Genomic DNA, 52,989 nt, shown 5'->3' with positions numbered 1-52,989 from the left:
GGACTTCATCACCTTCACCGCCTCGCCAAAACTGGCCCCGGTTTTGTCGTGATAGAACTCGGCGTCGTCGGTGAAGATGGCCCTGAAGCGGGCGGCGTCACAGGTCACGAAGGCGGCCTCGAACAGAGCGGCGTCCATGCGGGCGAGTTCGTCATGCAGCGGCCCTGAACGAGTGGCGTCCTGCGCCAGACCCGGCAGGCTCAAGGCCGCGATGAGCACCCCGGTCATCCACTGGTGTGGACGCATGAACGAGCCTGCGGTGTGCCGCGGCGTAGCGAGTGGACGCATGAAGGTTCCTTGCAAAGCCTGAATGTCGGCCGGCAGTTTGCAAGGGGCAGTGGCGTGTCGCGAGTGGAACGTGACGAAGCGCGTCGGCCCATGGATGGGCCGGCGATGCGGCGGACAGCCCGCTCGGGCTCAGCGCGCCAGGTAGAAATCCATCGGAATCAGCTGCACCGCCCATCCGCCTTCCTCGCCCAGCTGGGCGGCGGGGTGCAGGGACGCGAGGCGCTGCGCCTCCTCGTCGCTGTCCGCTTCGATGATGAACAGGCCACCGACGACCTCCTTGGTCTCGGTGTAGGGCCCGTCGCTGATGAAGGTGGTGCCGCCGCGTGGGCGCAGCGTCTTCCAGCGGTCCAGGTCGGCCAGCGACGCGGCCACCAGCACCTTGCCGGTGGCGCGCATCTTCTCGTCCAGGGCCGGGCATTGCCCCACCAGTTTCTGGACGTCGTCCGGCGCCATCGCGGCGAACTTCTCGGGGGTGTAGAAGGCAAGGCCGAGGTATTTCACGGGGGGCTCTTTCGGGTGGTGATGCACTGATGACGAAGACCGGCGCCGTAATTCGACACGCCCGGAAAAGAAACTTGTAACCCACCCGCCCCGCGACGGCCGTCGCGGCTACAGCAATCCCATCAGCAGCAGCACGATGAGGATCAGCACCACCAGGCCGAGACCGCCGGTTGGGCCGTAGCCCCAGCTGCGGCTGTGCGGCCAGGTCGGCAGGGCGCCGACGAGCAGCAGGATCACGATGACGAGAAGGATGGCGCCGATGCTCATGGCTGTCTCCTGGGTGAGCAGTGAATGGCCACGACGAGCGGATGCTTGCGGGCCTGCACCACTGTCGGTGACGGCCTGCGGTGCAGGTGTAGGTCCGGGCTGAAGCGCCCGTAGGGCGACGCGAGGCGCGCGGTGTCAGTCGCCCCGCGCCGCGCTGGGCGCGTGTCCGATCACGCGTTTGAACGCGCGGCTGAACGACGCCTCCGACTCATAGCCCAGCCGGTCCGCCGCCACGGCCACGCGCATGCCGTCCTGCGCGATCCAGCGCCGCGCCTGGAACATCTTGACCTTGGCCACGTACTTGGCCGGGCTCTCGCCCATGGTGCGCGTGAAGGCCTCGGCGAAGCTGGAGCGCGACGCGCCCATCAGCGCGGCCATGTCGGGCACGTTCCAGTCGCGCTCGGGCTCGGCGTGGATGGCGGCGATGACCTTGCCGACCTTGGGGCAGCGCACCGCGGCGACCCAGCCGGTGGCGTCGCTGCAGCCGCACTCCACCCATGCGCGGATGATGCTGGCCGCCAGCGCATCGGCCAGCCGCGCCAGGATGCCGCAGGCGCCGATGCGGTCCAGCGCAACCTCGCGCTCCATCGCGTCCAGCAGCGCCGGCACGGTGGCGTCCTTGGCCGCCAGGTCGCCGGCCAGCATGACGGTAGGCATCATCGCGATCAGCGGGTGCAACGGATCGAGGTTGAAGCGCAGCGCGCCGCAGAACATCACGTCGGGCGGCGGCCCGCCGTCGACCGGCGTGCCTTGCAGTTCGCTGCCCACCAGATAGATGTTGTCGGCCACCGCCACGCGCGACAGCGTGTCTATGTCCACCGTCGGCACGTCTGGCGCGCTGGCCAGGATGTGGAAGCTGCCGTGCGGGATCAGTACCGCGTCGCCGGGGTTCAATCGCTGCCAGTCCGTGCCGGCCGTGCGCAGCCAGCAGCCTCCGCTGGCGACGAAGTGAAAGCGCGCCGCCGCCTGCGCGGGGAAGGCCACGGCCCAGGGACCGCGCATCAGGCAGCGGCCGTACTCGACGCCGTCCAGCCGCAGGCCCAGCAGCACCTGGGTCAGCGTGTCCGGGCCTCGGGGGTTGGTGGCGCTGGAGGAATCGTCAAGCATTTCGGCTGTTTCGGCATTCAAACGCCGGAATGCTATGCCTAGCATGAACCCGTTAGCCACTCCAAGGTCTTTCGGTGTCCTCCTCCTGCTCCACCTGCGCGGACCCTGTCGCCGCAGCCGCCCCCACCAGCCACTGGCCCGCCATCGCGTCGCTGTCGCTGGGCGTGTTCGGCCTCGTGATGGCCGAGTTCCTGCCGGCAAGCCTGCTGACCGCGATGGCCACCGATCTGGGCGTCAGCGACGGCACCGCCGGCCAGGCCGTCACGGCCACGGCGCTGGTGGCCGCCGTCGCCGCGCCCTCGCTTCCGCTGCTGACGCGGCAGCTGGACCGGCGCGTCGTCATGCTGGCGTTCACGCTGGTGCTGCTGCTGTCCAACGTGCTGGCGGCGACGGCGTCCAGCCTCGCCGTGCTGATGACGTCGCGCGTGCTGCTGGGCATCGCGCTGGGCGGCTTCTGGTCCATGTCGGCCGCGCTGGCGCTGCGGCTGGTGCCGCCGGCGCAGTTTGCGCGCGCCATGTCGGTCATCCTGACCGGCGTTTCCGTGGCCACCGTCTGCGCGGCGCCGCTGGGCGCGTGGATGGGCGAGGTATGGGGCTGGCGCAGCGCCTTCATCGCGGCCGGTGTGGTCAGCCTGCTGACGCTGGCCGTGCAGCTCGCCACGCTGCCGGCGCTGCCGCCGCGCGACAAGCCCGATCTGCGCGTGCTGGCCGAGCTGCTGCGCCGCCCGCCGGTGCGCGTGGCGCTGCTGGCGGTGCTGCTGGTCGTCTCCGGCCACTTCGCCGGCTTCACCTACATCCGGCCGCTGATGGAGCAGATCACGCACCTGTCCGTCGCGACGATCTCGGCGGTGCTGCTGGGCTACGGCGTCGGTGGCTTCTTCGGCAACCTCGCCGGCGGCTGGCTGGCCGGGCGCAGCGAGCGCCTGGCCATCGTGGCCGGCGGTGCGCTGATCGCCGTGCTGGCGGCCAGCCTGCTCGTCGCCGGCAGCTCGGCCTGGGTGACGGCCATTGCGGTGACGCTGTGGGGCTTCGCGTTCGGTGCCTTCCCCGTGGGCTTCCAGACCTGGATCGTGCGCGCCGCACCCGACCAGGCGGAGGGCGCCGGCGGGCTGATGGTGGCCGGTTTCCAGATCGCCATCGCCGGCGGCGCCATCGGCGGCGGCCTGTTGGTGGACCGCATCGGTGCGCTGGGCGGCCCGGCTTTCGCAGTGGTGGCGCTGACGCTGGGCGCGTTGCTGACCCTGCGTCACGGCCCCCGTCCCGGAGCTGCGCAATGAACCGCCGTCTGACGCTCGCCAGCCATCCGCAGGGCCTGCCGGGGCCGGAGCACTTCCGCCTCGACGTCCAGCCGCTACCCGAGGCCGCCGATGGCCAGGTGCTGCTGCGCACGCTGTACCTGTCCATCGATCCCTACATGCGCAACCTGCTGGCGCCCATCGGGCCCGGCTATGCGCCGCCGGTGCCGCTGGGCGGCGTCATCGTGGGCGGCACGGTCAGCCAGGTTGTCGAGTCACGCCACGCGGGCTTCCAGGCGGGCGAACTGGTGCTGGCCAACGCCGGTTGGCAGGACTACGCCACCAGCGATGGCAGCGACCTGCTGGCGCTCGGCGACATGGCGCAACCGTCGCTGGCGCTGGGCGGTCTGGGCATGCCGGGCTTCACCGCCTACGTGGGCCTGCTGGACATCGCCCAGCCCCAACCGGGCGAGACCGTGGTGGTGGCCGCGGCGACCGGGGCGGTAGGCAGCGTCGTGGGCCAGCTCGCGAAGCTGAAGGGCGCACGCGTCGTGGGCATTGCCGGTGGCGCCGAGAAATGCCGCCACGCGGTCGAGGTGCTGGGCTTCGACGCCTGCATCGACCGCCATGCGCCCGACCTGGCCGGGCGGCTGGCGGCGGCCTGCCCGCAGGGCATCGACGTCTATTTCGAGAACGTGGGCGGCGATGTGCTGGCGGCCGTGCTGCCGCTGCTGAATCTGCTCGCCCGTGTGCCGGTGTGCGGCTTCATCGCGCACTACAACGACACCGCGGCGCCCGCGCCGGGGCCCGACCTGGCCACGCTGCTGGCCCGGCGCATCAAGCTGCAGGGCTTCATCATCCTGGACCACTACGGCGAGCGCTTCGACGCCTTCCGGCGCGACATGGCGGCCTGGCTGGCCGAGGGCCGCATCCGGCTGCGGGAGGACGTTGTCGACGGCCTGGAGCAGGCGCCCGCCGCACTGGCGCGGCTGCTGCAGGGCGGGAACTTCGGGAAGACCGTGGTGCGCGTGGCTGGCGGGCCCGGCGACGCCTGAAACTATTTTTTGCGCGGGGTGCATCCAGACCCGCCTCTCCTGGCTAGTGCAAGGGTGAGCTTCGGCCACATCGCCAACCCCTCCCACCAACAGTCAGGAGATCACCATGCAAAAACTCATTGCTTCCGCCGCCGCGACTGCCGCCGCACTGGGCCTGTCCGCTTGCGCCCACATGGCGCCGTCGACGCCCGTCTTCAGCCAGGCCGCGTTGCCCGATGCCGTCAAGGTGCCCGCCGGGCACCGCGTCGTCATGGAGACCGTCGGCGTGGGCGAGATCACCTACGAGTGCAAGCCCAAGGCTAATGCCGCGGGTGCGTTCGAGTGGGTGTTCGTCGGCCCCAAGGCGGACCTGAACAACCGTGCAGGCGTGAAGCAGGGCAGCTACTACGGCCCGCCGGCCACCTGGGTCTCCAACGACGGCTCGCAGTTCACCGGCACGCAGGTGGCGGTGTCGCCGGCCACTGCTGGCAGCATCCCGCTGCAACTCGTGAAGGCCAACCCGGCCACCGGCGTGGGTGTCATGAAGGACGTGACCTATGTGCAGCGCGTTGCCACGAAGGGCGGCGTCGCGCCGGCCTCGGCTTGCGATGCCGCCGCCGTGGGCCGCAAGGAGATCGTCAAGTACCAGGCCGACTACATCTTCTGGAAGGCCGCCTGACGCTCGGCTCGGGGGTGAGCTAGAGTCCGCGCGGCTTTACCCATCCCTGGCCTTCCGCTTGCCCACCACCCCGACCCCGTTCGACTATGAAGCCGCGCTGCTCGCCTGCGCGCGGGGCGAGCGTTTCGCGCTGCGTGCACTGTACGAACGCGAGGCGCGCTGGCTGCTGGGCGTGGCGCTGCGCATCGTGCGCGACCGCGCGCGCGCCGAGGACGTGCTGCACGACGCCTTCATGCAGGTGTGGGACCACGCCGCCACCTTCCAGCCTGCGCTGGGGTCGGCGCGCGGCTGGGTCTACACCGTCGTGCGGCATGCCGCGCTGAAGGCGGTGCGCGAGCCGGGCCGCATGCAGGTGATGGACGTGACCGAACTGACCGCGATCTCCGACGCCCGGCAGCGCGATGCGGGCGTTGAGGACGACCGCGCGCTGGACACCGACAGCCTGGAACGCTGCCTGCAACGCCTGGACGAGGCACGCCGCGCCTGCGTCGTCCACGCGTTCGTCGATGGCTACACGCACGAACAGATCGCGCAGCGGCTGAACACGCCGCTGGGCACGGTCAAGTCGTGGATCAAGCGCAGCCTGGCGAGCCTGAAGGAGTGTCTGGCGTGATCGACCTGCACGAATCCCAGGAGCGCGACACCGCCGCCGGCGAGTACGTGCTCGGCACGCTCAGCCCCGAGGACCATGCGGCCGTCGCCGCCGCGCTGCCGGGCGACGGCGCGCTGCGGGCGGCCGTCTACGCGTGGCAGGACCGCCTGCTGGCCTTGAGCGCCCATGCGGCGGCCGAGTCGCCGGCGCCGGCCGTGTGGCAACGCCTGTCGCTGGCGCTGGACGCCCGCACCGCGCCGGCCCGGCGAACCGGCGACGCGGCGCGCTTGCCGTGGTGGCAGGCGCTGCGCTTCTGGCAGGGCGTCAGCGCGCTGGCGGTCGCCGCGACGCTGGTGCTGGCGCTGCGCGTGCACGCGCCGCTGCCGCCGGCCGAGGGCGCGCGCTTCGTGGCTGTGCTTGAAAGCCCCGACGCGGCGCGCGTAGCCGGCTGGGTGGTGGAGTTGCAGGCTGGCGGCACGCTGCGCCTGGTGCCGGTGGGCGACACGCCGCCCGTGCCGCCGGGCCGCGCGCTGCAGTTCTGGACCAAGGCGCAGGGCGCGGCCGGTCCCACCTCGCTCGGGCTGGTGCGCGCCGGCCAGACGGTGCAGATGCCGGTGGCACGCCTGCCCGCGGTGGAGGCGCAGCAGCTGTTCGAGATCACGCTGGAGCCCGAGGCCGGCTCGCCCATCGGGCGGCCCACCGGGCCCATCCTGTTCGTCGGCCGCACGGTGGCGCTGTGAGCGCCGCGACGCTCACCAGGTGGCCGCGTAGGTCACCATGACCCGGCGCGCGGACGGGCGCAGCGTGACCTTGCTCTGCGAACCCAGCTTGTAGCTGAGCGCGCCGCGCAGGCCGGCCACCCCGCCATCCTTGGGCTTCTCGAAGGCCATGCGCGAGGCCCAGCCGGTGTCGCGCTGCCAGACCGGAGCCTCCACGCCGCCGCTGAACTTGCGTGTCACGTCGTAGCTGACGCCGGCCCACACCGCCTCGCGCACGGCCGCCTGCGGACTCTGCAGCCCGGAGGCGCGGGTCTGCTGTTCCAGGCCGAACTGGTAGCGCCAGCGGGACTGTTCGCGCTGGCGGGCCAGCCACTGCGGGTCGCGCCAGTTGAGTTCGGGGTCGGGGGCCGCAAAATTGCTCGCCCCGGTGGTGGCGGACTGACCGGCCAGCGGCACGCCGTTCAGCCCCACGTTCTGCGCCTGCGCGGCGCAGGCCATCCACAGGCAGATCCACGATGCGATCAAGCGGCTGGTCATGATGGGCTCCGAGGCGGGGGGAGTGAAGGCTCTTGCGATGTCTCCATGATGGAAAACCGCCGCCGCGTCGGTTGTCGGCCCGTGGCGCCGATACGTATCGGACAACGGCGACGCGCCGTGGGCGTCGCCTCTCGCAGCGGTCAGCCGCCGCCTACAGCGGGACTTCCGCCGCGCCGATCGCCGCACGAACCGCGGCGCCCGATAGTGGAGTCGCACCACCACCGAGACCGCGCCATGATCCATCCCAACATTTCTTCCTCGCGGGTCGAAGGCACCAGCGTCTACAACCTGGCTGGCGAGAAGCTGGGCAGCATCGACGACCTGGAGATCGACAAGCGTTCAGGCCTGGTGCGCTACGCCGCGCTGGCGTTTGGCGGCTTCCTGGGCCTGGGCAGCGACCGCTTCCCGCTGCCGTGGAGCATGCTGACCTATGACGCCGAGAAGGACGGTTATGTCGTCAATCTCGACATGGAACAGCTCAAGGTCGGTCCGCGCTACCCGGTGGACGCACGGCCCAGCTACTCGGACGAGTACGGCCGTGGTGTGTACGACCACTACGGCGTGCCTTGGGGCGTCTAGGGCTGACAGGCCTGGATCGGAGCCACCATGAAGCGCCTCGTTCTGCTGCTGTTGACCGTGAGCGTGCTGGCCGTGGGCGCATTGACCGCCTGCCGCCGTGAGGTGCCGGCGCCGTTGCCGACGCCCGACAAGCCGCCCACGCCCACCGTCGCGCAGACCTATTACGCCTAGGCCGCATCCAGCGCCTCCAGCAAGGCCTGGTGCAAGGCCTCGGGCTGCAGCGGCTTGGTCAGGAAGGCCGCCATGCCCAGCTGCGCGCATTGCGCGCGCTCAGCCGGCGTGGCGCTGGCCGTCAGCGCCAGCACCGGCGCGGTGATGCCGGCGGCGCGCAGCCGCCGCGTGATCTCCGTGCCGGCCATGTCCGGCAGGTGCAGGTCCATCAGCACCGCGTCGAAGCCGTCATTCGCGGCTTCGTGCAGCGCGCTGGCCCCGTCGCCGGCCACGGTCACTTGCAGCGCGCCCTGGGCCAACACGGCCAGCGCGATCTCCTGGTTGACCGGGTTGTCCTCCACCAGCAGCACGCGCCGGCCGTGGCAGCGCAGGCGCAGGCGCTCGGCGGCCGACAAGCCCGTGCAGGGCGATTGCGGCAGGCGGGCGCACGGGTCGCGCCGCAGCCGGGCGGTGAACCAGAAGCGCGCGCCCTGGCCCGGCTGGCTGTCCACGCCCACCTCGCCGCCCATCATCTCGGCGATGCGCCGCGTGATGGCCAGGCCCAGCCCCGTGCCGCCGTGCCGGCGCGCGGTGGAGGCCTCGCCCTGCTCGAAGGCGCTGAACAGCCGTGCCGCCGTTTCGGGGTCCACGCCCGGTCCGGTGTCGCTGACTTCGAACCTGAGCGTCACCGCGTCGGTGTCCTGCGCCAGTACCGACACGCGCAGCCCCACCTCGCCGTGATCGGTGAACTTGACCGCATTGCCCACCAGGTTCAGCAGCGCCTGGCGCAGCCGCGTGGGGTCGCCCAGCAGGCCGTCGGGCAGGCCGCCGGCGTCCAGCTTCAGTGCCAGGCCCTTGGCCTGCACCTGCGGGGAGAACATGCCCAGGCTCTGCTCCAGCAGCTCGGGCAGCGCCAGCGGCAGCTGCTCCAGCGTCATGTGGCCGGACTCGATCTTGGACAGGTCCAGCACGTCGCCGATCAGCAGCATCAGGTGCGAGGCCGCGCCGTCGATCTTGGCGATGCGGTCGGCCTGGCGCTCGTCGTGCGGCGACATGGACAGCAGCCGCGTCAGCCCCACGATGGCGTTCATGGGCGTGCGGATCTCGTGGCTGATGTTGGCCAGGAAGGCGCTCTTGGCCTCGCTGGCGGCGTTGGCCTGCGCGGTGGCCGCGGTCAGTGCCGCGGTGCGTTCCTGCACGCGCAGCTCCAGCTCGTTGTGCGACTGCTCCAGCGCATCGATGGCGGCGCGGCGCTCGCTGATGTCCAGATGGATGCCCAGCGCGCGTACGGGCTGCCCTTCGGCGTCGCGCTCGACGACCTGACCGGCGTCCAGCACCCAGATCCAGTGCCCGCCGCGGTGGCGCAGGCGGTGCTCGCAGCGGTAGCCGTCGGTGTGGCCGCGCAGATGCGCCACCAGCGCGTCGGATACCGACGGCCAGTCGTCGGGGTGCACCAGCGCGCGCCAGCTGTCCACATGCGGCGTGATCTCCTCCAGCCGGTAGCCCAGCATTTCGGCCCACCGCGCGTTGACCTGCATCGTGCCGCTGCCGACATGCCAGTCCCACACGCCTAAAGCGGCGCCCCGTAGCGCCAGCGACAGCTGCTGTTCGTTGTGCGCCAGCCGCTCGGCATGCTGGCGCTGGTCGGTCACGTCGCGCGCCACCACGTAGCGGGGCTCGCCGTCGCCGGGCAGGCTGCCGCGGTTGACGCGGTACTGGCGCGGGCCGGCAGGGGTCTGCCAGGTCTCGACGTCGGCGGCCTCGTCGGGGCCGTGCAGCATCAGGTCGGGCAGCCGGCCGGCCAGCACGACGCCGGGTGCTGGCGTGGTGGCGAGCCCGGCCACGCGCGCGGCCTCAGCGTTGCAGTGCAGGCAGCGCGCGCTGGCGTCGAACACGAACACGATGACGCCGGCCTCGGCCAGCACGGCGTCCAGCACGCGCAGCGCGGCATCACCCAGTGGCTGGGCGCGCTCGCGCTGCGCCCGGCCCAGCCGCAGCCCGGGCAACCGACGCCACCAGGGCAGCGTGCGCACGATGACGGGCAGTGGCAGCGTGCTCATCACGCCGCCTTGCGCAGCGCCGCCAGGCGCACATGGGCACCCACCCGGGCCAGCAGCACCAGCGGCCGCAGCGGCAGCTCGACGCAATCGGCCGCCCCCAGCGCCAGCGCCAGCTCGTCGTCGCCGTTGCCGGCCATGAACAGCACGGGGATGCCGCGCGTCTCGGCGTCGTCCTGCAGCCGGCTCAACAGGCCCAGGCCCGGCTGGTCGGCCACGTCCTCGCCCAGCAGGATGAGCTGCGGCGCGGGCTGGGCCTGGGCCAGGCGCAGCAGCGCGGCGGCGCTGGTGGCGCTGCGCACCTGGTAGTGCGCCTCGCGCAGCAGGTCGGCGGCGGTCTCGGAGGCGGCGCCGGCCAGCAGCACCAGCGGTGCGGCGTCGGTGTGGGGCAGGGACAGGTGGTGCATGGCTGCATCTTGGGCGCTGTCCGCCGCCGACGCGAGGGCCGGCGGCGAGGCTTCCGGCAATTCCGACGGTGGCTGACAAGAATCCCCTACAAGCCGTGCATGGCGCCCGGGTGGCTTTGCAGGGAAAGTCCGGACATGCCGAATGGATGCAACCTTTCATGCGCGGCGCCGGACCCGGCGACCCGAACGGGCACCAGAATGGCCACATGACCTGCGCATGGCCACCCCGGAGTTGACCCCGTGAAGCAGGCCGCCACCCGACTGACCTGGCGCTTCGCGCTGCTGCCGGCACTGGCGGTGGTGGCGTTGACCGTCGTCATGCTCGTGTGCGGCTACGGACTGCTGGGCGCCGAATTGACCCGGCGTGCGCTGGCCAGCCACCAGCAGCGCGCCGACCTGCTGAGCCTGCAGCTGCAGCTGTCGCTCAGCGACGCGGTGGGCCAGGTGCAGTCACTGGCGCGCTCTCCGCTGCTGCGGCCCGGTGTACCGCCCGATCGAATCCGCGCCGAGCTGGATGACCTCGTCGCGCGCTCTCCGCGCTTTGTCTGGGTGGGCCTGGTGGCACCAGACGGCCGCGTGCTGTCGGCCAGCCGTGGTTGGCTGGAAGGGCAAGGCATCGCGCACCGTCCCGTGTTCGCGCGCGGCCGCCGAGGCATGATGGGCGACGTGCACCCGGCCGTCTCGCTGGCGCCGTTGCTCAACCAACTGCAGGACAACACCACCGAGCTGATCGACATCGGCGAGCCGGTACGTGACGAGGACGGCAAGCTGGTGGCGGTCGTCTGCGCCCATCTGGGCCTGCAGTGGGTCAGCGAGCAGTTGGCGCTGAGCCTGGGCGCGCCCGAGGCCGCCGCGCAAAGCGGCATGCAAGGCCTGGTGCTGACCACCTCGCCGGTGGAGCGCAGCGTGGTGCCTGGCACGGTGCCGCCACCGCGGCTGCCCAGCGACATCCAGCAGGCCCAGGTCTGGCTGGGCGACGACGGCAGCCGCCGGCTGCTGGCGCAGTCGCAGGTGCGCGACCCGCGGCTGCTGCCGTGGCGCACGGTCGTGCTGCAGGATGAGGCTCAGGCGCTGGCGCCGCTGCGGGCGTTCGGCGCCACCATGCTGTGGATAGGCATAGGCACAGCGCTGCTGCTGGGCGGCGCCGGCTTCTGGGCAACGCGCCGGCTGCTGCTGCCGTGGGACCCGCTGTTCGATGCCGCGCTGGCCGGCCAGGATGGCGATGCCGCCGCCGTGGCCGCGCGCGTGCAGACGCTGGTGGCCGCGCGCGCGCAACCCACGCCCACCGAGAAGCTGCTGGGCTGGCTGGCGCGCGACGCCGGCAACCTGCGCCGCGCGCTGGACCATCTGCCCGTGGCCATCGCGCTGGCCGACCGGGACCTGCGCTGCGAGCACGTGAACCCGGCCTACACGCGGCTGCTGGGCTGGACGCCCGACACCGCGCGCGGCCGGCTCGTCGGCGAACCGCTGCTGGACGCGCCAGGCCGCGAGGCCTGGGCCCGACTGCTGCAGCGGTGGCAGGCCGAACCCGGCGAGTTCGTGTCGCGGCTGGAGGCGCTGTCGCCCACCGGCGCCGCCGTGGCCGTGCAGCAGCATCTGGTGCCGATGTTCGATGCGCGCGGTGGGCTGGTGGGCGCGCTGGCGGTCGTGCACGACATCCGCGCCGAGCGCTGCGCACGCCTGCACGCGCAGGCGCTGGACGAGCGGCTGCGCGCGCTGGCTGACGCGGCGCCCGACACCTTGCTGGCGCTGCTGGACGTGGACGGCCGCGTGCTGGAGTGGAGCCCCGGCGCCGAGCAGATCAGCGGCCACGCGGTGCCGCAGGCGCTGGGCCAGACGCTGGACGCGCTGCTGCCTGGCGCCGAGGCGGCGCGCGACTGGCTGCGCAGCACCCACCTGGACGGTCGCTGCGCGCTGCTGCTGCAGCAAGGCGACCGCCTGTTGACAGGCTCGCTCTACCGCCTGGGCCCGGCCTCGGGGGCCGCCTGCTTCGGCGTCATGCTGCGGCCCGGTGGCTTGTCCGGCAGCGCCAGTTCGCGCGAGGTCCTGACATTGCTGAACCGCCGCCTGCTGGAGCAGGAGAAGGAGTCCGCCCGCAAGCTGGCCCGATGCCTGCACGACGAGCTGGGCCAGAGCCTGGCCGCGCTGCGCCTGCACTGGGAGGCCTTCCGCGGCGCCGATGCCGATGCGCGCGAGCGCATGGAGCCGCGCATCGCCAGCCTGGTGGTGCTGGCCAACCGCCAACTGCGCGGCGTGCTGGGCGATCTGCGCCCGCCGTTGCTGGACGAACTGGGTCTGGCCGCCGCGCTGGACAACGAGATCCGCCAGCACGGCGGCGACGGCAGCGTGCGCGTGGAGTTGCAGGCCGGCGAAACCGCGCAGCTGCAGCGCTGGCCGGCCGACATCGAATACGCCGCTTTCATGATCGGCCGCGAGGCGCTGCTGAATGCGCTGCGCCATTCGCGGGCCCGTGTCATTCGCGTCAGCCTGGACGGTGACGAGGGGTTGCTGGAGCTGGTCGTCAGCGACGACGGTGTCGGCCTGCCGGCCGAGGGCCGGGACGACCCGGCCAACCAGCTGGGCATCATCGGCATGCGCGAGCGCGCGCTGACCATCGGTGCAAGTCTGTACGTTGACGGCCGTGCGGGTGATGGCACCATGGTCGCGCTGACCTGGATGCCATGAGCCGGATCTACCTGATTGACGACCACGCCATCATGCGCGACGGCTTGCGCGTCGTGCTGGAGTCGGCCGGCCATGAGGTCGTTGGCGAGGCCGCCGGCCCGACGCCCGCGCTGGCCGAGCTGGGCCGGCTCATGCCCGAAGTCGTGTTGCTGGACCTGCGCCTGGGCCAGCGCTCCGGCTTCGAACTGCTGGACGAGTTGCGCAAGCGCGGTCTGCGGCTGCGCGTCATCGTGCTGACCATGTCCGACCAGCCGCGCCACGTCGCCGAGGCGCTGAAGCTGGGCGCCTGCGGCTACTTGCTGAAGGGCTCGCCCAGCGCCGAGGTGCTGCAGGCCGTGAAGGTGGTGGCCGAGGGTGGCCGCTTCCTGAGCCCGCAGGCGGCCGAGTTCGCCGCCGCGATGCTGACCGGGGGTGACTCGCGCGAAGGTGCGGCCACGCTGTCGCCGCGCGAGCGCCAGGTGCTGCTGCTGGTGGCCCAGGGCGCGACCAGCAATGCCATCGGCGAGGCGCTGCACCTGTCGCCGAAATCGGTGGATACCTACCGCAGCCGCTTGATGAAGAAGCTGGGCCTCAACGACATCGCGGCGGTCGTCAAATGGGCGCTGCGCGAGGGCCTGATCAGTCTCGACGAAAACTAGGAGCTGGCCACGATGCGCGCCGCCAGCAGCGTGACGCTGCGGCGGTAGGCGTCGGCCAGCGCGTCGGCCTGGGCGCTGCACGGCAGGCTCAGCTCGGCCGCGCCGGGTGCCGGCAACGTGGTGCCGGCCGGCGCCTGCAGCGGCAGCCAGTGCCAGCGCGCCCGTAGCTTCAGCTGCAGCCCGGCGCCGTCGCTGCGGGCCAGCCATTCGTCCACCTGCACGATGAGGCGCAGCGACTCGCCGTCGGGCGCGTGCTGCTTGCCCACGGTGACCGGGTAGGGCTGGCGCAGCCGCCACAGGTCTTCGCCCAGCACGCGCGGGAGGGCCTCGCGCAGCGGCTCGGCCCAGCGCGCCTCGGGCAGCGGGCGCAAGCCCGCACTGCCTTCGGCGACCAGCAGCTCGTCCCGGTCCAGCAACTCGGGCAGCGCCACCTGCGGGCTCAGCACCCAGGCGCGGTTGTCCTGGCCGGGCTTGCGGTCTTCCGGCAACGGCGGCGTGCCGGTCAGGCCGAAAAGGCGGCGCGGCGGTGCGCTGCGCGTGGCGCAGCCGGTGAAGAGAATCGCGGCGCCCAGCAGGAGCAGCGCGTCGCGTCGATGCAGGGTCGTCGTCATTTGCCGGCCTCCACGGGGGGTGTCGAATCGGGCTGGCGGCCCAGCAGCAGCTGCTGCGGCTGCGCATCCAGCGAGCGGGCCAGCCCGCGCAGCGCCCGCGCGGCCTGCGACAGCTCGCGCATCGTGCGCTCGGTCTGCTGCAGCAGCGGGCCGTCGCTGTCGGCCGCGTCGCGCAGCGACACGCTGGCCTGGGCCAGCTCGTTGATGGCGCGCTGCAGGTCGCGCACGACCGGGCCCTTGGGGTCGAGCAGCTCGTTGGCCTTGTCGGCGCCGCTGCCCAGCTTGTCGGCCGCGCTGGAGACCTTGTCGCCCATGCGGTCCACGCTGGCCAGCGCGCTCTCGGCGCCGCGCGTCAGCGGCGCGGCGCGCTGCTCCAGCTGCGCCGCGAGCCTGCGCGCATGGCCGGCGGTGGCGGCGAAGTCCTTCAGGCCTTGCTTCAGCTCCGGCGCGGCGATCAGCGTGCGCGCCGAGTTCGCGATCTGGCTGAGGTCGTCGACGATCTTCTTCAGGTCCACGCTCTCCAGCTGCGTCTTCAGCGCCTGGAAGGCGGTGGGGCTGGTCGGGATCTCGGTCGCGTCGCCCGAGTAGCCGCCGCGCAGCTTGCCCTTGGGCGTGGTGCGGATGTCCAGGTCGATGTAGAGCTGGCCCGTCAGCAGACTCTGCGTGCCCAGCTGCGCGCTCAGGCCGCGCGCGATCAGCTCGGGCAGTGCGTGCGCGATGTCGTCGTTGTCGGCGCGGCCGTCCAGGCCGCGCACGGCGTCGGCCTCCAGCTCGGCCACCACCGGAATGGCGAAGGTGTCGCTCTGGCGGTCGTAGTGCACCGTCACGTCCGTCACGTCGCCGATGCGCACGCCGCGGAACACCACCGGTGCGCCCTTCTGCAGCCCGAACACCGAGCCGGAGAAGAACATCACCACGCGGTGCGGCTGGTTGAACCAGTTGCGGCCCGGCAGCACGACGAGGGCCGTGACCAGGATGGCCAGCGCGGCGACGACGAAGGCGCCTATGGCCAGCGGGTTGGCGCGGCGTGGCTTCATGCCGGCACCTCGCCGCGGTTCAGGAACTCGCGCACGGCGTCGGGCCCGTGGTCGCGCAGCTCGGCGGGCGGGCCCAGTGCCGTGGCCGTGTGGGCGTCCACGTCGAGGAACAGCAGCCGGTCGGCCACGGCGAACAGGCTGTCCAGTTCATGCGTGACCAGCACGATGGCCGTGCCCACGTCGTCCTTCAGCCGTTTGATGAGGTCGTCCAGCCGCGCGGACGTCAACGGGTCCAGGCCGGCCGAGGGTTCGTCCAGGCACAGCAGCGGCGGGTCCAGCATCAGCGCTCGCGCGATGGCCGCGCGCTTTTTCATGCCGCCGGACAGCTGCGACGGCTCCTTGTCGAACGTGGCCGGGTCCGGCAGCCCGGCCAGCGCCAGCTTGAAGCGCGCCTGCTGCTCGCGCTGCGTCTCGTCCAGCTCGGTGTACAGCTCCAGCGGCAGCATCAGGTTCTCGCCGACGGTCATGCTGCTCCACAGCGCGCCGGCCTGGAAGGCCACGCCGATCTCGCGCCGCGGCGGGTCGTCGCCGTGCACGTCGCGGTCCTCGCCGCCGGCCACCCAGGTGACCGTGCCGGTCTTGGGCGTCTGCAGCCCGATCATGTGTCGCAGCAGCGTGCTCTTGCCGCAGCCGCTGGCGCCGCAGATGGCCAGCACCTCACCGGCGTTGACGTCGAAGGTCAGCCCGCGCTGCAGCTCGCGGCCGCCGGCGTGCAGGCTCAGGTTCTCGACGCGCATCAGCACCTCGTCCGTCATTCAGATGCCCAGTCGTTGGAAGATGACCGTGAGGGTCGAAGCCGCCACCACCATCCAGACGATGGCCTGCACGACGGCCGCCGTCGTCGCCTCGCCGACCGCTCGCGCGCTGCGGCCCGCGTTCAGCCCCTGCCGGCAGCCCGCCAGCGCCACCAGCGCGCCGTAGACGCTGCCCTTGAGCAGGCCCACGAACAAGTCCTCGCCGGTCAGCGCCTCGCGCGTGGTGGCGAGGTAGGCCGCGGCCGGCACGTCGTACAGCACCACGGCCACCGCGCCGCCCACGGCCAGGCCGGCCAGGCCCGCGCACAGCGTCAGAAGCGGGCCGGTGACCAGCAGCGCCAGCATGCGCGGCAGCACCAGGTGCTCGACCGGGTCCACGCCCAGCGTCGTCAGCGCGTCGATCTCCTCGCCGGCGCGCATGCTGCCGATCTGCGCCGCGAACGCCGCGCCCACGCGGCCCGCCAGCACGATGCCCACCACCAGCGCGGCGATCTCGCGCACGACGCTGATGGTCACGAGGTCGGCAATGAAGCTCTGCGCGCCGAAGCGTTGCAGCTGCTCGGCACCCATGTAGGCCACGATCAGGCCCACCAGCGTGCTGACCAGCAGCACGATGGGCAGGCTGCGCGGGCCGGTCTGCTCGACTTGCCACAGCCAGTCGGACAGCCGCATCGCGCTGCGCCCGCGCGCCAGCCGGCCCAGGGCGCCCAGCAGTTCGCCGACGAAGACCAGCGTCTTGCGCCATTCGGGTTCCGCTGCAGGCTCGCTCGCGGCATCAGTGCTGGGCTTGGCTTGTTCGGCCTGCGGCAGGCTCAGGCCCAGCAGCGGCTGCAGTCCCTTGGGCAGGCCGTCCAGGTCCAGCGTGACGCCGGCACGTGCCAGCGGCGCCAGCGCCTGCCATAGCGTGGCCGCGAAGGCGGGCTGCCAATGTGCCAGCGCACTGCAGTCGAAGCTCACCAGCGTGCCTTCAGACATGGGCAGGCCAGCCGGCGGCGCGGGGATCTGGCCATGCTGCCAGTCGCCCCCCAGCACCAGTCGCCACTGCGCCCCGTCGCCCTCCCAGCGCCCATGGCCGGCCGCGCCGGCGGGTTCGGCGGCGGGCGGAATCAGGGGTGCGGGCAGGGCATGAGACATGGCAGGGACATGCTCTGTTACGAATGACCCGCGAGCCCCCGGACGCCGGCTTCGTGCGCTGTAGGACGGCGCGCCGCCACGAGGAGCGTCGGTGTTCGACTACAGACCGTCGGCCGCTGGGATGACCGCGCGCGGGCGCGACGACGCCCACAGTGGACCCGTCACGGAGAAACGCCATGAGAGTCACTGCCACCACCCCCGTCGCGCCGACCGGCGATGCCGCGCGGCCCCAGGGCCCGTCGCTGCCGCATGAGCGCGATCAGCAGAACGCATCCACCAACCCGCACCCCGATCCGCAGATGCGCCGGGCCGCGCGCGATCTGAATCAGGGCCAGGTCGATACCGACCTGCGCGCCACGCCCGGCCTGGATGCCGAGCGGCGCGGCGGCATGGTCAAGGGCGGAGAGAGCGGCGCGTCGAAGCCAGTGCGCGGGCGTCGTTAGGGCCTGTTAACACTACGGCAGTGAGCCGCCTTCCCTTAGGGTTGAGGTCAGAAAACCCGCGCGCGGCGTTGCAAATGCTCGCCGGGTGTACAACCCGGCTCCGCTTTGCGCCTTGCTCGCGGGCTTTCTGGCCTCAACGCGACCCGCTGCCGAAGTGTTAACAGGCCCTACGTCGCCAGCTGCTGCACGACCTGGTTGCGCCCCTGCGCCTTGGCTTGGTAGAGGCCCGCGTCGGCGCGGTTGATCAGTGCGTCCAGCGACTCCTGTGATCGCGCCGTCGCGACGCCGATGCTGACGTGGCAGCAGGGCAGCTCGGGGTCGGCACAGGTGCTGGCGCGGATGCGCTCTGCCACGGCCAATGCCTGGGCCGCATCGGTGTCGGGCAGCAGCGCAACGAATTCCTCGCCGCCGTAGCGGCCCAGCACGGCCGGCCGGCGCAGCACCGCATGGGCGCGCGCGACGAAGTCCACCAGCACACGGTCGCCCACCACGTGGCCGTGCTGGTCGTTGACCTGCTTGAAGTGGTCCAGGTCCAGCATCAGTACCGACAGCGGCCGGCCCTGGCGGCGTGAGCGCGCCAACTCGGCCTCGCCGGTGGTGAACAGCGCACGTCGCGTCAGCGCGCCGGTCAGGCTGTCGCGCGTGACCAGGCGTTCAAGCTCCTGGCGCAGGTGCTCCGAGGCCATCAGGACCGTGCCTATGCTGGTCAGCAGCGTGCCGAAGGCCAGGCCCAGCAGGTAGACAACCTGCATGGGCGATGGCGTGAACAAGCCTTCCTGCGGCGACATGAAGGGCGCGCTGAATGCACGGGCCAGGATGATGGTGCTGCTCAGCGCCAGCACGATGGCGGTGAAGCGGGTCGCGAAGCTCTGCATGGGCTGGCGGGAGATGATGCGTGCGTGCCAGGCGCCCACGCCGCCCAGCAGCAGGCCCATGAACAGCACGCGCCAGCCGTAGGGGCCGGTGAAGAAGCGCATGAACAGCAGGATGAGCAGCCCGATGCCCCACAGCAGCGCCTGCGCGCGGGCCGACAGCGGCTGCTCGAAGAAGCGGTAGGTGCCGGCCAGGAACAGCGCCGCGCCGGCAAACATCAGTGCATTGGCCAGGCCCAGGGACAGCAGTTCCGGCACCATGCCGCGCAGCGTGAACAGCAGCGCCGACGCGAAGGCCACCAGCGGTGCGGCCGTCCAATGGCCCAGGCCATGGATGGACGGCGGGTAACTGCGGCGCTGGAAGAACATCACCAGCGCCATCAGGCAGCCCATCACGCCCGTGACGCCGCTGATGGTGCGCAACTCCAGCATGTCGAGCACGCAATGCCCTCCGCTCGTGGAATTGCGAGTCTAGGCTTGTCGGCCGGGGCGGATGGCGGGCTGGCGGGGGTGAATGGTGACAGGGAGCCGCGCTGCCGCGGGCACACTGCGGGGCCATGACGCTGATCCCGCGCCGCTGGCGCCTGCCCTATGTCGCGCTGCTGACCGTCGTCGCCCTGCTGCTCAGCGCGTCGGCGCTGGAGGCCTACCGCCTGGGTGGCGGCACGCGGCCGTGGGAGCCCTTCCTGTGGGAGTTCAGCTCCATCGCCGTCATCGGCGTGCTGGTGCTGGGTATCCATGCGCTGGTCGGCTGGCTGCAGGGGCGCCCCTGGCCGCAGCAGCTGGCGACGCACGCGCTCGCGCTGCCGCTGTTCAGCGTGCTGCACATCGCCGGCATGTTCGGGCTGCGCCTGCTGGTGTATGGCCTGGTGGGCGTGGACTACCGGCCCGATGGCATCCCGACGCTGCTGGTCTTCGAGGGCGGCAAGGACGCGGTCAGCTACATCAGCTTCTGCCTGATCTCGCGCGGTGTCTGGATGGCGCAGGCCGCCGCGCAGGCGCGCGTGGAGGTTGCCGAATTGCGGCTCGCGCGGCTGGCCGACCAGGTGCAGCCGCACTTCCTGTTCAACACGCTGAACCTGATCTCGTCCGTCATGTACGAGGACGTGGCGCGTGCCGACCGGCTGCTGTGCCAGCTGGCCGACCTGTTGCGCCAGACGCTGGCGGCGCAGCAGCGCGTGGAGCACACGGTGCGCGAGGAGCTGGCGCTGGTGGAGCCCTTCCTCGCGCTGATGCAGGCGCGCTTCGGGCCGCAGCGGCTGGTCGTGCAGATCGACGCCGAGGACGCCGCGCAGGACTGCCGGCTGCCGGCGCTGCTGCTGCTGGCGCCGGTGGAGAACGCGGTCAAGCACGACGTGGCGCGTCACCTGGGGCGGGTGACCGTGGTGGTGGCCGCGACCGTTGAGGGCGGGTGGCTGCGGCTGCGCGTGTCCAACCACGGCGACCGGCCCGTGCCCGAGCCGCAGCCCGACCCCGACGGCGGCCTGGGCTTGCGCAACCTGCGCGAGCGGCTGCAGGCGCGCTACGGCGGTGCGGCGCGCGTGGACTTCGGCCCCGATGGCGACGGCATGAGCCTGACCGTGAGCGTTCCATGCGTGTGCTGATCGTCGACGACGAACCCGCCGCGCGCGCCAAGCTGCGCCGGCTGCTGGCGGCCGAGGCCGACGTGGCCGAGTTGCTGGAGGCGCCCGACGCGCCGGCCGCGCTGGCGCTGGTGCGGACGCTCGCCGCGCCGCCCGACCTCGCGCTGCTGGACATCGAGATGCCCGGCGGCAACGGCGTGCAGCTGGCCGCCGCGCTGCGCGAGCGCGGTGTTCGCTGCGTCATCTTCTCGACGGCGCATGCCGAACATGCGCTGCAGGCCTTCGAGCTGGCCGCGCTGGACTACCTGCTCAAGCCCTATACCGCCGAACGCCTGGCTGGCGCGCTGGCGCGCGTGCGCGAGCTGCTGGCGCGGCCCGCCGCGCCGGTGGGCGAATGGTGGGTGGACGGCGAGCGCGTGAAGCTGGCCGACGTGCAGTGGATCGCGGCGGCCGACAACTACATCGAACTGCACCTGCCGCCGCGCTGCCTGCTGGAACGCGCCACGCTGGCCGAGGCCCTCACCCGCCCCGGCTGGGCCGCGCGCTTCCTGCGCGTGCACCGCAGCCATGCGGTCAGCATGAGCCATGTGCAGCGCGTGCAGCGGCTGGCCAGTGGCGAGGCGCTGTTGACGCTCAGCGGCGGCGAGGTGTTACGCGTCTCACGGGGCTATCGCGATGTGCTGGACGCATTCGCCCCGTAGCGCCCGCCACTCGCCCCGCCGCGCTCGCGCGCCCTGCGCGGCGCCGCGAAGCTGGCGGCCATGCACACCCACCGCCTCCCCTTCCTCGACGGCCTGCGCGTTGCCGCCTTTGCGCTGCTGATCCCGTACCACGTCGGCATGTATTACGTGACCTGGGACTGGCACGTGAAGAGCCCCGCTGCCAGCGGCGTGCTGGAGCCCTTCATGCAGCTCAGTTCGCCGTGGCGGCTCTCGCTGCTGTTCCTCATCGCCGGCGCGGCCTGCCACGGGCTGTTCGCGCGGCGCGGCGCCCTGGGAACGCTGAAGGACCGCTCGCTGCGGCTGTTGCTGCCGCTGCTGTTCGGCATGGCCGTCATCGTCACGCCGCAGGCCTATTACGAAGTGCTGACCCAGGCGCCCGAGCTGCTGCCGGGTGATGGCGGCTATCTGGACTTCTGGCGGCGCTATCTGCAGGGCGGCGCCCTGTGCCGTGGCGACGACTGCCTGGATGTGCCGACCTGGAACCACCTGTGGTTCCTGTCCTATCTGTGGGTGTACGCGGTGGTGGGGGCTGCACTCGCGTCGCTGCGCCTGCAGCCGCGCGAGGTCGATCTGCCGGCCTGGGCCTGGCTGCTGCTGCCCGCCGTGCCGCTGGCGCTGCTGCGCATGTTCGTCATGCCGCACTGGCCCAGCACGCACGACCTGGTGCATGACCTCTACAACCATCTGCAGTACGGCCTGGTGTTCGCCATCGGCTGGGCCAGCCGCACGCCGCTGGCGCAGGGCCTGTGGCCGGCCGCGCTGCGGCTGCGCTGGGTGGCGCTGGGCGTCTCGCTGGCCGGCTGGGTGGTGGTGGTGGCCTTCAACCGCCACTACGACGACTTGAAACACCTCGAGGGCGTCGTCGCCGCTGCCCGCGCAGTGCGTGGCGCGCTGACCTGGTGGTCCATCGTGGCCTGCTGCGGCTGGGCGCAGCGCGCCTTCACGCGGGAGTCGCCCGCGCTGCGTGCGGCCGCGGCGGCGGTGTTCTGCCTGTACATCCTGCACCAGAGCGTCATCGTCGTGCTGAGCCAATGGCTGAAGCCGCTGGCCCTGCCCTGGGGGCTGGAGGCGGTGCTGCTGATCGTGCTGACCTTCGCGATCTGCGCGCTGGCCTACCTGTGCGCGCGCCGCGTGCCGGGGTTGGCGCTGCTGCTGGGCATACAGCGGCGGCCGCGTGCTGCACCGACGGGGGTGCTAGCGTCCGCGTCATGAAACCGCTTCTTGCCCTCCTGGCCCTTGCCACCGGCGCCATCGCGCAGACACCGCCCGCCGCTGAACCGGCCTACGCCACCGTGCGGCCCATGATTGCCGAACAGCAGCGCCTGGTCGCGCCCCACGCCATCGAGATCGGCGAGATGGTCGAGCTGGGCGGGCTGAAGCAGTGGGTCACCATCCGTGGCGCCGACCGCGCCAACCCGGTGCTGATCTATGTGCACGGCGGGCCTGGTGCCGCGGAGTCGGGCCGCAGCTGGCCCTACCAGCGCGGCTGGGAGGACTTCTTCACCGTCGTGCAATGGGACCAGCGCGGCACCGCCAAGACGCTGCGCCACGGCGGCGAGGCGGCCAACAAGGCCCAGCTGACGCGCGCCCGCATGGCGCAGGACCTGGTCGAGCTGATGGCGCTGGTGCGCGAGCGGCTGGGCCAGCAGCGCGTGGTACTGCTGGGTCATTCCTGGGGCAATGTCATCGGCATGGATGCGGCAATGTCCAGGCCCGATTGGGTCAGCGCCTATGTGGGCGTGGGGCCGCTGATGAACCTGCAGGCCAACGAGCGCGCGCAGTACGAAATGCTGCTGGCAGAGGCCCGCAAGCGCCAGGACGCGACCGCGCTGGCCGAACTGGAGGCGATTGCGCCGTACCCGGGCGACGGCGACATCCCGTTCGCCAAGGTCAATGTGGCGCGCAAATGGGTGCAGGCCTACGGCGGCTTGGCGGCCTACCGCGACAACGCCAACTTCTTCTACCGCGCCGCGCGGTTGTCGCCGCACTACGAGTTCGAAGACCGGCTGGCCATCGACCAGGGCGGCCAGCTGTCGGTGCCGGCGCTGCTGCCCGACATGAAGCGGGCCGACCACACGCAGATCCGCGCGACGCGCTTCCCGGTGCTGATGTTCCTGGGCCGCCACGACCTGACGACGCCGGCCTCGGTCATCGAGCCCTGGCTGGCACAGCTGAAGGCGCCGGTGAAGAAGATCGTCTGGTTCGAGCACTCGGCGCACCTGGCGCCGCACGAGGAGCCGGGGCGCTTCCTCGTCAGCCTGGTCGAGCAGGTGCGACCGCTGGCGCTGCACTCTCGCTAGCCGGCTGGACCGGCGTGAACAGCGGCGCGGCCATGCGCACGGGCGTCACGTCCAGCCGCACCTTGAGCACCGTGTAGTCGTCGCTGCCCAGCGCGTTGCTGAACCAGCCCATGGTGCCCAGCCCCTTGTAGAGCCGGAACTCAAAGCCCAGCTCGGGTGACAGGTCGCCGGGCCGCGGCCGCACGCGGTAGGCCAGGCCGCGCACCTCGGGCGAGCGACCGTCCAGCAACTGCGACATCGCGGTGACGATGGTGTTGTCGGCCAGGATGTCCAGGAAGTAGTGGTCGAACTGCAGGAAGGGCCGGTAGTCGGCGGATGCCGGGTCCAGCTTCTGGTCGCGCAGCTTGTGCGCGGCGGGCGTGGTGACACCGGTCTTGAGGTCGTGCTTGTCGCCGCGGTCCAGGTAGCTGATGACGGCGCCGCGCACATTGAAGGCCGGCAGCCGGGCGTCGGACGAGGCCTCCGACAGGTCCACCAGCAGCGCGCCGCGCGCGCCGATGATCTCGACCTCGTGGTCCTTGATGACGGCCGCCGAGTTCTCCTCGATGCCCAGGCCCTGCGTGTAGCCCAGCGCCCGCATTGCGGGCAGCATGCGGCCGATGCGGCCACGCTTGAGGAAATGCTGGTCGACGAACAAGCCCGAGTTGACGAAGCCCAGGCCCTGGTCGTACTCGCGCTTGTCGCGCCACTGGCCCTTCAGGATCTGCATGTTGTCCGGCGCGTCGCGGAACATGATGCGGCTCATGATGGCCGCGCCGGCGCTGGTGCCGGCCACGACGCCGCCGTTGTCGAACACCTGGCGTATGGCCTTGAGCATCGCGGTCGGCTCGCCGCCGGGCTGCAGCGTGTCGACGATGTACTCCTGCGCGCCGCCGGAGAAGAACACGCCCTTGGACGCAGCGACCTTGGCGATCAGCGCGGGGTCGTTCAGGTTGGCCTGCCAGTCCACGTCCTTCTGGCGCGGCGCGACGGGGATGGCCTCGGCGTTCGCGCCGCGGCGGTTCAGCGACGCGACGATGAGGCCGGCGCTGCGCTCGGGGTTGGCCGCGGCCGTCGCGAACACGGCGATGCGCGCGCCGGGGCCGCCGGCCTCGTCGACCACGCGCTGCCAGACGGCGTCGTTGTCGCTCTTGGTCGCACCGCCGATGACGATGGCGGTGCCCGCCTGAACGGTGAGATGGAGGAAGAAGACCGCCGCGGCGGTCAGGCGCAACAGGAGGGCATGCATGCCCCGAGCTTAAGCGGCCGCTTGTGCGGGGATGCCCTCGCTGAGCCAGATGCAGTCGCCCTGCTCGAACACGCGCACCTCGCCGGGCTGGAAGGCGGCCCAGGCCTCGTCGTGCGTCAGCGGCTCGGTGGCCACCAGCGTCATCCGGTCGCGCGGGCCGTTCAGCGTGGCGAGGTCTACGCTGAGGTCGCCGTCGCGCAGCCGCACATGGCCGAACGGCGGCTGGCGGCGCAGCCAGTGCAGCCGGGTCGACGCATGGGCCAGCATCGCGCGGCCGTCGGTCAGCAGCAGGTTGAAGCGGCCGTGCTCGGCGATCTCGTGGATCCACGGTGTCAGCGTGGCGGCCAGTTCGGGCCAGTCGGGCAGTTGCGAGCCGAAGTGCTGCTGCAGCCGCTGCATCAGCCAGCAGAAGGCGCGCTCGCTGTCGGTCTGGCCGCTGGGGCGGAAACTGCCGTCCAGGGCCGGGTGGAAGTCCTTCAGGTCGCCGTTGTGGGCGAACACCCAGGTGCGGCCGGCCCATTCGCGGCGGAACGGGTGGCAGTTCTCCGGTGCGCGCACGCCCTGGGTGGCCTTGCGGATGTGGGCAATGATGTTGCGCGCCTGTACCGGGTGATGGCCGTAGTGCGAAGCCAGGTCGGAATCCGCCGCGGGGCGGTCCTCGACGATCACCTCGCACTGCTCGCCGGCGTGGAAGGCGACGCCCCAGCCGTCCACATGGTCCGCCGTGCGGCCGCCGCGGGCGGCAAAGCCGCGCAGCGAGAAGTTGGCGGCGGCGGGCAGGCGGCTGTTGAGGGCGAAAAGCTCACACATCGGCGTAGCGAGGCGGTGGTGGTTGCCAGGGAACGCCTTCAGTCTGAACTCGGATGACAGCCGCGCCTAGGAAACTTGTCGCATGAGCACATGATGTCTGCGTGCGAACCGTGGCTTAGTTCTCAGTCCCGGAGCGTGCGCATCGGCAATCCCTAGCTTGACGTGTGTTGTGAATGCCGCCACGGCGTGATTCGTTCACACACACATCCTGCAACATTTACGCCCGCGGCCAGACCCGTCCTCCTACCCTTTGCGGAAGGGCTCGCCGAGTGAGCCGAGGAGAGCTGGCATGTGGATGACCGAGTTCGTGTTGCCGGGGCAGGCGCCCAATTCCCGTCCTCGTGAACGCCGGGGGGCGGCGTCGCTGTCCAACCAGTGGCTGGGCCTGGTGCTGGAGGAGCTGGATCACGGCATCGTGCTGCTGAACGGCGCCGGCCGGGTGTTGCACACCAACCTCGCGGCCCGCGCGGCGCTGGATGACAACCACCCGCTGGAGGTCGTGGGCCCCCACCTGCGTGCGCGGCTGCTGACCGATGCCGTGCCGCTGGCCGACGCGCTGGAAGGCGCCGAGACCAGCGGGCGCCGCTGCCTGCTGCGGCTGGGCGACGACCGCGCCGAGTGCGGCCGGGCTAACGTCGTGGTGGTGCCGTTGAACCGCGATGTCAGCCAGGCGGCCGTGCTGCTGATCCTGGAGCGCCGCCAGCTGTGCGGCGACCTGGCAGCGCAGTGGTTCGCGCTGCGCTACCAGCTGACGCCGGCGGAGACCGAGGTGCTGAAGGCGCTGGCCAACGGCGTCAAGCCCACCGACGTGGCGCGCCGCCAGGGCGTGGCCATCTCCACGGTGCGCAGCCAGATCCAGAGCATCCGCGCCAAGAGCGGCGCCGACAGCATCGGTGAACTGATGCGGCAGCTGGCGCTGCTGCCGCCGCTGGTGTCGTCGCTGCGGCCGGCCAAGATGGTCAATTGAGTCCGTGAACTAACATCCGGCGCGCCGTGGTGCCCATTGCACGCGGCAGTCCGGATGGCTGAAGACACGCACGACAACGAACTCCTGGTCCTGCCGCCCTCGCTGCGGCTGCTCGCCGCGCGCGGCATGGCACGCAGCCACCGCAAGGGCGTGGTGCTGATCGAGGAGGGCTCGGTCGGCGACAACCTCTACCTCGTGCTGGCTGGCACGCTGCGCGCGTACAGCAGCGACGCGCGTGGCCGCGAGATCACCTACGGCGTCTACGGCCCCGGCGAGTACGTCGGCGAGATGAGCCTGGACGGCGGCCCGCGCTCGGCCAGCGTCATCACCGAGTCGGCCAGCCGGCTGGTCATGGTCACGCGGGCCAGCCTGCTGACCCACATCAGCGAGCACCCCGAGTTCGCGTTCGAGCTGCTGACCAAGGTCATCCGCCGCGCGCGTGCGGCCACGCTGTCCACCAAGCAGCTGGCGCTGAACGACGTCTACGGCCGGCTGAAGAACCTGGTGGACCAGGCCACCGGCGACGGGCAACACCTGGCGCTGACGCACCAGGGCATGGCCCAGCGCCTGGGTTGCTCGCGCGAGATGGTGTCCAAGCTGGTCAAGGACCTGGAACTGGGCGGCTATCTGCGCCGCGTGGCTGCCGGCGAGTACCAGCGCCTGAAGACGCTACCGGCCCGCTGGTGATACAGCCGCCGCCTTGAGCGGCGGCGCGACCGGGAAGCGCCGATCAGGCCTGGGCGCGCGCTGGTAGAGCCCGGCCACCTTGGGCAGGCTGGCCTGGATCTCCTGGATGCGGGTCGTGTTGGCCGGGTGGGTGGACAGCCATTGCGGCGGCGCGCCCTTGCTGGCCGACATCATCTTTTCCCACAGTCGCACGGCGGCGGATGGGTCGTAGCCGGCGCGGGCCGACAGCTCGATACCGACGAGATCGGCCTCGGATTCGTCCTCGCGGCTGAACCTGAGCTTGGCCAACTGACCGATGCCGCCGGTCACTGTGCGGCCCAGGTTGCCCAACCCGAACAGCGCGGAGATGCCTTCGACGACCACGTCCGTGCCGAAAGATTTGCCCGCCCGCTCGCGCGCATGCTCGCGCAGCGCATGCGCCACCTCGTGGCCCATGATGGCGGCAACCTCGTCGTCCTCCAGCTTGAGCTTCTCGAGGATGCCGTAGAAGAAGGCGATCTTGCCTCCTGGCATGCAGAAGGCGTTCAGCTGTGCGTCGCCCAGCAGGTTGACCGCCCACTTCCACTGCCGCGCGCGGCCGTTCCATTCATAGCTGTGTGGAATGATGCGGCCCGCGATATAGCGCAGCCGCTGCAGTTGCTCGTTGGTGGCCGGCGCGAGGGCACCCTGCTGCTGGGCCTGCTGCATCATCTGCGCGTACTGCTGGCTGCCGCCGCGCTCGATCTCGTCGGCCGAGATCAGGCCGGCAAAGCGGCTCTTGGGGCCGACTTCCACGCCCTCGCGCGCCCAGGCGGGCGCGAAGGCGGCGGCGCCGGTGGCAGCCAGCAGCCCGGTGAACAGGCGGCGGCCGCGCCGGGCGGGTGGCGCGCAGCGACCGGCGGCGCAGTCGGCGCAGGCTCCCAACATCCGTTGCGGCAGGTGGCTGAGTTGCAGGTCGTCGCGGACGATGAAGTCGTGGGCATCCATGGGCGGCATTGTGCGGTGCGTCGTCACCCGCGGTCGTAGGACTGGCGACAATCCACGCATGGACAGCCAGCAATTCCGCGCCGCTCTGGGCATGTTCGCCACCGGCGTGACCATCGTGACCGTGCGCTCGGCGGACGGCGGCCTCGTGGGCCTAACGGCCAACTCCTTCAACTCCGTGTCGTTGGATCCGCCGCTGGTGTTGTGGAGCCTGGCGCGGCGGGCCGGCTCGCTGCCGGTGTTCACGCACGGCACGCATTACGCGATCAACATCCTGGCGGCCGACCAGAAGGAGCTGGCCCAGCGATTCGCGATGCGCGACATCGACCGTTTCGCCGGCGTCGCCTGGCGCGAGGGCGCGGGCGGCGCGCCGGTGCTGGACGGCGCCGTCGCCGTGTTCGAGTGCGCCAACCGCAGCCGCTACGAGGAGGGCGACCACGTCATCTTCGTCGGCGAGGTGGAGCGCTGCACCGCGCGGCCGGGCGCGCAGCCGCTGATCTTCCACGGTGGGCGCTACTTCACCGAGTTGCCGATCTGACGATTTGTCGATTTCGAGTGGCCTGAATCGTCGAGACTGCAGAGGGATGTCCTCTGCCCCCACATCAGGAACCACCATGCCCAGCACCGTCACCTTCCACCGCGTCCTGCGCTGCCCGCCGGACCGTGTCTACCGCGCCTTCACGACGCCGGCCGCCATGGCCAAGTGGCTGCCGCCGTTCGGCTTCACCTGCACGGTCTACGAGATGACTGCCAAGGTGGGCGGCAGCTACCGCATGGCCTTCACCAACCACACCACCGGTGGGAGCCACGGCTTTGGCGGCCGCTACCTGGAGCTGGTGCCCGGCGAGCGGGTGCGCTACACGGCCACCTTCGACGACCCCAACCTGCCCGGCGAGATGCAGACCACCGTCACGCTTCGCGCCGTGTCCTGCGGCACCGAGGTGCGCATCGAGCAGCAAGGCATTCCGGACGTGATCCCCGCCGAGGGCTGCTACCTCGGCTGGCAGGAGTCGCTGCTGCAGCTGGCCCAGCTGGTCGAACCGGAGATTCCGCAGTAACTCAGGCGAGGCGGCCCGCCGGCAGCGCCGCCGGTGCCGTGCCCAGGGCCCGCCAGCGCCAGGCGAACAGCGCGGCCGATGCTGCAACCGTGCTCACGGCCAGCAGCCACAGCGGCACGTCCTGGTAGCGTGCCAGCAGGTACAGCAACCCGGCCAGCAGGAAGAATGCGAACACCGGCACCACGGCACTGAACGCCGTCGGTGCTCGCAGCCGCGCGGGTTGACGGGTCAGGTTGATCGCGCTGATGGGCAGCACGGCCAGCGGCAGGCACAGCAGCCAGGGGCTGTCGGCCAGCAGGCCCAGGGCCAGCAGGATCAGGCTCGTGATCAGCCAGCCGACGAAGGCGTCCCGCAACTGTAGCCGCGCCACCGCATGGTTCAGTGCGGCCCCGCGCGGCATGCCGGGCAGCAGGCACAGCAAGGCCTGTTCGCGTCGGCTCTGGAAGAGTACGCCGGGCAGCGCGAACGCCGGGTTGTAGCCCATGCTGGCGATGGCAACGCCCATGCCGAAGGCGCCATTGCGGAAGATCACGCTCATGTCGGCCGGCGTGGTGGCGAACACGATGCCGAAGATGCTCATCACCAGTGTGGCGATGCTGCCCACCGCCATCAGCTGATACAGCCAGTGCTGCGGCCCGTGCAGCACGATGGCGGCGCGAGCCATCACGTGGCGCACGTCGCCGTTGTCGGCGCGTGCCAGCAGGCGCTGCTGCCAGGCGTCGAAGGCGATCGAGTAGGGGCGGGTCAGCCATTCGAAGGCGCGCCCCCAGATGGCGGGGTTGGCCATCTGCTTGCCCTCCAACTGCATGCGCATGGCATTGCGCATCAGCGTCTGCCGGGCGTAGCGCGCCTGATGCCGGGCGCCGCCGTCACCGAAGGCGGCCACCACCAGCACCGCCTCAACCAGCAGGCCCAGCAGCAGCATGGTGCCCGTCTGCGCCTGCCAGGCGGCGGCAAGCGCACGACCCAGCGGGGCCAGCGGCGCGGCCCACAGGCCCGTCAGCGGTGACAGCAGCGTCAGCGCCAGCCACAGCCACACCATGCGCGACGACCACAGCAGGAACACGGCGATGAAGCCGCAGCTCAGCAGCAGCACCTGCCAAGGGGCGTTGGGCGGGAAGATGGCCCACAGCAGCAGCGTGCTCAGCGCCGTGCACAGCGCCCAGCCTGCCAATGCGGCGTGGCGCAGTGTGCGCAGATGGCCGGGCACGGTGCGGGCCGCGCTCGGGTGGTTCTGCTCCTGCAGGTTGCCGCAAACGGCCAGCCAGAAGCCAAGGACGACCAGCAGCGCCATGCCGGCCACCAGCATCCAACTTGCGCGCTCCGGCAGCCAGATCAGGCCGGCCGCGCAGACCAGCACCACCAGCGCAGCGACGAACCGGCGCCCCCACGGCGCGTTGAGATCGCGCTGGCGCCAGAAGGCCAGCAGCACCTGCGAATGGCGGGCCGCGGCGCTCATCAGGTCAGCTCCGTGAACAGGTCGTCCAGGTTGACGCGCTCGCCCGCCACGCCCGCCGGCAGCGCGGCCTGGGCCGGCAGCCGCGCCAGCACGCGCTCGCGGCCGGCTTCCAGCGGCGTGCGCTTCAGCGGCTCGGCGCCCAGACGGCCCATCAGCGCGGCCATCTCGGTGACGCTGCCGGTAAAGGCGCGCACCTGGTCCAGCAGCTCGTCGAGCGGCGCCTGCAGCGCGATACGGCCTTGCGACAGGAAGGCGATGTTGAAGGCGACGCGCTCCAGGTCCGACAGGATGTGGGTGGAGAACACCACCGTGGCACCGCGGTCCAGCACCTGGCCCACCAGCTCGCGCAGGAAGTCGCGTCGCCCGGCCGGGTCCAGGCTGGCTACGGGCTCGTCCAGCACCAGCAGGTCGGGCTCGTGGGCCAGCGCGCGGATGATGGACAGGCGCTGCTTCTGGCCGCCAGAGAGCTTGCGGATGGGCTGGTCGGGGCGGATGTCCCAGCGCGACATCAGGCCCTCCACCTTGGCCTCGTTCCAGCGCGGGTAGAAGCTCTTGAAGTACGCCAGCAGCTGGGCCGGCGTGAAGCCCTCGAACAGGTCGCTGTGCTGCGGCACATAGCCGATGCGGGCGCGCGTGGCGTCGTCCAGCGTCAGCGCGTCCTGGCCGAACAGCTGCACGTGGCCCGCGTCGGGCTCGCGCAGGCCCAGCAGCGTCTCCAGCAGCGTGGTCTTGCCGGCGCCGTTGCGGCCCAGCAGGCCCACGACCTGGCCCGGCTTCAGTGACCAGTCCAGGCCGTCCAGCACGGCAGGGCTCTTGGGATAGGCCACGCTCACGCCGCTCAGTTCGGCGCTTGGGGTGTCGGTGTGAGGGAAGTGCGGGGTCATGGGGCTTCTTCCAGGATGGTCTTGAAGAGTTGCAGGGCCTGGGCCTTGGACAGCTCCAGTTGCCGGGCTTCGGTGGCGGCCTTCTCCAGCGTCGGGCGCAGCAGCTCGACGCGGTCGGCGGCGGACTGGGCGCGCTGGTGCTGCGCCGCAACGACCATGGACAGGCCGCGCCGGCGCTCCAAAACCCCCTCCATTTCCAGCATCGAATAGGCCTTGGAAATGGTCATCGGATGCACGGCCAGCGCCTGCGCCAGCTCCCGCACCGACGGAATCTCGTCGCCCGCCTTCAGCTGCCCGGCGGCCACGCGACGCTTCACCTGCTCGATGAGCTGGCGGTAGATGGGCTCGGGCGAGCCGGTGTTGATGTGGACGAAGTGGGTGGGATCCATGCGTACTGCCAATGTGTACTAGTACGATAGTACACGTGGACGGTTGGCGTCAAGCGATCCGGTTCAAGGCGGCGATGGTTCAATGCGCTCCCCGAAATTTCTGCTTCGCATCTCTTGCTCCCGTTGCTGCGCTGTATTCCCCTCCTCGCATGCCTGACCGCAGCGCTCCCGACCCTGGCGGCGGCACCACCCGCCGACGTTGCACGACTGCCTTCCTCCTTCGCCAGCTGCCCGGACTTCTTCCTCGGGCAGAAGCCGCCTGCCTTGCCGGCGGCGTCGAAGCGCCGCGAGCTTTGTTTCGACGGCTTCGCCGTGCTGCACAGCGTGGAGACCCGGACCCCGATCTATGCCGCCCAGCGGCTCAACAGGCGCGCCCTGGGGGGCATCAAGCGCCAGAAGTCGGATCGCTTCTTCGCCGAGGCGCGCTTGCCGAGCGCCGAGCGCGCCTCGCTGGACGACTACAAGCGGTCCGGCTACTCCCGGGGGCACCTGGCGCCTGCCGGCGACATGGCGACCGAAGCGGCAATGGCGCAGTCGTTCTCGCTGGCGAACGTGGTGCCCCAATCCATGCGGCACAACTCCGGCGCGTGGTCAAAGATCGAGGAGGACACCCGCAAGTACGTCCAGCGTGCGAAAGGGGATGTCTACGTCGTGACCGGAGCAGTGTTCAGCACCGGCGGCGAGCGGATCGGCCGCAACGGCGTGGGCGTGCCAGACCACCTCTTCAAGCTCGTGCATGACGTGCATACCGGGCAGACCTGGGCGCACTGGCAGGCCAACCAGGACGATGAGCGGCCGGGCCGCCCCATCAGCTATCAGGAACTGGTGCGACGGACATCCATCGATTGGCTGCCGATGCTCGGCCCCCAGGCCAAGCTGACGTTCCCGGTCAGGCGCTGACCTGTTGGCGGGGGCCGTCAACCTCTTCCGCACCCGTGAGGCTGCATTGAGGTAAGTTTGCGACTGAATGAACTCCCACAACAGTCCCGCCATGCGCCATCTGCTGATCGCTACCGCTCTCTCCGCCGGCTTCGCCGCTCACGCCCAGGTCAAGGTCGACGACCCCTGGGTGCGCGCCACCGTCGCGCCGCAGAAGGCCACCGGCGCCTTCATGCAGCTGATGTCCGCCAAGGCGGCCAAGGTCGTCGCGGCCAGCTCGCCGGTGGCGGACATGGTCGAGATCCACGAGATGAAGATGGATGACGGCGTCATGAAGATGCGTGCCGTCGACGCGCTGGCGCTGCCGGCCGGCCAAGCCGTGGCGCTGAAGCCGGGCAGCTATCACGTGATGCTGATGGGCCTCAAGGGCCAGATCAAGGCCGGCGACACCGTGCCGCTGACGCTGACCGTGGAGGGCGAGGACAAGCAGCGCAGCACGGTCGAGATCAAGGCGCAGGCACGAGTGAAGTGAACTGATGTATCGCGTTGACGCCAGCACTCCCGACGGCTACGTGGCCGTGCTGGACGGCTGGCGCCAGGCCGGCGTGGCGGCGCTGCGCGACGTGGTCCGCGAGGCCGCGCCGGGCCTGGAGGAGCGGCTGAAGTGGGGCCATCTTGTCTATTTCGGTGGCGGCCCGGTGCTGCTGATCCGCGCCGAGGAAAGCCGGCTGCTGTTCGGCTTCTGGCGCGGCAAGCGGCTGCTGCACCTTGAGCCTCGCATGACTGGTGGCGGCAAGTACGAGTTGCGCACGCTGGAGCTGCGCGAGCACACCCCCTTGGAGCGCCCAGCCGCGCTGGCGCTGGTCGCCGCGGCGGTGCGCTTGAATATGGAGCTGGGTGACCCCACCCGGCCGGGCCGAATGTAAAGCTGCTTCAGACGCTGCAGGTGCTGCCGAAAACGCCGATAACACCTGGGAGTCACACATGGCCATCACCGTCAACAGCAACAACACAACTTCCGCTGCGGCGGCCGGTACCGCGTTGCGCCAGGCTGAGCGGCCGGACTCCGAACGGGCGTTCGAAGCGCTGGACAGCGACGGCAAGGGCTACCTGACGGTGCAGGATCTGCAGGCCGTGGTCGTCAGGATCTCCAGCGCGGGCGCGCAGCGAGCCGAGGCGGACGACGCCCCCGCGGCGCCCAGCGCCGAAGAGACACTGGCCCGTCTGGACGGCGATGGCAAAGGCCAGGTGACGCGGCAGGAGTTTGAAGCGGCCGAGCCCCGGCCGGCGCCGGCCCAGGACGCCACCCGCGCGGGTGGTGCGTCGACCGCGGCCCCGCAGGCCGCGCCCTCGGGCGGGGGCGCAGCGGGCGCGCCGTCTGCCACGAGCGCCAGCAGCATCAACCAGACCTATGAGCCAGCTGACACGGACGAAGATGGCCAGGTGTCGGCCCGGGAGCAGCAGGCCTATGACGCCAGGCTGGCCGCCGAAAAGGCGGCGGCGCAGACCGCCGGCAGCAGCCGCAACGTGGAGGCCGATGCGGCCGTCAAGGCCTACGCGGCGATCGAGCAGCTAAGCCGGGGGCCGGCGGCCTCCTGATCGGGCGCTACGGGCAGTTCAGGCGCGGTCGGCGACGCGGGCGATGCCTGCCGCCAACTGCGGCCACAGCGGCTCGGGCAGGTCGTGACCCCAGCCGGGGATGATGTCCAGTTGTGAATCCGGGATGCGCCGCGCCAGATCGTGCGCGGCGGCGACGGGGATCAGCGCGTCGTGCTGGCCATGGATGACCAGCGTGGGCGCCGAGATGCGCGGCAGGCGGTCCGCGCGGCGGTCGTCGGCCGCGATGGCCACCAGCTGGCGCGCCACGGCCTGGGGCCGGAACGAGCGCCGTACGCCCACCGCGATGCGTTCGCGCAGCTGGCGCGGCTCCGGCGGGTAGCCGGGGCTGCCGATGACGCCGTACAGACTCACATAGTGGTCCAGGATGTTCTCGAGCTTCTGCTCGGGCGTGCTGGCCCGGCGTGGGCGCGACAGCAGCGCGCGTCGCACCTTCAGGCTCTCGGACGGCAGGCCGCGGTCACCGCTGGTGGTCATCATCAGCGTCAGGCTCTTCACGCGCGACGCGTGCGCAAAGCCCAGGTGCTGCGCCACCATGCCGCCCATGGACGCGCCGCACACATGGGCCTGGGCAATGCCCAGCGCGTCCAGCACGCCCACGGCGTCGCGGGCGAGGTCGGCGATCTGATAGGGCGCCTTCACCGGCAGCCGCAGCGTGTGCAGCAGCGCCGCCAGCGGGATGTTGGGCAGGCCCAGCTCGTCGAAGGGCTGGGACAGGCCCACGTCGCGGTTGTCGAAGCGGATGACGCGAAAGCCCTGGGCCACCAGCTCGTCCACCAGCCCGTCGGGCCAGGCGACGAGCTGCATGCCCAGGCCCATGATCATCAGCAGCGGCTCGCCGCTGTCCGGGCCATGCACCTCGACCTCAAGGCGCACGCCGTTGCAGGAGAGCTGCATGCCCGCTGGGTCAGCCCAGATCGACCTGGCGCTCGATGACGCGGGACACCAGGCCGTAGGCGATGGCCTCGTCGGTGCCCATCCAGAAGTCGCGCTCGATGTCGATGCGCACGCGCTCCAGCGGCTGGCCGGTCTCGCGGGCGATGACGGCGGCGATGCGCTCGCGGGTGCGGATGATTTCCTTGGCCTGGATCGCGATGTCGCTGGCCTGGCCGCCGGCGCCGCCGGCCGGCTGGTGGATCATGAAGCGTGTGTTGGGCAGCGCGACGCGGCGCTCCTTGGGCACGGACAGATAAATGTGCGTGCCGGCGCTGGCGACCCAGCCCGTGCCGACCACCGTGACCGGCGCGCGCACGAAGCGGATCATGTCGTGGATGGCGTCGCCGCTCTCCACATGGCCGCCGGGCGACGAGATCAGCAGCGTGATGGGCGCGTCCGACTCCTGGCTCAGCGCCAGCAGGCGGCGGCAGGTGGCGTGGGCCATCTTGTCGTCGATCTCGCCAAAGATCATCACGAAGCGGCCCTTGAAGAGCAACTGCTCTTCCATCTTCTCGGGGGCGTCTTTCTTGGCGGCCTTGTCTTTTTCGTCGGCGGCGAGGGTGGAATAGTGCATGGTCAGGATCCGGGTTGAGGGCGATACCTTACCGCGAGAAGCGGGTCACGCGTCGTCGCCCCTGCTTTGCCACCACGCCAGGCTGCCGATGACGATGAACAGCAGGAAGCCCGTTGTGCTGGCGATGACGGTGCGCACGATGAGATGCGAGAGCGCGCCGGGCTGGCCGGCAGGTGTCAGCGCCCAGGCCAGGCTGGCGCCGATGACGGTGGCGCCGACCAGGCCAGCGAGCAGCAGGCGCACCCGTTGCCCGTCGCGGGCGGGGTCAGGAACCTTGGTCTGCAGGTGCAGGCAGCGCCGGTAGGCCAGTGCCAGCGCTACCAGACCGACGAGGGTGCTCAGGTGTTGCAGCAGGTTGAAGACGCGGAACTGCCGGCCTACCGCATCGAACAGCGGTTCGTTCAGGCCGGGTACGAGCAGGACGCCCCAGCGGCCCGCGTGCGTGAAGGCATCCCAGACCACATGCGTGACGGCGCCCAGCAGCAGGGACGCCACGGCCACCACCAGCCATGGCGCTGCATGCTGGGCGGGCTGAAGCCCGGCGCGGACCAGTTGGCGGTGTGGTGCCGGCAGCAGCACCGTCAGCGGCCGGTGCCAGCGCTGCAACAGTGCGAGCAGCAGAAGCCCCAAAGGCAGGCAGACGGTGACGATGCCGAGCGGCGAATGGCAGAAGCGCGCCCAATCGAACATCGCCACGTGATAGCCCAGGTCCGGGCTGATGGCCCCGAGGATCAGCGCCGGCAGAGACAGCCAGCGCGGGCACAGCGAACGCAGCGGCAGGACGGCCGCGGGGTGGGCGAAGGTCCAGGGCACCGGGCCGTCTCGCTGGGGTCAGGTCTTGTAGAACCACCGCCGCGCGCCCTTGGGCTCGAACGGCTTCCAATCCCCTTCAGGCTGCGCCAGGCGGTCCGCCAGCGCGTACAGCGCGATGGGGTTCACGCCCAGGCCGATGTGGCTGGCCTGCACCTCGATGTTCTCGGCCAGCGGCGACGGCTCGTTGACGCTGCAGCGCCAGGCGACGACGCCGTCGCTCTTGGAGTAGATGGACGTCGTCGGCACCGGCGGCGCCTGGCGGATCTGGGCCAGCAACTCGTGATCGTCCGCCACGGTCTGGCCGCTGACCAGCTCGAAGAAGCGCCAGGCATTGGTGGCGCGCGGGTGGCCGGTGAACGGCGTGCCCAGCGTGACGACGCAGCGCACCAGCTCCGGCCTCATCTTGGCCAGCTCGCGTGCGTAGATGCCGCCCAGGCTCCAGCCCAGCAGGCTGACCTTGCGGCCGCCGTGGCGGCGGTGCAGGTCGACGAGGTCGGCTTCGATCTTCTCCAGCACGCCCGCACGCGGCCCGAAGTTGAAGCCCTGGCCCCAGGGCTGGGTGGAGTAGCCCAGCGAATCCAGCAGCGCGCGAAGTGGTGCCGTGGTCAGGTCGTTGGCGCCCAGGCCGGGGAACACGAGCACCGGGTGGCCGTCGCCCTTGGGCAGCTTCTTCATCCACGGCAGCGCGGCCAGCAGCGCCGCGTACTCCCAGGGCGCGCGGCCCTCCAGCATCAGCAGCCAGGCATTGGGGGCTCGCAGGTCGGCCCAGTCGTGCGATGAGGGTGTGGGCGTCGTGGAGCGGCGTGGGGTGCGCGGCGAGCGGGAGGCGGGCATGCGAGGAGCAGAAGCGGGCAAGGCCTCTGCATTGTCGGGTGGCGTCGGGTTGCCCTCAGGGCGTGCTTGCCCTGGGCCGGGGTGTCGCTTTGGCGACGCCGTCTCGCGTCAGCGCTTGGAGTTGCGCCAGAGGTCGCGCAAGTCGCGCAACCATTGGTGCTGCGTGCCGACGGTGTAGCGCTGCGGATCGCGCGCGGCCTGGCGGCTGCGCCAGTAAAGCCACAGTGCCGCAACGACGTACAGCGTCGGCATCCACAGTCCGCGATGTCGGTTGGCGCTTTCGGACAACACGATGACAAGCTGCAACAGGGCGACCAGGAAGACGATGTTGGCGCCCTGGTAGTCGTCGCGTAGCAATCCTTCGCAATGCGGGCATTGCAGCCGAAACGTCGTGGGTCGCCACCATGGCACCTTTGGCGGCCACAGCACCTGCGCTGCCGCGGCGAAGCGCTGTTGGCAATGCGGGCAGCTGTACTTGGCCGGCGGGCTGGGTGGTACGGCCGTCAGCTCCGCTTCGCAAGTGGCGCAGACGGCATCGAGTGAGGGCAGGGCTGCACCACAGCCTTGGCAATGAATTGGTTCCTGCGTCACTGGTTGGCCCCATCCTTTGATGCCGGCTGGGCCGGGCATTTGGCCGCCTTGGGCGACGCTGCACTGCGCGGGTCGAAGGACTGGCTCAGGTCGTAGGTCGCCTGGGCGACCAAGAATGCAGCTGGCAAGACGATCAAACCCATCAAGCCCTGCAGCTCGGCGCGCCAGCCGGACACCGCAATGGTGTCGTGCATCGGCCTGGAGTGCAGCGGCGGCGCATAGCCGCCGCGAAGTATCTGGATGGACTGCCAGACCAGCGGGGCGATGCCGAGAAAAAGCACGACAGGCAGACCTGGAAACATCAGGAGCAGCAGCAGGCGCAAGGTTTCCGCCGCACCCAAATGCCCACACAACCAAGCGAGCGTGTCGTGCGGCTTGATGAGCTCGATACCGTAGACGAGACCAAGGCCCACGAGGGCGAATAGAGCCAGCTTCCAACGCGCAATGGGGCGACGCCCTCTGAGGATGACGGCGCGGGCACTGGCCGGGTAGCGGGCAAGTCGCTCTTCGATAGGGAGCGGTCCCAGCTTGAGCTGCCCGCGCGCAACGCCCACCAGCAAGGCGAGGGCTACGACCAGCAGCGACCCCAGGCCGACCCAGTCCCAGACATCCATTTCCGCGAAGACCATGCCCGCGAAGGTCATTCCGCTTTCGGCGTCCGGCGCAGAACTGGATCGGCACGCTTTTTCATTGCCGCCTTCTTGGCGGGTGTCTTCTTCGCCGGCGCGCGTTTCTTCACCACCGGCGCCGGCTCAGGGGTCTCTTCCACCACCGCCAACGCCTGGAACTCCATGAACGCCGTCTCCACATAGGCCGCCAGCTCGGCCGTCTCCGGCACCGCCTCGCCGCAGGCGATCAGGCCGATGTCCAGCGACTGGTTGTAGGTCTGCACCGTGACGTTCAGCGCGAGGCCGTGCACGGCGATGGAGGTGGGGTAGTTGGTCAGCATCTGCGCGCCGGCGAGGTACAGCGGCAGCTGCGGACCCGGCACGTTGGAGATGACGACGTTGGCGATGACGGGCAGCTTCTCGGCCACCCTGGCGCGGCCGTACAGCATGGCGCCGGCCTGCATCAGCCAGGGGATGCCCAGGCTCGGGAAGTCGGTGGGCATCAGGCTCTTGAGCTGGCCCATCTGTGCCTTCATCGCGCGGCTGGAGGCCATCACGTGCGCCAGCCGCGCGGCGGGGTCGGCCAGGTGGGTGCCCAGGCTCATCAGGCTCATCGTGGCCTGGTTGTTGGACGTGGTGTCGCCGGCCGCGCGCGTGGACACCGGCACGGCGGCGATCAGCGGCTTGCGCGGCAGCGGGCCGTGCTTGGTCAGGAAGCGCCGCAGCGCGCCGCCGATGACGAACAGCACCGCGTCGTTGAGGCTGGCGTGGTGGCGACGGCGCGTGCGGTTCAGTTCGGCCAGCGGCAGCGTGACGCCAGCGAAGGAACGCGTGTCGGACAGGCTGACGTTGAAGCGCGTGCGCGGTGCCGGGCCCAGTTGCGACAGACCGGTCTTGCCGCGCACGACGGCGGTGGTCTGGCTCGCCACGCCGGCGAGCAGGCCGCGCAGCTTGTCCAGCGTCGCGCCGGCCGCGGCGCCGCCGACGTAGCTGGCCGCCATCTGGCCCAGCACGCCGGCCGCGCCGGGCAGGTTGCGGGCGAGCTTGAGGGTTTGACTCAGCTGCTGGCTGACGGCCGTGCGCAGCAGTCCCAGCTTGCCGGGGGCGCTGCGCCGCTTGCCACGTGCCGGCGTGGTCGTCGTGCTGCGCGGCTCGGGTGCGGTGTCGAGGATGACCTGCGCCAGCGCGACGGCGGCCTGGCCATCCACGGCGGCATGGTGCAGCTGCGTGTACAGCGCCACGCGCACCTGGCCCTCGGGGCCGGGCGCGAGGCCGGTGAAGACATGGAACTTCCACAGCGGACGGGCTCGGTCGAGCAGCTGCGGGTGCAGTTCGCCGACCAGCGCCTCCAGCTCGGCCATGCCGCTGTCTTCGGGGAGTGCTATCTCGACGATGTGCTCGTCGAGGTCGGGTTCGGCGTCCACCCAGCCCGGGTTGGACAGGCCCAGCGGCATGCTCAGCAGCTGGCGGCGTAGCGCGGGCAGCTGCGGCAGGCGGGAGCGCATGTGCTCGCGCAGGTCTTCGGCATAGTCGCCGTCGTAGTCGGCTGGCAGTTCCAGCAGGTGCAGCGCGCCCACATGCATGGGCATCTGCGGCGTCTCCAGATACAGGAAGCTGGCGTCGAGTCCCGCAAGTTGTTCCATCCGCTGTCTCCGGCGTTATCGGCCCAGCATACCGACGTTCCCAGCGGAGGCCCTACAGGGCCGACCCCTCCAGCGGCCGCCGCGGAACCGGCTTTGCCGGGCCGTCGGCGGGCCTTGCAGGCCGCGCCGGGCCAGTGGCCCGGCCCCTCGCCAGGCACGTTCGATCCACTGGATCGAACGTGTCCGGGCTCGGCCCCCTTGAGGGGGCGGCCGTCAGGCCGTAGGGGGTGGGCTTATTCGTCCGGCACGAAGATCCACAGCAGGATGTACAGCAGGATGCCGCTGCCGAACGCCAGGAACAGCACGACGAAGATCAGCCGCCAGATCCACGAGTCCACGCCGGTGCTGCGGGCGATGCCGCCGCAGACGCCGCCCAGCCAGCGGTCCAGGCGATGGCGGCGCAGGTTGTTGACGGCGTGCACGGCGGGCGCGGGCGGTGCGCCGTAGGTGGCTTGCGTCTGACCGCTGAGCACGCGGGCCTTGGCCTTGGCGAACTCCTCGTCGTTCAGCACGCCGCGGGCATGCAGGTCGGCCAGCTTGTTGAGTTCGTCAGCGTCGTTCATGTGGGACTCCTCTCGGCGTTGTTGATGAAGCGAAGCCTAGCGGTCCTGTGCGTGCAGACCAGCCATGTGCGACAGGCGGTCGTTTCAGTGGGATACGTCCGGTGTTTTCACCGGACAGATTGCTTCGCTGTGTCTATGTCGACGAACTGCCAGAAGTCCTGCGAGAACACCGGCCGGCGGAAGCCGGTCATCCAGGGCTGCTGGATGTCCGTGATGATGCGGTGCGCGTGCACCTTGTAGGCCATGTAGGCGACGGCGATGCGCTTGGCTTCCTTGAACAAGGCCTCGCGCTCGGGGCCATCGGGCATGCCTTGCATGCGGTCGTAGATGGCGTCGAAGCGCGCGTCCTTGAAGCGCGGCAGGTTCTGCGTGCCGCTGGCCGGGCCGTAGTAGCGCTGTAGCGCGCCCTGGCCGTCGGGCTTGTCGGCGGTGGAGCCCACCGGCCACATCTGGTACTTGCCGGACTGCGCGGCCTTCAGGTTCTCGGGCCACTGCTGGATCTTCATCTGCAGCTTGATGCCGACGGCGCGCAGCGCCTTGTCCCACAGCTCGTCGATGGAGCGGCTCAGCGAGTTGGGCTCGGTGTTGCGGGTCAGCACCATGGGGCTGCCGTCGGGCAGGTCGCGCCAGCCGTCGCCGTCTTTGTCGACGTAGCCGTACAGGTCCAGCAGCGCGCGGGCGCGGGCCGGGTCGTAGTCGCTCATCTCGCTCTTGAACTCGGCATCGAAGCCGCTGGCATGCGGCACGAGGGGGCTTTGCGCCGGCACTGCGCGGCCGCGGCGCACCAGCAGGATCTCGCGCTTCACGTCGTAGCTCAGCGAGATCGCGCGGCGCAGCGCGACCTTGTCGGGCGTGTAGCCGCCCACGACCGGGTCTTCCATGTTGAAGCAGGTGAGTGTCATGTCCGGCGCCACCGTGAACACTCCCTGCATGCCGCGCTTGACGAGATTGGGCGCCAGCTTGCCGCCGGGTGCGGCCTGCGTGATGAACTCTTCCGGCACGCGCTCGATGAAGTCGTGCTCGTTGGCCAGGAAGGCCAGCCAGCGCGGCTGGCGCTCGACGATGACGTCGATGACGACGCGGTCCACCATCGGGATGCGCCGGCCTTTCAGCTTCGCGAGGATGGCCTGGCCTTCGGCGTCATCGGCGCCGGGCTGGGCCTCGTAGACGCGCTCGCGGTAGCCGGGGTTGCGCTCCAGCACCATCTGCGAGCTGCGCCGCCAGCCGGTCAGGCGGAACGGGCCAGTGCCGACCGGGTGTTCCATGATCTTGTCGCCGTAGAACTCGACGACCTCGCGCGCCACGGCGCCGAACAGGTCGTTCAGCGCGAACAGCGTCTCGATCAGCCGCGGCCGCGCCTCGCGGGTCTTGACTTGCAGCGTGTAGCGGTCCAGCGCGCGCAGGCCCTCCACCTCGGTGTCGTAGGGAAAGGGCTGCTTGGATTTCAGCACCTGGCTGCGCAGCTCGGCCAGGCCCACGATGCCGGCGCTCTCGAAGCTGACCCAAAACTGCGCGTTGTTGGCCGGGTCGGCGTAGCGCTTCATGCTGTAGACGAAGTCCTGCGCTGTGACCTCGCGCTTCTTGCCCTTGAAGGCCGGGTCGTCGGCGAAGAAGATGCCGGGGCGGACCTTGATCGTGAAGGTCTTGAAGTCGTCGCTGATGGCGGCCGGGCCTTCCGCGATCTGCGGCACGATGCGCGCTGGCCGGGCCAGCGGGTCGTAGCTGTAGAGGGCCTCGAAGATGTGGGCCGTGACGGTGCGCGAGTAGATGTCGGACAGCCGGACCGGGTCGAAGCCGGTCTCGGCGATCAGGAAGGCATAGCGCAGCGTCTTGTCGGACTGCGGGGCCGCACCGGCCGGCAGCGTCAACGTGAGGCAGGCGGCGAGCGTGGCGAGCAGTCGTTTCATCGGGGCTCTACTTTGTTTTGGGCAGTGCGGCGACGTCGATGTCGACGTACTTCCAGTAGTCGCGCACGAAGATGTTGCGGCTGTAGCCCTTGACCCAGGGATGGGCCATGTCGGTCCAGACGCGGTGCACATGGAACTTGTACGGCGCGTAGGCCACCAGCAGGCGCTGGGCTTCCAGCATCAGCGCGGCGCGCTCGGGGCCGTCGGGCAGCAGCTTCTGCTTCTCGTAGAGCCTTTCGAAGGCCGGCAGGTCGAAGCGCGGCTTGTTGGCCTTGCCCTTGGCGGCGCTGGAGCCCAGTGCGAGGAAGGTGTCGCCGTCCGGCGATGTGCCCACCCATCCGACGTTCCACATCTGCAGCTTGCCGACATTGGCGGCCTTCAACTGCTCGGGAAACTTGCCGATCTTGAAGGTCATGTTGATGCCCAGCGCGTCCATGTTCTTCTTCCACTGCTCGGCCAGCTGGCGGCGCTCGCCGTCAGCCAGCGTGGAGTACTCGATGACCAGCGGCTGGCCATCGGGCAGTTCGCGGTAGCCGTCGCCATCCACGTCCTTGTAGCCGTACATGTCCAGCAAGGCCTTGGCCCTGGGCAGGTTGTACTCGCTGTTCTCGGTCTTGAACGTCGGGTCGTAGCCGAAGGCGACGGTGGGCATGGGGCTCTGGCTCTTCAGCGCCTGGCCGCGGCGCACCAGGCGGATCTCCTTGTCCAGGTCCACGGCCAGGTTGATCGCGCGGCGCAGCGCGATCTTCTCGGGCGTGTAGCCGCCCACGACCGGGTCTTCCATGTTGAAGTAGCTGAACGAGATGTCCGAGCGCGGGTAGCGCGTCATCGTGATGCCGCGCTTGACCAGGTTGGGTGCCAGCTTGTTGCCGGGCATCGCGATTGATGCAAAGTCGATGGGCACCTCCTCGATCATCTCGGCCTCGCTGCTGAGGAAGGACAGCCAGCGCGGCTGGCTCTCCTCGATGATGCTGATGACCACGCGGTCCACCATCGGCAGCTTGCGGCCCTGCAGCGCGGCGACCTCGGCCTTGAGCTGGGGGCTGGCGTCGGGCGGCGCCACCTCGGCATAGCGCACGTCGCGGAAGTTCGGGTTCTTCTCGAGCACGATGCGCGAGCTGCGCCGCCACTCGCCCAGGCGCCACGCGTTGGTGCCGACCGGGTGCTCCATGATCTTGTCGCCATAGAACTCGACCACTTCGCGCGCCACGGCACCCAGGAAGCCGGCGTCGCTGAACTGGTAGATGAAGCGCGGGTCGGGCACGCCCAGCTTGAGCTGGAAGGTGTAGCGGTCCAGCGCCTTCAGGCCTTCGACGGGGCGGTCATAGTCGAAAGGTTTCTTGGCCTTCATCAGCTCGGTGCGCAGCTCCGACAAGCCCAGGATCTTCACGTTCTCCAGCAGGTAGAGGTTGCCGCTCTTCCAGCGCGGGTCGTAGTGGCGCTTGACGCTGTAGACGTAGTCCTCGGCGGTCAGTTCGCGCTTCTTGCCCTTGAAGGCCGGGTCGTCGGCGAAATAGATGCCGGGCTTGACCTTCATCGTGATGGTCTTGAAGTCGGCGCTGATCTCCGGCATCTCTATCAGCGTGCTCGGGCGCAGCTTGAACGGGCGGGCGCCGAAGTCGTACTCCAGCGGCGCGTCGAAGATGGCGGCGGCGATGTTCTTGGAGTACAGGTCGGTGATCTGGGCCGGGTCGAAGCCGGTCTCGGCGACCTTGAAGGCCTGGCGCAGCACCTTCTCCTGCGCGTGCGCAGGGGCGGCGGAAAGGGCGCAGGCCAGCAGCAGGCCAGTCAGCAGGGCAGGGAGCTTCATCGCAGCGGTGCAACGTCGGAAAGACGCGAAGTCTAGGGCCGCTGCCCGGACCGCGTTTCACTTGTATAGCCAGGTCCCGGTGAAACCATCAGGCCGGGAGGGCGCCGCGCTCGCATAGACTTCGCCCGTTTCATGATGTAACCCCGCATCGCCGCGGGGTTTGTGGTTTCTGAGGAGCCCCGATGGCGGCCTATCTGATACGGCGCCTGTGGCAAATGATCCCCACCCTGCTGGGGGTCGTGCTGCTGGTGTTTTTCCTGTTCAAGTACTTCGGCAGTGATCCCGCCATCATCCTGGGCGGCCTGAATGCGAGTCCCGAGCAGATCGAGTCCATTCGCGAGCAGCTGGGCCTGAACAAGCCCGTCTGGGAGCAGCTGTGGATCTTCATCCAGCAGATCGTCACCTTCGACTGGGGCAAGAGCTGGGCGACCAACGAGTCGGTGGCCAACCTGTTCGCCACGCGGCTGCCGGCCACGCTGACGGTCACGGTGCCCATCCTCATCCTGGAGGTGCTGCTGGCCATCCCGTTCGCGATGGCCGTGGCCACCGTGCGCGGCAGCCTGACGGACCGCACCGTGATGGTGTGCTCCACGGTGGCCGTGTCCATCTCGCTGCTGGTCTACGTGATCCTGGCGCAGTACTTCTTCGCATTCCGCCTGGGCTGGTTCCCAGTGCAGGGCTGGACCGGCAGCCACTGGACCAACCTGACCACCTATGCGCCGCTGCCCGTGCTGGTGGCCGTGGCCGTCGCGATGGCGCCGCAGATCCGGCTGTACCGCAGCTTCTTCCTCGACGAGATCGGCCATGACTACGTGCGCACCGCGCGCGCCAAGGGCATGACCGAAGGCACGGTGCTGCTGAAGCATGTGCTGCGCAACGCAATGATCCCGATCCTGACCAACGTGGCCGTGCTGCTGCCGGGTGTGCTGGTGGGCTCCTTCCTGCTGGAGGTGTTCTTCTCCATCCCGGGCCTGGGCCGCGAGCTGCTGCTGGCCGTCAACCGCGGCGACTATCCGGTGCTGCAGGCCTTCGCCATCTACCTGGCCGCGCTGACCATGACCGTCAACCTGGTCGTGGACCTGCTCTACAAGCTCGTTGACCCGCGAGTCGTCCTCAAATGAGCGCCGTGACTTCCTCTTCCTCCGGCGGCGTCTGGGCCGCCTCGTGGCGGCGCCTGAAGACCGACCGCGTGGGCGTCGTGTCCATGTGGATCGTCGGCGCCTTCCTCCTCCTCGTGCTGCTGGCCGCCACCGACCTGGTGGCATCCAAGTGGCAGGACGAGATCGGCGTGCCCAACGCACCGCCCACACTGCTGGGCCCGCAGCCGGCCGAGGACACCGGCACGATCGCCGCGCCCAAGGGCCCGAACGTGGACCTGAGCGACATCGACCCGCTGGCGCCGCGCTATGGCGAGTGGGCCGAGCGCGCCGCCAAGTTCAAGACCGACGAGATCGTCCGCGCCGAGACGCTGCCGCTGGGCGGTGACCGCCTGGGCCGCGACGTGCTGGCCAAGGTCGTCAAGGGCGCCGAGATCTCCATCTTCGTGGGCCTGGCCGCGGCCGTCGTCGCGACGCTGATCGGCACGCTGCTGGGCGCGCTGTCGGGCTTCTTCGGCGGCAAGGTGGGCGACTTTCTCGAATGGGTCTACAACGTCTTCACGGCCATCCCCAGCATCCTGCTGATCTTCGCGTTCGCGGCCATCTTCCACCGCGGCGTGGGCTCGGTGGTGCTGATCCTCGCGCTGACCGGCTGGACCGGCATCTACCGCCTGGTCCGCGCGGAGTTCATGAAGCACCGCGTGCGCGAGTACGTGCGCTCGGCCGAGGCCATCGGCGCGAGCCAGTGGTCGCGCATGTTCAAGCACATCCTGCCCAACGTGTCGCACGTGGCGCTGGTGCAGCTGAGCCTGCACGTGGTGAGCTTCATCAAGAGCGAGGTCATCCTGAGCTACCTGGGCCTGGGCGTCAGCGTGGACCAGGTGTCCTGGGGCACGATGCTGGCCGAGGCGCAGAACGAACTGATCCTGGGCCACTGGTGGCAGCTGACTGCCGTGGCGGTGTTCATGGCCGTTTTCGTCACCGCGTTCGCGTTGTTCACCGACGCGCTGCGTGACGCGCTCGACCCCAAGCTGCGTGGTCTGGAGTAATGACGATGCTGCTCAGTATTCAAGACCTCAAGGTTGCCTTCCGCATGGGCAAGGTCGGCGGCGTCATGCAGCGCCAGCTGGCCGTCAAGGGCGTCAGCTTCGACGTGCCGGAGAACAGCACCGTCGCGCTGGTGGGCGAGTCCGGCTCGGGCAAGAGCGTGACCGCCATGTCCATCCTGAACCTGCTGCCCAGCAACGCCGAGCGTGAAGGCCGCATCCTGTTCCAGGGGCGCGACCTGCTGCAGACCGGCCTGAAGGAGTTGCAGGCCATCCGCGGCAAGGACATCGCCTGCGTGTTCCAGGACCCGATGAGTTCGCTGAACCCGGTGTTCAACGTGGCCACGCAGATCTGCGAGCCGCTGATGAAGCACATGGGCATGAGCCGCCGCCAGGCGCTGGCGCGGGCCGAGGAGCTGCTGCACGAGGTGGGCATCCCCGAGCCCAAGCGGCGGCTGAAGGCCTACCCGCACGAGATGTCCGGCGGCCAGCAGCAGCGCGTGATGATCGCGGTCGCGCTGGCCTGCGCGCCCAAGCTGCTGATCGCCGACGAGCCCACGACGGCGCTGGACGTCACCATCCAGCGCCAGGTCATGGAGCTGATGGCCAAGCTCAAGGAATCGCACAAGATGAGCCTGCTGTTCATCTCGCACGACCTGGGCGTGGTGGGCGAGATCTCCGACCACGTCGTCGTCATGCGGCATGGCCAGATCCGCGAGAAGGCGCCCGTCGCGCAGATCTTCAACGACCCGCAGGACGCCTACACCAAGGCGCTGCTGGCCTGCCGCCCATCGCTGACCGAGAACCCGGCGCGGCTGATGGTCATCGACGACCACATCGCCGGCCGCGCCGCGGCCAACGAGGGCAAGGCCAAGGACCCCGACGCGCCCGTCGTGCTGGAGGTGACCGGCCTGCAGAAGAGCTTCTGGCTCAAGGAAGGTCTGTTCGGCAAGCGCGAGTTCAAGGCCGTCAAGGGCGTGAACTTCAAGCTGCGCAAGGGCCACACGCTGGGCGTGGTGGGCGAGTCGGGTTCCGGCAAGACGACGATGGGCCTGACGCTGCTGCGCCTGCATGAGCCCACCGGCGGCCAGGTGCTGTTCGAGGGCAAGGACCTGTTGAAGATGAGCGGCGCCGACTGGCAGCAGATGCGCCGCCGCATCCAGGTCGTGTTCCAGAACCCGTATGCGTCGCTGAACCCGCGCTTCACCATCGCGCAGACGCTGCGCGAGCCCATGGAGATCCACGGCATCGGCACCAGCACGGCCGACCGCGAGGCTCGCGCCGTGGCCCTCTTGAAGAAGGTGGGCCTGGACGAGACGGCCATGGCCAAGTACCCGCACGAGTTCTCCGGCGGCCAGCGCCAGCGCATCGCCATCGCGCGCTGCCTGACGCTGCAGCCCGAGGTGCTGGTGCTGGACGAATCGGTGTCGGCGCTGGACGTGTCGGTACAGGCCCAGGTGCTGAACCTGTTGAAGGACCTGCAGGACGAGTTCGGCCTCAGCTACATCTTCATCAGCCACGACCTGGCCGTCGTCAAGTTCATCTCCGACGAGGTGCTGGTCATGCAGAACGGCGATGTCGTCGAGCAGGCCGCCACGCGCGAGCTGGTGAACGCGCCGCGTGAGGAATACACGCGCCGGCTGTTGGGCGCGGTGCCGCGCGGCTACCAGGGCCAGGCGGGCTGAGGCCCATCGCGGCCCCCGCGTGGAATTTGAACGATCTCGGGTGTGGCAACCGCGACAGGCAGGCGGAACCGCGCTGAAATCCATGGTCCGGGACCACGAATCCCCGCCCCTGCCGCCTCGATGCACCCACCCCTGGCCTCTCGCCCGACGCTGTGCGCCGCGCTGACCGCGCTGGTGCTGCTGGCCGCCTGCTCGCCCGGCGGTGGCGGCGGTGCGCCCGCGTCGCCTGATACGGCGGCGTCGGCGCCCGGCGATTCGGTGCTGGCGCGTGACCTGCAGCGCATCGAGCGCGCGGCGCGCGCCCGGCCCGAGCAGTACGAACGCGAACTGCGCAGCCGCGGTGCCGGCCTGCCGGCAGGCAGCGCCGAGTTGCTGGACATCCTGGCGCTGCGCGGGCAGTTGGCCGCGCTGGCGCGCAACCGCGAGCTGTGCGACCAGATCGCCGCCAGCCTGCGTGCCTGGCCCGCCCCCGACCTTCGTGCCAACGCGGCGGTCGCCGCCGCGTCCGTCAGCGCCGAGTACCTGCGCGCGCACGGCGACCTGCGCGAGGCCCGCAAGCTGGTCACCACCGTCGACGGCGTGCAGCTGAGCAGCGCCGGCGTCGTCTACCGCTGGCGCCACTACCGGCTGCTGGCATCGATCAGCAGCGATGTCGGCGAGCTGGATGCCGCGCTGACCGAGGGCCACCAGGCGCTGCGGCTGGCCGAGCAGACCGGACAGTCCTGGCGCGTGGCGCTGACGCTGGCCGAACTGGCCTTCACGACCTACCGCGCCGACACGCCGGCGCGCGCGCGGCAGATCACGGCCCAGGCACTGGCCGAGGCGCAGAAGGACCCCGACCCGATGACGCTGAACCAGGTCTACACGATGCGCGGCATCGTGCATGCCGACGACAGCGACTCCAGCATCGCGCTGCAGGCCAATTCCGACGCGCTGGAACAGGCCGCGTTGGCTGGTGCCGACTCCGTGCGCGCGCTGGGCCTGGCCAACTTCGCCGACCACCACCTGCGCCAGGCGCGCTACAGCCGCGCGCTGGAACTGGCCGAGCAGGCGCTGCCGCTGGCGCTGGCCACGCGCAACACGGGTGCCGAGAGCGTGGCGCGCTCCAACATCGGCCTGGCCAAGATCGCGCTGGGCCGCGTCGCCGAGGGGCGGCGTGACGTGGAGGCCGCCATTGCGCTGGACGTGAAGCAGGGCGCGGTGGCCTATGCCTCCGACGGCTGGAAGGAACTGGCCACCTACCTGGAGCGTGCCGGCGACCTGGCCGGCGCCGTGACCGCCCAGCGCGAGCACCGGGCCATGATGGACCGCGTACTGCGCGACGAGACCCGCAAGCTGCTGCTGGAGGCCCAGGAGCGCCAGGACGCCGAGCAGCGCGCCCGCGACATCGAGCTGCTGAACCGCGACAACGCGCTGAAGTCCGAGCAGGTTCACCAGCGCAACCTGGCGCTGGCGCTGTGGGCCGCCCTGGGTGGCTGCGTGGCCGTGTCGCTGGGGCTGCTGTGGCAGGCCTTCCGCCGCGTGCGCCGCACCAACGAGGCGCTGGCGCACAGCAACGCGTCGCTGAAGCGCCAGAGCGAGACCGACCCGTTGACCGGACTGGCCAACCGCCGCCACTTCCAGGCGGCGGTGAAAAGCCTGTCCGGGCCCGAGGGGCTGTCGGGCAGCGTCTTCCTCATCGACGTGGACCACTTCAAGCGCATCAACGACAGCTTCGGCCACGCGGCCGGCGACGCCGTGCTGGTGGAGATCGCGCGGCGGCTGCGCGAGGCCGTGCGCGACGACGATCTTGTCGTGCGCTGGGGCGGCGAGGAGTTCCTCATCATCGCCCGCACCCGTGAAGCCCTGTTCGCACCGCAGCTGGCGCAGCGCCTGCTGGACCTGATCGGCAGCCGACCCGTCAGCCACGAGGGCCGCGACATCCCGGTCACCGCGTCCATCGGCTTCGTCAGCCTGCCGCTGCCGCCGCACGGGTTGCGGCTGACCTGGGAGCGCGCCATCGATCTGGTCGACACCGTCATGTATCTCGCCAAGGCGCATGGCCGCAACAAGGCCTACGGCGTGGAACGCCTGCAGGCCAAGGACGCGCTGGCCGCCGCGCAGCTGACGGCCCGGCTGGAGGCCGCCGTGAGCGAGGGCAGCGTGGGCCTGCTGGCCTTGAGTGGGCCGGCTGGCGTCATGCCGCCGTCGGTGAGCGGCTTCTCCACCCTGGAGCCCGGCCCCGGGCCGGCCGCGTCATGAAGGCCGTGCTGCTGAGCGTGGGCCTGCTGGCTGCCGCCGCCGCGACGGCGCAGCCAGCCGCCGCCATCAACGAAGACCGGCTGACCACCATCGTGCGCCGCGCCTTCGATGCGCCGGAGGCCATGCTGGCCGAACTCGACAAGCATCGCCCCACCGAGCCCGCGCGCGAGGCCGCGTGGCAGCTGGCGCGCGGCCGCGTGCTGCTGGCCGGCGGCCAGATCGAGGCGGCCGATGCCGTCGCCGTGAAGCTGACGACGCTGGCAGGCGGCCCCGAGCTGAGCTGGCTGCTGCGCGCGCTGATCCAGGAGCGTTCCGGCAAGTCCGCCGGCGGCCTGGCGCAGCGGGCGCTGCAGGGCCTGCAGGCGCATTGCCCCGAGGGCGACGAGGCGCGTGCGATCCGCGCGGGCAGCTGCGACTTCCGCGCCACCTGGGAGGCCTTGCGCATCGTGCACCGCGAGCAGTACGGCCAGGGCGTGTTCGTCGACGCCGAGGCCGGTTTGCGGCGCGCCACCGCACTGGCGAAGGCCGGCGGCGACCGCCACCTGGTGGCGCTGAGCCAGGGCATGCTGGCGGTGACGCTGCAGGCGCAGGACCAGGTTGACGCGGCCCGTGCCGAGATCCGCGCCGCGCTGGCCGAGGCCGAGGGCGATGCGGCCGCCGCCGCGCGGGTGCACATCTTCGAGGCCGCCGTGGAACGCCGCTCGCGCAACCCGGCCGGCGCGCGCACCGCACAGGAGGCCGCGCTGGCGCTGGCCGAGCAGGCCGAGTTGCCGCACCTGGCCGCGCAGGCACGCTCCAATCTGGTCGATGCCTACATGCACCAGGGGCTGCTGAAGGAGGCGCTGGCCGCCGGCCAGCAGGCGCTGCCGGTGCTGCAGCGCTTTCGCGACCGCCTTTACCTGCGCGGGCTGCACCACAACCTCGCGGTGGCCCACATCAAGCTGCGCCAGTTCGACGCCGCGCGCCAGGACCTGGCCCGCGCGGCCGCGGTGGGCTCCGACCCCAACGACCTCGTGTCGCGCGCCCGCGAGCTGCGCGAGCTGGGCGACACCTGGGCCGAGGCTGGCCAGTACAAGGAAGCGCTGGCGGCCTATCACGATGAACGCGAGCTGAACGCGCGCAGCAACGAGCGCAATCGCGCCGCCGCGCTGGAGGAACTGCGCCGCAAATACGACAGCGCCGCCAAGCAGCGCGACCTGGACCTGCTGGCCCGCGACGGCCAGCTGAAGGACCAGCAGCTGGAGAACCGCCGGCTGGCCCAGCAGGTCGGCGTGGCCGTGGGCGCGCTGCTGCTGCTGTCCATCACGCTGATTGGCGTCACGCTGTGGCGCATGCGCCGCGCGCAGGCGCGGCTGACGGCCAACCAGCATCTGCTGCGCGCACAGAGCGAGCGCGACCCGCTGACCGACCTGTCCAACCGCCGCCACTTCCTGTCCGTCATGGACGCGCGGGGCCGCGCGGCCGGCGGCGCCGGCTTTCAGGGCGCGCTGATGATGATCGACATCGATCACTTCAAGAACGTCAACGACGAGCACGGCCACGCGGCGGGCGACGCCGTCATCGTGGAAGTGGCGCGCCGCATCCGCGCCGGCGTGCGCGACACCGACCTGGTCGCGCGCTGGGGCGGCGAGGAGTTCCTCGTCTACGCCACCGAACTGGGCGCTGCCGGCCTGGCCCAGACCGCCGAGCGGCTGCTGCGCAGCATCGGCAGCGCGCCCGTTGCGACGCCCGACGGGCCGCTGCGCATCACCGTGTCCATCGGCTTCGCGGCCTTCCCCATCGGCGGCGCCGGCGGCTCGGTGGCGGGCCTGCGGCTGCACTGGGAACAGGCCGTCAACTGGGCCGACATGGTGCTCTACAAGGCGAAGGCCGAGGGCCGCAACCGCGCCGTCGGCATCGCCGCGGTCGATGCGCTGGACCCGGACATGCTCGCCGCCATACTGCAGGACTTCGACGCAGCCTGCCGGCACGGCCAGGTCAGGCTGAGCGTCATCCCCGGACCCATATGAATAGACCCCTCGTCCAAGGCGTACCTTGGCCGGTCCCCCGCGGGGACGGCGATGCTTGCGGCATTGAGCCGCAAGCACATCGCCATGACGGGCCCGCTTGGGAGCAGCCCGGCGCTGGGCCCGGAGAGCTTTGCGCATGAGTTTGATTCGACGCCGCCTGCTGTGCTGGCTGGCGGCCCCCGCCGCCTCCGCTGCACTGGCCCAGCCCACCACCTCCTGGCCCGTGAAGCCGCTGCGCATCGTCGTGCCTTACCCGGCGGGCGGCGCCGCCGATCTGGCCGCCCGGCTGATCGCGCCGGAGTTGCAGCGCAGCCTGACCTTTGTCGTGCACGTCGAGAACCGTCCCGGCGCCGACGGCAACATCGGCGCCGCCGAGGTCGCCAGCTCGGCCGATGGCCACACGCTGCTGATGGGCAGCGTGGGCACGCACGTCATCAACCCGCTGCTGTCGCGCCGCCTGCCCTACGACCCGGTGAAGGACTTCGCGCCGGTGGGCGTGGTCGCCAACGTGCCGCTGGTGCTGGTCATGAACCCGGCCGTCGCGCAGCGCCTGGGCGTGCGCAGCGTGAGCGACCTGGTGCGCGCGGCGACGCTGCAGCCGGGGCGGCTGCTGATCGCGTCGGGTGGCAACGGCACGCCCACGCACCTGTCCGGCGAGCTGTTCAAGCGGCTCACGCGCACCTACATGCTGCACTTTCCGTACCGCAACACGGCGTCGGCGCAGCAGGACGTCATCGCCGGCAACATGGACTTGATGTT

The 52,989-nt window shown here is 70.5% G+C and carries 56 protein-coding genes (2 of these 56 running past the window's edge); 28 read left to right on the top strand and 28 right to left on the bottom strand.

Features of this window, described 5'->3' with window-relative positions:
• From J2X21_RS12210 to J2X21_RS12195, 4 genes are all read right to left on the bottom strand, one after another.
• On the bottom strand, positions 1 to 288 hold the 5' portion of the coding sequence (locus tag J2X21_RS12210) for a nuclear transport factor 2 family protein (protein ID WP_310328792.1). It extends 231 nt beyond the left edge of the window; only the first 288 of its 519 coding nucleotides appear in the window; it begins with the start codon at positions 286 to 288; the stop codon falls past the left edge of the window.
• Between the two features lie 129 nt (positions 289 to 417).
• On the bottom strand, positions 418 to 789 hold the full coding sequence (locus J2X21_RS12205) for a YciI family protein (protein ID WP_310328791.1): 372 nt from the start codon (positions 787 to 789) through the stop codon (positions 418 to 420).
• 108 nt (positions 790 to 897) lie between these two features.
• Positions 898 to 1,056: a DUF3309 family protein gene (locus tag J2X21_RS12200; RefSeq protein ID WP_310328790.1), complete on the bottom strand. Its 159-nt coding sequence runs from the start codon at positions 1,054 to 1,056 to the stop codon at positions 898 to 900.
• A 135-nt stretch (positions 1,057 to 1,191) separates the two neighbouring features.
• A complete protein-coding gene (locus J2X21_RS12195) occupies positions 1,192 to 2,163 on the bottom strand; it encodes an AraC family transcriptional regulator (protein ID WP_310328789.1) in 972 nt (323 codons plus the stop codon).
• A 74-nt stretch (positions 2,164 to 2,237) separates the two neighbouring features.
• Here J2X21_RS12195 and J2X21_RS12190 point away from each other — a divergent pair, with 74 nt between their 5' ends.
• From J2X21_RS12190 to J2X21_RS12170, 5 genes are all read left to right on the top strand, one after another.
• Entirely contained in the window at positions 2,238 to 3,440 is a 1,203-nt protein-coding gene (locus J2X21_RS12190) for an MFS transporter (protein ID WP_310328788.1), read from the top strand.
• Positions 3,437 to 4,453, top strand: coding sequence for an NADP-dependent oxidoreductase (locus J2X21_RS12185; RefSeq protein ID WP_310328787.1), 1,017 nt, complete (start codon positions 3,437 to 3,439; stop codon positions 4,451 to 4,453). Before J2X21_RS12190 ends, J2X21_RS12185 begins: the two co-directional genes overlap by 4 nt.
• Positions 4,454 to 4,559: 106 nt before the next feature.
• On the top strand, positions 4,560 to 5,111 hold the full coding sequence (locus J2X21_RS12180) for a DUF3455 domain-containing protein (RefSeq protein ID WP_310328786.1): 552 nt from the start codon (positions 4,560 to 4,562) through the stop codon (positions 5,109 to 5,111).
• 58 nt (positions 5,112 to 5,169) lie between these two features.
• Positions 5,170 to 5,724: a sigma-70 family RNA polymerase sigma factor gene (locus J2X21_RS12175; RefSeq protein ID WP_310328785.1), complete on the top strand. Its 555-nt coding sequence runs from the start codon at positions 5,170 to 5,172 to the stop codon at positions 5,722 to 5,724.
• Positions 5,721 to 6,443, top strand: a complete 723-nt coding sequence (locus J2X21_RS12170) for an anti-sigma factor (protein ID WP_310328784.1) — start codon at positions 5,721 to 5,723, stop codon at positions 6,441 to 6,443. Before J2X21_RS12175 ends, J2X21_RS12170 begins: the two co-directional genes overlap by 4 nt.
• A gap of 12 nt (positions 6,444 to 6,455) precedes the next feature.
• Here J2X21_RS12170 and J2X21_RS12165 read toward each other — a convergent pair whose 3' ends face one another.
• Positions 6,456 to 6,959 (bottom strand): hypothetical protein, encoded by a 504-nt coding sequence (locus J2X21_RS12165; protein ID WP_310328782.1) that lies wholly within the window; start codon positions 6,957 to 6,959, stop codon positions 6,456 to 6,458.
• A 234-nt stretch (positions 6,960 to 7,193) separates the two neighbouring features.
• On the opposite strand from J2X21_RS12165, the gene J2X21_RS12160 reads away from it, so the two are divergent.
• Complete coding sequence (locus J2X21_RS12160) at positions 7,194 to 7,538, top strand: PRC-barrel domain-containing protein (RefSeq protein WP_310328781.1); 345 nt, start codon at positions 7,194 to 7,196, stop codon at positions 7,536 to 7,538.
• A gap of 27 nt (positions 7,539 to 7,565) precedes the next feature.
• Positions 7,566 to 7,709, top strand: a complete 144-nt coding sequence (locus tag J2X21_RS12155; RefSeq protein ID WP_310328779.1) for a hypothetical protein — start codon at positions 7,566 to 7,568, stop codon at positions 7,707 to 7,709.
• Here the strand turns inward: J2X21_RS12155 and J2X21_RS12150 are convergent.
• Both J2X21_RS12150 and J2X21_RS12145 read right to left on the bottom strand, forming a co-directional pair.
• A complete protein-coding gene (locus tag J2X21_RS12150) occupies positions 7,706 to 9,748 on the bottom strand; it encodes a hybrid sensor histidine kinase/response regulator (protein ID WP_310328777.1) in 2,043 nt (680 codons plus the stop codon). The two genes, J2X21_RS12155 and J2X21_RS12150, sit on opposite strands and share 4 nt — an antisense overlap.
• Positions 9,748 to 10,152 carry a response regulator gene (locus tag J2X21_RS12145; protein WP_310328776.1) on the bottom strand — a complete coding sequence of 135 codons (405 nt, stop codon included), beginning with the start codon at positions 10,150 to 10,152 and terminating at the stop codon, positions 9,748 to 9,750. The genes J2X21_RS12150 and J2X21_RS12145 overlap by 1 nt, the downstream gene beginning before the upstream one ends.
• Before the next feature lie 240 nt (positions 10,153 to 10,392).
• Between J2X21_RS12145 and J2X21_RS12140 the strand changes: the two genes are divergently transcribed.
• Both J2X21_RS12140 and J2X21_RS12135 read left to right on the top strand, forming a co-directional pair.
• Positions 10,393 to 12,837, top strand: a complete 2,445-nt coding sequence (locus tag J2X21_RS12140) for a sensor histidine kinase (RefSeq protein WP_310328775.1) — start codon at positions 10,393 to 10,395, stop codon at positions 12,835 to 12,837.
• Entirely contained in the window at positions 12,834 to 13,475 is a 642-nt protein-coding gene (locus J2X21_RS12135; RefSeq protein ID WP_310328774.1) for a response regulator, read from the top strand. Before J2X21_RS12140 ends, J2X21_RS12135 begins: the two co-directional genes overlap by 4 nt.
• Here the strand turns inward: J2X21_RS12135 and J2X21_RS12130 are convergent.
• From J2X21_RS12130 to J2X21_RS12115, 4 genes are read right to left on the bottom strand one after another with little or no spacing between them, the layout of a single operon-like run.
• The gene (locus J2X21_RS12130; RefSeq protein WP_310328773.1) at positions 13,472 to 14,086 is read right to left on the bottom strand and encodes a PqiC family protein; all 615 of its coding nucleotides are present in this window, start codon (positions 14,084 to 14,086) and stop codon (positions 13,472 to 13,474) included. The two genes, J2X21_RS12135 and J2X21_RS12130, sit on opposite strands and share 4 nt — an antisense overlap.
• A complete protein-coding gene (locus J2X21_RS12125; protein ID WP_310328771.1) occupies positions 14,083 to 15,123 on the bottom strand; it encodes an MlaD family protein in 1,041 nt (346 codons plus the stop codon). Before J2X21_RS12125 ends, J2X21_RS12130 begins: the two co-directional genes overlap by 4 nt.
• A complete protein-coding gene (locus J2X21_RS12120; protein ID WP_310328770.1) occupies positions 15,120 to 15,878 on the bottom strand; it encodes an ABC transporter ATP-binding protein in 759 nt (252 codons plus the stop codon). The genes J2X21_RS12125 and J2X21_RS12120 overlap by 4 nt, the downstream gene beginning before the upstream one ends.
• Complete coding sequence (locus J2X21_RS12115) at positions 15,879 to 17,012, bottom strand: MlaE family ABC transporter permease (protein ID WP_310328769.1); 1,134 nt, start codon at positions 17,010 to 17,012, stop codon at positions 15,879 to 15,881.
• Between the two features lie 176 nt (positions 17,013 to 17,188).
• Here J2X21_RS12115 and J2X21_RS12110 point away from each other — a divergent pair, with 176 nt between their 5' ends.
• Positions 17,189 to 17,455: a hypothetical protein gene (locus J2X21_RS12110; protein ID WP_310328768.1), complete on the top strand. Its 267-nt coding sequence runs from the start codon at positions 17,189 to 17,191 to the stop codon at positions 17,453 to 17,455.
• Positions 17,456 to 17,622: 167 nt separating this feature from the next.
• Here the strand turns inward: J2X21_RS12110 and J2X21_RS12105 are convergent, their stop codons facing one another.
• Complete coding sequence (locus J2X21_RS12105) at positions 17,623 to 18,759, bottom strand: GGDEF domain-containing protein (RefSeq protein ID WP_310329188.1); 1,137 nt, start codon at positions 18,757 to 18,759, stop codon at positions 17,623 to 17,625.
• A 125-nt stretch (positions 18,760 to 18,884) separates the two neighbouring features.
• Here J2X21_RS12105 and J2X21_RS12100 point away from each other — a divergent pair, with 125 nt between their 5' ends.
• Genes J2X21_RS12100 through J2X21_RS12085 form a run of 4 tightly spaced genes read left to right on the top strand, consistent with a single transcriptional unit; the run spans position 18,885 to position 22,932 of the window.
• Positions 18,885 to 19,931, top strand: coding sequence for a sensor histidine kinase (locus J2X21_RS12100; RefSeq protein ID WP_310328766.1), 1,047 nt, complete (start codon positions 18,885 to 18,887; stop codon positions 19,929 to 19,931).
• The gene (locus tag J2X21_RS12095; protein ID WP_310328765.1) at positions 19,919 to 20,611 is read left to right on the top strand and encodes a LytR/AlgR family response regulator transcription factor; all 693 of its coding nucleotides are present in this window, start codon (positions 19,919 to 19,921) and stop codon (positions 20,609 to 20,611) included. Before J2X21_RS12100 ends, J2X21_RS12095 begins: the two co-directional genes overlap by 13 nt.
• A 60-nt stretch (positions 20,612 to 20,671) precedes the next feature.
• A complete protein-coding gene (locus J2X21_RS12090) occupies positions 20,672 to 21,844 on the top strand; it encodes an acyltransferase family protein (protein WP_310328764.1) in 1,173 nt (390 codons plus the stop codon).
• Positions 21,841 to 22,932 carry an alpha/beta fold hydrolase gene (locus tag J2X21_RS12085; RefSeq protein WP_310328763.1) on the top strand — a complete coding sequence of 364 codons (1,092 nt, stop codon included), beginning with the start codon at positions 21,841 to 21,843 and terminating at the stop codon, positions 22,930 to 22,932. Before J2X21_RS12090 ends, J2X21_RS12085 begins: the two co-directional genes overlap by 4 nt.
• On the opposite strand, the gene J2X21_RS12080 is transcribed toward J2X21_RS12085, so the two are convergent.
• Both J2X21_RS12080 and J2X21_RS12075 read right to left on the bottom strand, forming a co-directional pair.
• Positions 22,886 to 24,160 (bottom strand): cyanophycinase, encoded by a 1,275-nt coding sequence (locus J2X21_RS12080; RefSeq protein WP_310328761.1) that lies wholly within the window; start codon positions 24,158 to 24,160, stop codon positions 22,886 to 22,888. The two genes, J2X21_RS12085 and J2X21_RS12080, sit on opposite strands and share 47 nt — an antisense overlap.
• Before the next feature lie 9 nt (positions 24,161 to 24,169).
• The gene (locus J2X21_RS12075; protein ID WP_310328760.1) at positions 24,170 to 24,970 is read right to left on the bottom strand and encodes a class II glutamine amidotransferase; all 801 of its coding nucleotides are present in this window, start codon (positions 24,968 to 24,970) and stop codon (positions 24,170 to 24,172) included.
• Positions 24,971 to 25,259: 289 nt separating this feature from the next.
• On the opposite strand from J2X21_RS12075, the gene J2X21_RS12070 reads away from it, so the two are divergent.
• Positions 25,260 to 25,937, top strand: a complete 678-nt coding sequence (locus tag J2X21_RS12070; protein ID WP_310328759.1) for a helix-turn-helix transcriptional regulator — start codon at positions 25,260 to 25,262, stop codon at positions 25,935 to 25,937.
• A 54-nt stretch (positions 25,938 to 25,991) separates the two neighbouring features.
• Positions 25,992 to 26,624 (top strand): Crp/Fnr family transcriptional regulator, encoded by a 633-nt coding sequence (locus J2X21_RS12065; RefSeq protein ID WP_310328758.1) that lies wholly within the window; start codon positions 25,992 to 25,994, stop codon positions 26,622 to 26,624.
• Here J2X21_RS12065 and J2X21_RS12060 read toward each other — a convergent pair.
• The gene (locus J2X21_RS12060; RefSeq protein ID WP_310328757.1) at positions 26,607 to 27,590 is read right to left on the bottom strand and encodes a M48 family metallopeptidase; all 984 of its coding nucleotides are present in this window, start codon (positions 27,588 to 27,590) and stop codon (positions 26,607 to 26,609) included. The genes J2X21_RS12065 and J2X21_RS12060 overlap by 18 nt on opposite strands.
• 58 nt (positions 27,591 to 27,648) lie before the next feature.
• On the opposite strand from J2X21_RS12060, the gene J2X21_RS12055 reads away from it, so the two are divergent.
• Both J2X21_RS12055 and J2X21_RS12050 read left to right on the top strand, forming a co-directional pair.
• Positions 27,649 to 28,125, top strand: coding sequence for a flavin reductase family protein (locus J2X21_RS12055; RefSeq protein WP_310328756.1), 477 nt, complete (start codon positions 27,649 to 27,651; stop codon positions 28,123 to 28,125).
• Positions 28,126 to 28,201: 76 nt separating this feature from the next.
• Positions 28,202 to 28,645 carry an SRPBCC family protein gene (locus J2X21_RS12050; protein ID WP_310328755.1) on the top strand — a complete coding sequence of 148 codons (444 nt, stop codon included), beginning with the start codon at positions 28,202 to 28,204 and terminating at the stop codon, positions 28,643 to 28,645.
• 1 nt (position 28,646) lies between these two features.
• On the opposite strand, the gene J2X21_RS12045 is transcribed toward J2X21_RS12050, so the two are convergent.
• From J2X21_RS12045 to J2X21_RS12035, 3 genes are read right to left on the bottom strand one after another with little or no spacing between them, the layout of a single operon-like run.
• A complete protein-coding gene (locus J2X21_RS12045; protein ID WP_310328754.1) occupies positions 28,647 to 30,104 on the bottom strand; it encodes a hypothetical protein in 1,458 nt (485 codons plus the stop codon).
• Positions 30,104 to 30,988 carry an ABC transporter ATP-binding protein gene (locus J2X21_RS12040; protein ID WP_310328752.1) on the bottom strand — a complete coding sequence of 295 codons (885 nt, stop codon included), beginning with the start codon at positions 30,986 to 30,988 and terminating at the stop codon, positions 30,104 to 30,106. The genes J2X21_RS12045 and J2X21_RS12040 overlap by 1 nt, the downstream gene beginning before the upstream one ends.
• Positions 30,985 to 31,377 (bottom strand): GntR family transcriptional regulator, encoded by a 393-nt coding sequence (locus tag J2X21_RS12035; RefSeq protein ID WP_310328751.1) that lies wholly within the window; start codon positions 31,375 to 31,377, stop codon positions 30,985 to 30,987. Before J2X21_RS12035 ends, J2X21_RS12040 begins: the two co-directional genes overlap by 4 nt.
• Before the next feature lie 114 nt (positions 31,378 to 31,491).
• Between J2X21_RS12035 and J2X21_RS12030 the strand changes: the two genes are divergently transcribed.
• The 4 genes from J2X21_RS12030 (at position 31,492) to J2X21_RS12015 (ending at position 33,855) form a co-directional block, all read left to right on the top strand.
• Complete coding sequence (locus J2X21_RS12030) at positions 31,492 to 32,277, top strand: DNA/RNA non-specific endonuclease (protein WP_310328750.1); 786 nt, start codon at positions 31,492 to 31,494, stop codon at positions 32,275 to 32,277.
• 67 nt (positions 32,278 to 32,344) lie between these two features.
• A complete protein-coding gene (locus J2X21_RS12025) occupies positions 32,345 to 32,788 on the top strand; it encodes a copper chaperone PCu(A)C (protein WP_405048806.1) in 444 nt (147 codons plus the stop codon).
• A gap of 4 nt (positions 32,789 to 32,792) precedes the next feature.
• Entirely contained in the window at positions 32,793 to 33,182 is a 390-nt protein-coding gene (locus J2X21_RS12020) for a DUF1801 domain-containing protein (protein ID WP_310328749.1), read from the top strand.
• A 58-nt stretch (positions 33,183 to 33,240) separates the two neighbouring features.
• Positions 33,241 to 33,855, top strand: coding sequence for an EF-hand domain-containing protein (locus tag J2X21_RS12015; protein WP_310328748.1), 615 nt, complete (start codon positions 33,241 to 33,243; stop codon positions 33,853 to 33,855).
• Positions 33,856 to 33,873: 18 nt separating this feature from the next.
• On the opposite strand, the gene J2X21_RS12010 is transcribed toward J2X21_RS12015, so the two are convergent.
• The 10 genes from J2X21_RS12010 to J2X21_RS11965 all read right to left on the bottom strand — a co-directional run bounded on the left by J2X21_RS12010 (position 33,874) and on the right by J2X21_RS11965 (position 44,152).
• Entirely contained in the window at positions 33,874 to 34,770 is an 897-nt protein-coding gene (locus tag J2X21_RS12010; protein ID WP_310328747.1) for an alpha/beta fold hydrolase, read from the bottom strand.
• A 10-nt stretch (positions 34,771 to 34,780) separates the two neighbouring features.
• Positions 34,781 to 35,383 carry an ATP-dependent Clp protease proteolytic subunit gene (locus tag J2X21_RS12005; protein ID WP_310328745.1) on the bottom strand — a complete coding sequence of 201 codons (603 nt, stop codon included), beginning with the start codon at positions 35,381 to 35,383 and terminating at the stop codon, positions 34,781 to 34,783.
• A 45-nt stretch (positions 35,384 to 35,428) separates the two neighbouring features.
• The gene (locus tag J2X21_RS12000; RefSeq protein ID WP_310328744.1) at positions 35,429 to 36,196 is read right to left on the bottom strand and encodes a DUF4184 family protein; all 768 of its coding nucleotides are present in this window, start codon (positions 36,194 to 36,196) and stop codon (positions 35,429 to 35,431) included.
• A gap of 18 nt (positions 36,197 to 36,214) precedes the next feature.
• Positions 36,215 to 37,030, bottom strand: a complete 816-nt coding sequence (locus J2X21_RS11995) for an esterase/lipase family protein (protein ID WP_310328743.1) — start codon at positions 37,028 to 37,030, stop codon at positions 36,215 to 36,217.
• Positions 37,031 to 37,138: 108 nt separating this feature from the next.
• Complete coding sequence (locus J2X21_RS11990; RefSeq protein WP_310328742.1) at positions 37,139 to 37,660, bottom strand: hypothetical protein; 522 nt, start codon at positions 37,658 to 37,660, stop codon at positions 37,139 to 37,141.
• Positions 37,618 to 38,265, bottom strand: coding sequence for a hypothetical protein (locus J2X21_RS11985; protein ID WP_310328741.1), 648 nt, complete (start codon positions 38,263 to 38,265; stop codon positions 37,618 to 37,620). Before J2X21_RS11985 ends, J2X21_RS11990 begins: the two co-directional genes overlap by 43 nt.
• Positions 38,262 to 39,872 (bottom strand): wax ester/triacylglycerol synthase family O-acyltransferase, encoded by a 1,611-nt coding sequence (locus J2X21_RS11980; RefSeq protein ID WP_310328739.1) that lies wholly within the window; start codon positions 39,870 to 39,872, stop codon positions 38,262 to 38,264. Before J2X21_RS11980 ends, J2X21_RS11985 begins: the two co-directional genes overlap by 4 nt.
• 233 nt (positions 39,873 to 40,105) lie before the next feature.
• Entirely contained in the window at positions 40,106 to 40,435 is a 330-nt protein-coding gene (locus J2X21_RS11975) for a PspC domain-containing protein (protein WP_310328738.1), read from the bottom strand.
• A 107-nt stretch (positions 40,436 to 40,542) separates the two neighbouring features.
• Positions 40,543 to 42,342, bottom strand: a complete 1,800-nt coding sequence (locus J2X21_RS11970) for an ABC transporter substrate-binding protein (RefSeq protein WP_310328737.1) — start codon at positions 42,340 to 42,342, stop codon at positions 40,543 to 40,545.
• A 7-nt stretch (positions 42,343 to 42,349) separates the two neighbouring features.
• On the bottom strand, positions 42,350 to 44,152 hold the full coding sequence (locus J2X21_RS11965; protein ID WP_310328736.1) for an ABC transporter substrate-binding protein: 1,803 nt from the start codon (positions 44,150 to 44,152) through the stop codon (positions 42,350 to 42,352).
• 182 nt (positions 44,153 to 44,334) lie between these two features.
• Here J2X21_RS11965 and J2X21_RS11960 point away from each other — a divergent pair, with 182 nt between their 5' ends.
• The 6 genes from J2X21_RS11960 to J2X21_RS11935 all read left to right on the top strand — a co-directional run.
• Entirely contained in the window at positions 44,335 to 45,273 is a 939-nt protein-coding gene (locus tag J2X21_RS11960) for an ABC transporter permease (RefSeq protein ID WP_310328735.1), read from the top strand.
• A complete protein-coding gene (locus J2X21_RS11955; protein ID WP_310328734.1) occupies positions 45,270 to 46,298 on the top strand; it encodes an ABC transporter permease in 1,029 nt (342 codons plus the stop codon). The genes J2X21_RS11960 and J2X21_RS11955 overlap by 4 nt, the downstream gene beginning before the upstream one ends.
• Positions 46,298 to 47,980, top strand: coding sequence for an ABC transporter ATP-binding protein (locus J2X21_RS11950; protein ID WP_310328732.1), 1,683 nt, complete (start codon positions 46,298 to 46,300; stop codon positions 47,978 to 47,980). Before J2X21_RS11955 ends, J2X21_RS11950 begins: the two co-directional genes overlap by 1 nt.
• A gap of 120 nt (positions 47,981 to 48,100) precedes the next feature.
• The gene (locus J2X21_RS11945; RefSeq protein WP_310328731.1) at positions 48,101 to 50,221 is read left to right on the top strand and encodes a GGDEF domain-containing protein; all 2,121 of its coding nucleotides are present in this window, start codon (positions 48,101 to 48,103) and stop codon (positions 50,219 to 50,221) included.
• A complete protein-coding gene (locus J2X21_RS11940; RefSeq protein WP_310328730.1) occupies positions 50,218 to 52,230 on the top strand; it encodes a GGDEF domain-containing protein in 2,013 nt (670 codons plus the stop codon). Before J2X21_RS11945 ends, J2X21_RS11940 begins: the two co-directional genes overlap by 4 nt.
• Positions 52,231 to 52,366: 136 nt before the next feature.
• Positions 52,367 to 52,989: the 5' portion of a Bug family tripartite tricarboxylate transporter substrate binding protein gene (locus J2X21_RS11935; protein WP_310328728.1), read on the top strand. Its footprint extends 367 nt past the window's final position; only the first 623 of its 990 coding nucleotides appear in the window; the start codon lies at positions 52,367 to 52,369; its stop codon lies beyond the right edge, outside the window.

Origin of the sequence: Roseateles asaccharophilus, assembly GCF_031458115.1 — a bacterium.
In the GTDB taxonomy this organism is placed as follows: domain Bacteria; phylum Pseudomonadota; class Gammaproteobacteria; order Burkholderiales; family Burkholderiaceae_C; genus Pelomonas; species Pelomonas asaccharophilus_A.
Note: the sequence above shows the minus strand (reverse complement) of the source record. Positions and strands in the feature narration are given on the sequence as shown.

Excerpts from the sequence above, each read along its gene's own strand:
- J2X21_RS12200 (WP_310328790.1), bottom strand. The coding sequence starts at position 1,056 with ATGAGCATCGGCGCCATCCTTCTCGTCATCGTGATCCTGCTGCTCGTC.
- J2X21_RS12195 (WP_310328789.1), bottom strand. The coding sequence starts at position 2,163 with ATGCTTGACGATTCCTCCAGCGCCACCAACCCCCGAGGCCCGGACACG.
- J2X21_RS12185 (WP_310328787.1), top strand. The coding sequence starts at position 3,437 with ATGAACCGCCGTCTGACGCTCGCCAGCCATCCGCAGGGCCTGCCGGGG.
- J2X21_RS12180 (WP_310328786.1), top strand. The coding sequence starts at position 4,560 with ATGCAAAAACTCATTGCTTCCGCCGCCGCGACTGCCGCCGCACTGGGC.
- J2X21_RS12165 (WP_310328782.1), bottom strand. The coding sequence starts at position 6,959 with ATGACCAGCCGCTTGATCGCATCGTGGATCTGCCTGTGGATGGCCTGC.
- J2X21_RS12160 (WP_310328781.1), top strand. The coding sequence starts at position 7,194 with ATGATCCATCCCAACATTTCTTCCTCGCGGGTCGAAGGCACCAGCGTC.
- J2X21_RS12155 (WP_310328779.1), top strand. The coding sequence starts at position 7,566 with ATGAAGCGCCTCGTTCTGCTGCTGTTGACCGTGAGCGTGCTGGCCGTG.
- J2X21_RS12150 (WP_310328777.1), bottom strand. The coding sequence starts at position 9,748 with ATGAGCACGCTGCCACTGCCCGTCATCGTGCGCACGCTGCCCTGGTGG.
- J2X21_RS12145 (WP_310328776.1), bottom strand. The coding sequence starts at position 10,152 with ATGCACCACCTGTCCCTGCCCCACACCGACGCCGCACCGCTGGTGCTG.
- J2X21_RS12135 (WP_310328774.1), top strand. The coding sequence starts at position 12,834 with ATGAGCCGGATCTACCTGATTGACGACCACGCCATCATGCGCGACGGC.
- J2X21_RS12130 (WP_310328773.1), bottom strand. The coding sequence starts at position 14,086 with ATGACGACGACCCTGCATCGACGCGACGCGCTGCTCCTGCTGGGCGCC.
- J2X21_RS12125 (WP_310328771.1), bottom strand. The coding sequence starts at position 15,123 with ATGAAGCCACGCCGCGCCAACCCGCTGGCCATAGGCGCCTTCGTCGTC.
- J2X21_RS12120 (WP_310328770.1), bottom strand. The coding sequence starts at position 15,878 with ATGACGGACGAGGTGCTGATGCGCGTCGAGAACCTGAGCCTGCACGCC.
- J2X21_RS12115 (WP_310328769.1), bottom strand. The coding sequence starts at position 17,012 with ATGTCTCATGCCCTGCCCGCACCCCTGATTCCGCCCGCCGCCGAACCC.
- J2X21_RS12110 (WP_310328768.1), top strand. The coding sequence starts at position 17,189 with ATGAGAGTCACTGCCACCACCCCCGTCGCGCCGACCGGCGATGCCGCG.
- J2X21_RS12105 (WP_310329188.1), bottom strand. The coding sequence starts at position 18,759 with ATGCTGGAGTTGCGCACCATCAGCGGCGTCACGGGCGTGATGGGCTGC.
- J2X21_RS12100 (WP_310328766.1), top strand. The coding sequence starts at position 18,885 with ATGACGCTGATCCCGCGCCGCTGGCGCCTGCCCTATGTCGCGCTGCTG.
- J2X21_RS12095 (WP_310328765.1), top strand. The coding sequence starts at position 19,919 with ATGCGTGTGCTGATCGTCGACGACGAACCCGCCGCGCGCGCCAAGCTG.
- J2X21_RS12090 (WP_310328764.1), top strand. The coding sequence starts at position 20,672 with ATGCACACCCACCGCCTCCCCTTCCTCGACGGCCTGCGCGTTGCCGCC.
- J2X21_RS12085 (WP_310328763.1), top strand. The coding sequence starts at position 21,841 with ATGAAACCGCTTCTTGCCCTCCTGGCCCTTGCCACCGGCGCCATCGCG.
- J2X21_RS12080 (WP_310328761.1), bottom strand. The coding sequence starts at position 24,160 with ATGCATGCCCTCCTGTTGCGCCTGACCGCCGCGGCGGTCTTCTTCCTC.
- J2X21_RS12075 (WP_310328760.1), bottom strand. The coding sequence starts at position 24,970 with ATGTGTGAGCTTTTCGCCCTCAACAGCCGCCTGCCCGCCGCCGCCAAC.
- J2X21_RS12070 (WP_310328759.1), top strand. The coding sequence starts at position 25,260 with ATGTGGATGACCGAGTTCGTGTTGCCGGGGCAGGCGCCCAATTCCCGT.
- J2X21_RS12065 (WP_310328758.1), top strand. The coding sequence starts at position 25,992 with ATGGCTGAAGACACGCACGACAACGAACTCCTGGTCCTGCCGCCCTCG.
- J2X21_RS12060 (WP_310328757.1), bottom strand. The coding sequence starts at position 27,590 with ATGGATGCCCACGACTTCATCGTCCGCGACGACCTGCAACTCAGCCAC.
- J2X21_RS12055 (WP_310328756.1), top strand. The coding sequence starts at position 27,649 with ATGGACAGCCAGCAATTCCGCGCCGCTCTGGGCATGTTCGCCACCGGC.
- J2X21_RS12050 (WP_310328755.1), top strand. The coding sequence starts at position 28,202 with ATGCCCAGCACCGTCACCTTCCACCGCGTCCTGCGCTGCCCGCCGGAC.
- J2X21_RS12045 (WP_310328754.1), bottom strand. The coding sequence starts at position 30,104 with ATGAGCGCCGCGGCCCGCCATTCGCAGGTGCTGCTGGCCTTCTGGCGC.
- J2X21_RS12040 (WP_310328752.1), bottom strand. The coding sequence starts at position 30,988 with ATGACCCCGCACTTCCCTCACACCGACACCCCAAGCGCCGAACTGAGC.
- J2X21_RS12035 (WP_310328751.1), bottom strand. The coding sequence starts at position 31,377 with ATGGATCCCACCCACTTCGTCCACATCAACACCGGCTCGCCCGAGCCC.
- J2X21_RS12025 (WP_405048806.1), top strand. The coding sequence starts at position 32,345 with ATGAACTCCCACAACAGTCCCGCCATGCGCCATCTGCTGATCGCTACC.
- J2X21_RS12020 (WP_310328749.1), top strand. The coding sequence starts at position 32,793 with ATGTATCGCGTTGACGCCAGCACTCCCGACGGCTACGTGGCCGTGCTG.
- J2X21_RS12015 (WP_310328748.1), top strand. The coding sequence starts at position 33,241 with ATGGCCATCACCGTCAACAGCAACAACACAACTTCCGCTGCGGCGGCC.
- J2X21_RS12010 (WP_310328747.1), bottom strand. The coding sequence starts at position 34,770 with ATGCAGCTCTCCTGCAACGGCGTGCGCCTTGAGGTCGAGGTGCATGGC.
- J2X21_RS12005 (WP_310328745.1), bottom strand. The coding sequence starts at position 35,383 with ATGCACTATTCCACCCTCGCCGCCGACGAAAAAGACAAGGCCGCCAAG.
- J2X21_RS11995 (WP_310328743.1), bottom strand. The coding sequence starts at position 37,030 with ATGCCCGCCTCCCGCTCGCCGCGCACCCCACGCCGCTCCACGACGCCC.
- J2X21_RS11990 (WP_310328742.1), bottom strand. The coding sequence starts at position 37,660 with ATGCCCGGCCCAGCCGGCATCAAAGGATGGGGCCAACCAGTGACGCAG.
- J2X21_RS11985 (WP_310328741.1), bottom strand. The coding sequence starts at position 38,265 with ATGACCTTCGCGGGCATGGTCTTCGCGGAAATGGATGTCTGGGACTGG.
- J2X21_RS11980 (WP_310328739.1), bottom strand. The coding sequence starts at position 39,872 with ATGGAACAACTTGCGGGACTCGACGCCAGCTTCCTGTATCTGGAGACG.
- J2X21_RS11975 (WP_310328738.1), bottom strand. The coding sequence starts at position 40,435 with ATGAACGACGCTGACGAACTCAACAAGCTGGCCGACCTGCATGCCCGC.
- J2X21_RS11970 (WP_310328737.1), bottom strand. The coding sequence starts at position 42,342 with ATGAAACGACTGCTCGCCACGCTCGCCGCCTGCCTCACGTTGACGCTG.
- J2X21_RS11965 (WP_310328736.1), bottom strand. The coding sequence starts at position 44,152 with ATGAAGCTCCCTGCCCTGCTGACTGGCCTGCTGCTGGCCTGCGCCCTT.
- J2X21_RS11960 (WP_310328735.1), top strand. The coding sequence starts at position 44,335 with ATGGCGGCCTATCTGATACGGCGCCTGTGGCAAATGATCCCCACCCTG.
- J2X21_RS11955 (WP_310328734.1), top strand. The coding sequence starts at position 45,270 with ATGAGCGCCGTGACTTCCTCTTCCTCCGGCGGCGTCTGGGCCGCCTCG.
- J2X21_RS11950 (WP_310328732.1), top strand. The coding sequence starts at position 46,298 with ATGACGATGCTGCTCAGTATTCAAGACCTCAAGGTTGCCTTCCGCATG.
- J2X21_RS11945 (WP_310328731.1), top strand. The coding sequence starts at position 48,101 with ATGCACCCACCCCTGGCCTCTCGCCCGACGCTGTGCGCCGCGCTGACC.
- J2X21_RS11940 (WP_310328730.1), top strand. The coding sequence starts at position 50,218 with ATGAAGGCCGTGCTGCTGAGCGTGGGCCTGCTGGCTGCCGCCGCCGCG.